The organism is Candidatus Enterococcus ikei (genome assembly GCF_017316105.1).
Taxonomy (GTDB): Bacteria; Bacillota; Bacilli; order Lactobacillales; family Enterococcaceae; genus Enterococcus_L; species Enterococcus_L ikei.
On record NZ_JAFLWD010000012.1, the window covers coordinates 1 to 57,671 of the forward strand.

Annotated in this window: 46 protein-coding genes (1 of these 46 running past the window's edge); 10 read left to right on the forward strand and 36 right to left on the reverse strand. The window is 35.4% G+C overall.

Translation table 11 applies throughout. From position 1 onward, the window contains the following. Positions 1 to 54: 54 nt before the first annotated feature. The 9 genes from JZO69_RS16850 to JZO69_RS06015 all read right to left on the reverse strand — a co-directional run bounded on the left by JZO69_RS16850 (position 55) and on the right by JZO69_RS06015 (position 8,788). Complete coding sequence (locus tag JZO69_RS16850) at positions 55 to 345, reverse strand: NUDIX domain-containing protein (RefSeq protein ID WP_207112032.1); 291 nt, start codon at positions 343 to 345, stop codon at positions 55 to 57. Between the two features lie 143 nt (positions 346 to 488). Then, positions 489 to 1,367, reverse strand: a complete 879-nt coding sequence (locus tag JZO69_RS05980; protein ID WP_207111981.1) for a VOC family protein — start codon at positions 1,365 to 1,367, stop codon at positions 489 to 491. A gap of 114 nt (positions 1,368 to 1,481) precedes the next feature. Next, complete coding sequence (map, locus tag JZO69_RS05985) at positions 1,482 to 2,246, reverse strand: type I methionyl aminopeptidase (RefSeq protein ID WP_207111982.1); 765 nt, start codon at positions 2,244 to 2,246, stop codon at positions 1,482 to 1,484. A gap of 34 nt (positions 2,247 to 2,280) precedes the next feature. Next, the gene (locus JZO69_RS05990) at positions 2,281 to 2,709 is read right to left on the reverse strand and encodes a GNAT family N-acetyltransferase (protein WP_207111983.1); all 429 of its coding nucleotides are present in this window, start codon (positions 2,707 to 2,709) and stop codon (positions 2,281 to 2,283) included. Positions 2,710 to 2,800: 91 nt separating this feature from the next. Continuing rightward, positions 2,801 to 5,398, reverse strand: coding sequence for a bifunctional acetaldehyde-CoA/alcohol dehydrogenase (gene adhE, locus JZO69_RS05995; RefSeq protein WP_207111984.1), 2,598 nt, complete (start codon positions 5,396 to 5,398; stop codon positions 2,801 to 2,803). A 189-nt stretch (positions 5,399 to 5,587) separates the two neighbouring features. Next, the gene (locus JZO69_RS06000; protein WP_207112033.1) at positions 5,588 to 5,869 is read right to left on the reverse strand and encodes a post-transcriptional regulator; all 282 of its coding nucleotides are present in this window, start codon (positions 5,867 to 5,869) and stop codon (positions 5,588 to 5,590) included. A 79-nt stretch (positions 5,870 to 5,948) separates the two neighbouring features. Beyond that, positions 5,949 to 6,311, reverse strand: coding sequence for a preprotein translocase subunit YajC (gene yajC / locus JZO69_RS06005; RefSeq protein ID WP_207111985.1), 363 nt, complete (start codon positions 6,309 to 6,311; stop codon positions 5,949 to 5,951). Between the two features lie 82 nt (positions 6,312 to 6,393). After that, entirely contained in the window at positions 6,394 to 7,539 is a 1,146-nt protein-coding gene (tgt, locus tag JZO69_RS06010) for a tRNA guanosine(34) transglycosylase Tgt (RefSeq protein ID WP_207111986.1), read from the reverse strand. Positions 7,540 to 7,699: 160 nt separating this feature from the next. Continuing rightward, positions 7,700 to 8,788, reverse strand: a complete 1,089-nt coding sequence (locus JZO69_RS06015; RefSeq protein ID WP_207111987.1) for an iron-containing alcohol dehydrogenase family protein — start codon at positions 8,786 to 8,788, stop codon at positions 7,700 to 7,702. Positions 8,789 to 9,015: 227 nt separating this feature from the next. Here JZO69_RS06015 and JZO69_RS06020 point away from each other — a divergent pair, with 227 nt between their 5' ends. The 3 genes from JZO69_RS06020 to JZO69_RS06030 all read left to right on the forward strand — a co-directional run bounded on the left by JZO69_RS06020 (position 9,016) and on the right by JZO69_RS06030 (position 12,445). Then, positions 9,016 to 10,479, forward strand: a complete 1,464-nt coding sequence (locus tag JZO69_RS06020; protein ID WP_207111988.1) for an ABC transporter substrate-binding protein/permease — start codon at positions 9,016 to 9,018, stop codon at positions 10,477 to 10,479. Beyond that, complete coding sequence (locus tag JZO69_RS06025; protein ID WP_207111989.1) at positions 10,472 to 11,194, forward strand: ATP-binding cassette domain-containing protein; 723 nt, start codon at positions 10,472 to 10,474, stop codon at positions 11,192 to 11,194. The genes JZO69_RS06020 and JZO69_RS06025 overlap by 8 nt, the downstream gene beginning before the upstream one ends. 99 nt (positions 11,195 to 11,293) lie before the next feature. After that, positions 11,294 to 12,445 (forward strand): pyridoxal phosphate-dependent aminotransferase, encoded by a 1,152-nt coding sequence (locus tag JZO69_RS06030; protein ID WP_207111990.1) that lies wholly within the window; start codon positions 11,294 to 11,296, stop codon positions 12,443 to 12,445. Positions 12,446 to 12,517: 72 nt separating this feature from the next. Here the strand turns inward: JZO69_RS06030 and JZO69_RS06035 are convergent, their stop codons facing one another. From JZO69_RS06035 to JZO69_RS06100, 14 genes are all read right to left on the reverse strand, one after another. Further along, positions 12,518 to 13,228 (reverse strand): recombinase family protein, encoded by a 711-nt coding sequence (locus tag JZO69_RS06035; RefSeq protein ID WP_207111991.1) that lies wholly within the window; start codon positions 13,226 to 13,228, stop codon positions 12,518 to 12,520. A gap of 92 nt (positions 13,229 to 13,320) precedes the next feature. After that, positions 13,321 to 15,855, reverse strand: a complete 2,535-nt coding sequence (locus JZO69_RS06040; RefSeq protein ID WP_207111992.1) for a hypothetical protein — start codon at positions 15,853 to 15,855, stop codon at positions 13,321 to 13,323. A 113-nt stretch (positions 15,856 to 15,968) separates the two neighbouring features. Beyond that, positions 15,969 to 16,586, reverse strand: a complete 618-nt coding sequence (locus JZO69_RS06045; protein WP_207111993.1) for a hypothetical protein — start codon at positions 16,584 to 16,586, stop codon at positions 15,969 to 15,971. Between the two features lie 12 nt (positions 16,587 to 16,598). Then, positions 16,599 to 17,441 carry a BsaA family SipW-dependent biofilm matrix protein gene (locus JZO69_RS06050; protein ID WP_207111994.1) on the reverse strand — a complete coding sequence of 281 codons (843 nt, stop codon included), beginning with the start codon at positions 17,439 to 17,441 and terminating at the stop codon, positions 16,599 to 16,601. 16 nt (positions 17,442 to 17,457) lie between these two features. Continuing rightward, a complete protein-coding gene (locus JZO69_RS06055; protein WP_207111995.1) occupies positions 17,458 to 18,189 on the reverse strand; it encodes an LPXTG cell wall anchor domain-containing protein in 732 nt (243 codons plus the stop codon). Positions 18,190 to 18,229: 40 nt separating this feature from the next. Continuing rightward, positions 18,230 to 19,477, reverse strand: coding sequence for a hypothetical protein (locus JZO69_RS06060; RefSeq protein WP_207111996.1), 1,248 nt, complete (start codon positions 19,475 to 19,477; stop codon positions 18,230 to 18,232). 81 nt (positions 19,478 to 19,558) lie between these two features. Beyond that, on the reverse strand, positions 19,559 to 20,473 hold the full coding sequence (locus tag JZO69_RS06065) for a signal peptidase I (RefSeq protein ID WP_207111997.1): 915 nt from the start codon (positions 20,471 to 20,473) through the stop codon (positions 19,559 to 19,561). A 569-nt stretch (positions 20,474 to 21,042) separates the two neighbouring features. After that, positions 21,043 to 21,906: a methylenetetrahydrofolate reductase [NAD(P)H] gene (metF, locus tag JZO69_RS06070; protein ID WP_207111998.1), complete on the reverse strand. Its 864-nt coding sequence runs from the start codon at positions 21,904 to 21,906 to the stop codon at positions 21,043 to 21,045. Further along, a complete protein-coding gene (metE, locus tag JZO69_RS06075) occupies positions 21,907 to 24,171 on the reverse strand; it encodes a 5-methyltetrahydropteroyltriglutamate--homocysteine S-methyltransferase (protein ID WP_207111999.1) in 2,265 nt (754 codons plus the stop codon). Between the two features lie 159 nt (positions 24,172 to 24,330). After that, the gene (locus JZO69_RS06080) at positions 24,331 to 25,056 is read right to left on the reverse strand and encodes an epoxyqueuosine reductase QueH (RefSeq protein ID WP_207112000.1); all 726 of its coding nucleotides are present in this window, start codon (positions 25,054 to 25,056) and stop codon (positions 24,331 to 24,333) included. Between the two features lie 350 nt (positions 25,057 to 25,406). Next, on the reverse strand, positions 25,407 to 27,350 hold the full coding sequence (locus JZO69_RS06085; RefSeq protein ID WP_207112001.1) for a lectin-like domain-containing protein: 1,944 nt from the start codon (positions 27,348 to 27,350) through the stop codon (positions 25,407 to 25,409). Between the two features lie 722 nt (positions 27,351 to 28,072). Beyond that, complete coding sequence (locus tag JZO69_RS06090) at positions 28,073 to 29,371, reverse strand: hemolysin family protein (protein WP_207112002.1); 1,299 nt, start codon at positions 29,369 to 29,371, stop codon at positions 28,073 to 28,075. Between the two features lie 188 nt (positions 29,372 to 29,559). After that, positions 29,560 to 31,569: a KUP/HAK/KT family potassium transporter gene (locus tag JZO69_RS06095; RefSeq protein WP_488349978.1), complete on the reverse strand. Its 2,010-nt coding sequence runs from the start codon at positions 31,567 to 31,569 to the stop codon at positions 29,560 to 29,562. Between the two features lie 711 nt (positions 31,570 to 32,280). Further along, a complete protein-coding gene (locus JZO69_RS06100) occupies positions 32,281 to 34,917 on the reverse strand; it encodes a calcium-translocating P-type ATPase, PMCA-type (protein ID WP_207112003.1) in 2,637 nt (878 codons plus the stop codon). Positions 34,918 to 35,590: 673 nt separating this feature from the next. Between JZO69_RS06100 and JZO69_RS06105 the strand changes: the two genes are divergently transcribed. Together JZO69_RS06105 and JZO69_RS06110 are read left to right on the forward strand one after the other, a co-directional pair. After that, a complete protein-coding gene (locus JZO69_RS06105; protein WP_207112004.1) occupies positions 35,591 to 35,845 on the forward strand; it encodes a helix-turn-helix transcriptional regulator in 255 nt (84 codons plus the stop codon). A gap of 19 nt (positions 35,846 to 35,864) precedes the next feature. Further along, positions 35,865 to 36,203, forward strand: coding sequence for a hypothetical protein (locus JZO69_RS06110; protein ID WP_207112005.1), 339 nt, complete (start codon positions 35,865 to 35,867; stop codon positions 36,201 to 36,203). 29 nt (positions 36,204 to 36,232) lie between these two features. On the opposite strand, the gene JZO69_RS06115 is transcribed toward JZO69_RS06110, so the two are convergent. Both JZO69_RS06115 and lanM read right to left on the reverse strand, forming a co-directional pair. Then, complete coding sequence (locus tag JZO69_RS06115; RefSeq protein ID WP_207112006.1) at positions 36,233 to 36,403, reverse strand: hypothetical protein; 171 nt, start codon at positions 36,401 to 36,403, stop codon at positions 36,233 to 36,235. 84 nt (positions 36,404 to 36,487) lie between these two features. Next, a complete protein-coding gene (lanM, locus tag JZO69_RS06120) occupies positions 36,488 to 39,382 on the reverse strand; it encodes a type 2 lanthipeptide synthetase LanM (RefSeq protein WP_207112007.1) in 2,895 nt (964 codons plus the stop codon). Between the two features lie 483 nt (positions 39,383 to 39,865). On the opposite strand from lanM, the gene spx reads away from it, so the two are divergent. Beyond that, positions 39,866 to 40,264: a transcriptional regulator Spx gene (gene spx / locus JZO69_RS06125; RefSeq protein WP_207112008.1), complete on the forward strand. Its 399-nt coding sequence runs from the start codon at positions 39,866 to 39,868 to the stop codon at positions 40,262 to 40,264. A gap of 344 nt (positions 40,265 to 40,608) precedes the next feature. Here spx and queA read toward each other — a convergent pair whose 3' ends face one another. The 5 genes from queA to JZO69_RS06150 form a co-directional block, all read right to left on the reverse strand. Next, entirely contained in the window at positions 40,609 to 41,640 is a 1,032-nt protein-coding gene (queA, locus tag JZO69_RS06130; protein ID WP_207112009.1) for a tRNA preQ1(34) S-adenosylmethionine ribosyltransferase-isomerase QueA, read from the reverse strand. A gap of 1,168 nt (positions 41,641 to 42,808) precedes the next feature. Further along, positions 42,809 to 44,356 carry a DUF4097 family beta strand repeat-containing protein gene (locus tag JZO69_RS06135; protein WP_242586601.1) on the reverse strand — a complete coding sequence of 516 codons (1,548 nt, stop codon included), beginning with the start codon at positions 44,354 to 44,356 and terminating at the stop codon, positions 42,809 to 42,811. A gap of 8 nt (positions 44,357 to 44,364) precedes the next feature. Beyond that, on the reverse strand, positions 44,365 to 44,682 hold the full coding sequence (locus tag JZO69_RS06140; RefSeq protein ID WP_207112011.1) for a PadR family transcriptional regulator: 318 nt from the start codon (positions 44,680 to 44,682) through the stop codon (positions 44,365 to 44,367). A gap of 224 nt (positions 44,683 to 44,906) precedes the next feature. Next, complete coding sequence (locus JZO69_RS06145) at positions 44,907 to 45,419, reverse strand: hypothetical protein (protein ID WP_207112012.1); 513 nt, start codon at positions 45,417 to 45,419, stop codon at positions 44,907 to 44,909. 29 nt (positions 45,420 to 45,448) lie between these two features. Next, positions 45,449 to 46,147, reverse strand: a complete 699-nt coding sequence (locus JZO69_RS06150) for a hypothetical protein (protein WP_207112013.1) — start codon at positions 46,145 to 46,147, stop codon at positions 45,449 to 45,451. Positions 46,148 to 46,646: 499 nt separating this feature from the next. Between JZO69_RS06150 and JZO69_RS06155 the strand changes: the two genes are divergently transcribed. Genes JZO69_RS06155 through JZO69_RS06170 form a run of 4 tightly spaced genes read left to right on the forward strand, consistent with a single transcriptional unit; the run spans position 46,647 to position 50,083 of the window. After that, on the forward strand, positions 46,647 to 47,837 hold the full coding sequence (locus JZO69_RS06155) for a betaine/proline/choline family ABC transporter ATP-binding protein (protein ID WP_207112014.1): 1,191 nt from the start codon (positions 46,647 to 46,649) through the stop codon (positions 47,835 to 47,837). 4 nt (positions 47,838 to 47,841) lie between these two features. Then, the gene (locus tag JZO69_RS06160; protein WP_207112015.1) at positions 47,842 to 48,477 is read left to right on the forward strand and encodes an ABC transporter permease; all 636 of its coding nucleotides are present in this window, start codon (positions 47,842 to 47,844) and stop codon (positions 48,475 to 48,477) included. After that, on the forward strand, positions 48,477 to 49,409 hold the full coding sequence (locus JZO69_RS06165; protein WP_207112016.1) for an osmoprotectant ABC transporter substrate-binding protein: 933 nt from the start codon (positions 48,477 to 48,479) through the stop codon (positions 49,407 to 49,409). Before JZO69_RS06160 ends, JZO69_RS06165 begins: the two co-directional genes overlap by 1 nt. Next, the gene (locus JZO69_RS06170; protein ID WP_207112017.1) at positions 49,409 to 50,083 is read left to right on the forward strand and encodes an ABC transporter permease; all 675 of its coding nucleotides are present in this window, start codon (positions 49,409 to 49,411) and stop codon (positions 50,081 to 50,083) included. The genes JZO69_RS06165 and JZO69_RS06170 overlap by 1 nt, the downstream gene beginning before the upstream one ends. A gap of 76 nt (positions 50,084 to 50,159) precedes the next feature. Here the strand turns inward: JZO69_RS06170 and JZO69_RS06175 are convergent, their stop codons facing one another. The 6 genes from JZO69_RS06175 to JZO69_RS06200 form a co-directional block, all read right to left on the reverse strand. Then, positions 50,160 to 51,983 (reverse strand): amino acid permease, encoded by a 1,824-nt coding sequence (locus tag JZO69_RS06175; RefSeq protein ID WP_207112018.1) that lies wholly within the window; start codon positions 51,981 to 51,983, stop codon positions 50,160 to 50,162. Positions 51,984 to 52,409: 426 nt separating this feature from the next. Beyond that, the gene (locus JZO69_RS06180; RefSeq protein WP_207112019.1) at positions 52,410 to 52,748 is read right to left on the reverse strand and encodes a hypothetical protein; all 339 of its coding nucleotides are present in this window, start codon (positions 52,746 to 52,748) and stop codon (positions 52,410 to 52,412) included. Between the two features lie 148 nt (positions 52,749 to 52,896). After that, complete coding sequence (locus tag JZO69_RS06185; protein ID WP_207112020.1) at positions 52,897 to 54,060, reverse strand: cation diffusion facilitator family transporter; 1,164 nt, start codon at positions 54,058 to 54,060, stop codon at positions 52,897 to 52,899. Between the two features lie 241 nt (positions 54,061 to 54,301). Beyond that, positions 54,302 to 56,968 (reverse strand): YhgE/Pip domain-containing protein, encoded by a 2,667-nt coding sequence (locus tag JZO69_RS06190; RefSeq protein WP_207112021.1) that lies wholly within the window; start codon positions 56,966 to 56,968, stop codon positions 54,302 to 54,304. A 240-nt stretch (positions 56,969 to 57,208) separates the two neighbouring features. After that, complete coding sequence (locus JZO69_RS06195; protein ID WP_207112022.1) at positions 57,209 to 57,436, reverse strand: hypothetical protein; 228 nt, start codon at positions 57,434 to 57,436, stop codon at positions 57,209 to 57,211. 201 nt (positions 57,437 to 57,637) lie between these two features. Further along, positions 57,638 to 57,671, reverse strand: partial view of an FAD-dependent oxidoreductase gene (locus JZO69_RS06200; protein ID WP_207112023.1) — the end only. 1,310 nt of this gene lie beyond the right edge of the window; only the last 34 of its 1,344 coding nucleotides appear in the window; its start codon lies beyond the right edge, outside the window — the gene reads right to left on this strand; its stop codon occupies positions 57,638 to 57,640.

Here is a 57,671-nt window from a genome sequence, read left to right on the forward strand (position 1 = left end):
GACCTGCTTATACAGTTTTTTTTGAACAAATTCTTACTTTTTAATCAAGTTATTTCAATGCAATGTTTTCTTTAACATATATAGATGATGTTCGTGAAATAGGTTTTCCTCTACGATTTCCAAAGATACCCAACGCATCGGTTCTTTTTCTAGTGGAACTGCAATCTTATCAGCCAATGTGCAAACATAAAAATAGCCGATATTATGCTGTGATAAAGTAGAATATTGCGGAGAAACCCAATGTTTTTCAGCTTTTCCAATAAACTCACCTACATTTAGGCTAAATCCTATTTCTTCAATAGCCTCTCTTTTTACAGTTTCAACAGGATCTTCTCCCTTTTTAATTTTGTATTACTGCATCTCCCCCACACACGGCGGTTATATGCTAATTCATTATTTCTTTTCCCAAAAGACTTCACTTCATACCTCACCATTTGTCCAAACAACTGAATAGCGTTTCAAAATAATTTTAGTTTTAGAAAAAGAACTTACTTGATTTTCTTACTTTCCCCTTCATACGCTCTTCTCAACGCCGCTATGTCAATTCGTTTCATTTTATACAACTCTTGCATCACACGATATGCCCTATCAGGATCAGAATTATCGAATAATTGATCCATATCCGTTGTAACTGTTTGCCAGCACACGCCGTACTCATCTTCCATCCAACCGCATGGCCACTCTTTTCCTTTGGCAGTGACAGCGTCCCACAATCGATCGATTTCTGCTTGATCTTGACAGTACACATAAAATGAAGTGGCCATCGTAAAGGTAAAACCATGTGCTTCTCCGCTATCCATCACACGAAATGGTTGTCCGTGCATTGTAAATAATCCTTGTGCGACAGTTCCATCTGGTTTTTTTTGGACATATTCTACTTTTCCGTCACCGAAAATGTCGATCCATTGATTCATTGCTTCTTCGGCTTTTCCAAACTGCTCTCCTGTAAATAAAAAAATAGGTGCAATAGATTGCGCTGTTTCCGCTAAGACTAACTGCCATGAAACACCATATTGATCGTTTAGCCAGCCATATTTTTTACTGAATGGGTATTGTCCAAATTCCATCAACACTTCGCCGTTATGACTTAAAGTTTCCCATAGCTTGTTGATTTGCTCTTCCGTCTCACATTCTACGAAAAATGAAATTGCTGGTGTAAACGAAAATTCTGGACCACCATTCAGTAAAATAACTTCTTGTCCTGCCAGAGTCAACGAGATCGTCAGCACTGACCCTTTAGGTTGATGTTCGCTATCTACATAGTAATCAACCTTATTGATTTTACTCTCTTCAAATGCGTTCACATAAAACTCAGCTGCTTCTTCTACTTTTCCATCAAACCATAAACATGGAGAAAATTTGGACATCTTTGCTCATCCTTTCTGAAATAGAATAAATCAAATACTTTGACCCTATTATATACATCAAATGAGTTATTTGAAAAAGCCATGCTCCTGATTATTTTTGAACGATGTTTTATCTCAGTAACTGCCTTCTTCTCCTTGTGAAGTTAAAATCACTGGTCCTTCTTTGGTAATGGCTAAACTATGTTCATATTGACAGCTCAAGCTACCGTCTCTTGTCTTGGCAGTCCAGCCATCTGATTCCATTTCCATTTGCCACGAACCGACATTTACCATGGGTTCTATTGTTATTGTCATTCCCTCTTTTAATCGCAACCCTTTACCAGGTTCTCCATAATGGGCAAAAAATGGTTTTTCATGAATCGTTGGACCAATGCCATGTGTGATAAAATCACGAACAACACTATAACCTTCAGATTCCACATACGTTTGAATGGCATGACCAATATCGCCAACACGATTGCCAACTTGAGCTTGCTCAATGCCTAAATATAAAGCTTTTTTAGTAACGTCCATTAAATGTTTCGTTTCATCTGTCGCTTTGCCTACTGAATAAGCCCAGCAAGAATCTGAAATTGCGCCATTCAGGTCAATACACATATCGACTTTGATCAAGTCTCCATCTTTTAATATTTTTTTCCTTGGAAAACCATGACAGATTTCATCATTGATACTACAACACGTTGCATACTCGTACTCTTCAAAACCAATTTGAGCCGCCACACCGCCATGACTCTCGATATAATTACGAACAAATACTTCAATATCCCAACTTGTAATTCCTGGCTTGATAAATGTCCGCAATTGCTTGTGTACATCCGCTAATAATGCACCTGACTTCGCCATCATATCTATTTCCCTTTTTGATTTTAATGTAATCATTTGTTTCCTCTTTTCCTGATTCGATTTATTTTGATTAAAATAATTTTCTGAAGTTCACTTGATTCTTCACTCTTTCATAGCCTTGATGCTCATAAAATTTATGCGCTTCGGTTCTTTCAACACCTGAATTTAGCCGAATACCTTTTGCTCCATTTTCTTTTGCCCATTGCTCTGCATGGTTAAGTAAGGATTTGCCTGCACCTTGACCGTGTATATTTTCATCTACCACTAGCGCCATCACATTCATCAGCTTAGGTCCATAAGTACAAACATATTCACTTAGCTGGATATAACCAATCACTTTTCCAGCAATTTCTTTTACAAATATTTTATTTACTGGTGATGAAAGTATGTACTTTAATTGCTCTTTCGCATCTTCCAACGGATAGTCATGTTGCAGCGGATACGTATTTAGTCGATTGATTGCTTCGATATCTTCTAGTTTCGCTTCTCTAATTGTCATGATAGACTCCTCCATTTTAATTACCACCATTATACTCCTTTTCATAAAAAAAGAAGAGCAACTTCTCAGCTACTCTTCTTACTTTATTCAATTAACCATTGTAGGCATCAATGATGATTTGTTTCAATTCACTGATCAATGGTTCTTTTGGATTTGCTGTAGTACATTGATCTTCATAAGCAAGTTCTGCCATGTGATCAACTGTTGAATCAAGAATTTCTTGTGTAACACCTTGTGCTTTCAAGTTCATATCGATTCCAACAGATACACCTAAATCATAAACAGCTGTTGCTAATGCATCTACTAGCTCTGCTGTATTTTTTCCTTTAAGACCTAAGAATTTCGCAATATCAGCGTAATCTGTGTCGGCACGGAAGTAGTCATATTTAGGGAACATAGCATGTTTTGAAGGATCTTTGGCATTGTAACGGATGATATGCGGTAATAAAATCGCATTAGTACGTCCGTGAGGAATCCCATATTCTCCACCAATTTTATGCGCTACTGAGTGACAAATTCCCAAGAATGCGTTGGCAAAAGCCATACCAGCCATTGTTGATGCGTTATGCATTTTTTCACGACTTTCTGCATCCGGACGTTTCACTGAGTTTTCTAAGTGTTCAAAGACTAATTTGATTGCTTGTAAACTTAATCCACGCGTGTAATCAGAAGCCATTACTGAAACGTAAGACTCGATCGCATGTGTTAATACATCCATACCAGTATCAGCTGTTACAGAAGCTGGAACTGACATCACAAATTGAGGATCGATGATCGCAACGTCTGGAGTCAATGCGTAATCAGCTAATGGGTATTTTACATGTGTATCGCTATCTGTAATAACCGCAAATGGTGTTACTTCTGAACCAGTACCTGATGTTGTTGGAATACATACAAATTGTGTTTTAACAGCTTTGTCGATTTTGTACGTGCGTTTACGGATATCTAAGAATTTTTGTTTAGCGCCAAAGAATTCTGTATCTGGGTGTTCATAGAACATCCACATGCCTTTAGCCGCGTCCATTGCAGATCCGCCACCTAAAGCGATGATTGTATCTGGTTCAAAATCAACCATAACTTTTGTTCCAGCGTAAACTGTATTTGTAGAAGGATTAGGTTCTACAGCTGAGAATACTTCGATTTGAACGTCGTTTTTACGTTTTTGTAATTCTTTGCGAACCGTATCAGCATAACCAAATTGAACCATTCCTGGATCACAGACGATCATCACACGTTCAACATTTTCCATTTTTTGTAGATATTGTAATGAATTTTTTTCAAAGAAAATTTTTGGCGGTAATTTAAACCATTGCATATTATTTCTCCGTTTCGCTACAGTTTTGACATTGATCAAGTTGACAGCAGATACGTTTTTAGACACTGAGTTTTTACCGTAAGATCCGCAACCTAATGTTAATGAAGGAAGCATTTCGTTATAGATATTACCGATTCCGCCTTCAGCAGATGGAGAGTTTACCAAGATACGGCAAGCTTTCATGCGTAAACCAAATTTCACTTGTAGATCTTCATCTTCTGTATGGATTACAGCTGTATGACCTAAGCCGCCTAATTCAAGCATTGCTTCACATAAATCAAAAGCATGTTCTGAATTTTTTGCTTTCATCATTGCTAAAACTGGAGATAATTTTTCACGTGAAAGTGGATATTCAGCTCCTGCACCTTCAAGTTCAGCAATTAGAATTTTTGTTCCTTTTGGTACTTTGATACCAGCTAATTCTGCGATATGTTCAGCAGAGTAACCAACGATTGCTGGATTAACGGCATATTTACCTTCGTTCATAACAGCATCTTCTAATTTTTGTAATTCGTTCGGTTTAACGAAGTAGACTTGGTGTGCTTCAAATTCAGCTTTAACTGCTGCGTATACTTCTTTATCTACGATCACAGCTTGTTCAGAAGCGCAGATCATACCGTTATCGAATGATTTAGAAACGATTAAGTCATTGACTGCACGTTTGATTTTCGCTGTTTTTTCAATATATGAAGGAACGTTACCTGGTCCAACACCTAAAGCTGGCTTACCTGTTGAATAAGCTGATTTCACCATAGCACTACCACCAGTAGCTAAAACGATTGCGATTCCAGGATGGTTCATCAATCCTGAAGTTGCTTCTAATGAAGGTTGTTCGATCCATTGTACACAGTTTTCTGGAGCACCTGCTTTGATGGCTGCATCACGAACGATACGAGCAGCTTCTGCAGAACATTTTTGCGCACTTGGGTGAAACGCGAAAACGATTGGGTTACGTGTTTTAATTGAGATCAACGCTTTAAAGATTGTTGTTGATGTTGGATTTGTTGTTGGTGTAACACCACAAACCACACCCACTGGTTCTGCGATTTCGATTAATCCTGTTTGGTCATCTTTATTGATAACGCCTACTGTTTTATCATGTTTGATACTGTTCCAAATATATTCTGAAGCGTACATGTTTTTGATTGCTTTATCTTCATAAATTCCACGGCCTGTTTCTTCTACAGCCATTTTTGCTAGAGGCATATGTTGATCTAACGCAGCCATTGCCATTTGGTGCACAATGTGGTCAACTTTTTCTTGATCGAAGTCTTCCATTTCTTTTAAAGCAACATTTGCTTTTTTTGCCAACTCGTCGATCATCGCTGATACATCAGTCGTTTTGGTATCTTCTTTCTTCATTGTTTTAGCCATTATGATCCTCCTAGAAAAATAAATAATTTATTTTTTGTTTGTTAACTATTTCACATACACATCATACAACATTATTTTTTTCTTGTAAATAGTTTTATTGTGATTTTTTTCACATTTAATCAAGTTTTTTTATTCGCAGTAAAAACAAGCGCTTCCTATCTGACAAAAAGAAAAAAACCTATTCTTTTGCTAGAATAGGTCCGTTAAATCATGCCAATCTTTGATTGTTAAACTACTTGTTTGTGCAATCAACTGCTGATAATCAAAAAATTCGTTCGGCTCAATATGTAAAATGTCTTCACGACACGCTTTGATCGATGATGGAGATTTCTTTTTCCAACGATAAGAAACAAGATAATTCATCAATTCTGTTTCGTTGACAGATGAATACCCAAGTTGCTGAAACGATCGGCATTTAGCTTTTAGTTCTTTTTTTAATAAGAATTTTTGATGCCAAGATAGCTTTTCGATGGCCCTCTCCTTCTTTCTAAAAAATAATCTATGTATTTTACTTATATGTTAGAAAGAAAAAATCCCAGCAAGCTGGAATTTATTCTTTCGTTTCATCGTTTTCAGAAATTGTTGTTGGTTCTTCAACAACTGTTTCTTTCGTTTCAACTACAGTTACATCATTGTCATTAGCAACAACTGTACCTGGTTTTACTGTTTTGATTGCTGCACGATCAAATTCAAGGATAATTCCTTCACAATCGATCAATACAGTTCTTTTTTCATTGTCGATTTCAGAGATTACACCATGTAATCCGCCGATCGTTACAACTTCATCGCCCACTTTCATTGCATCCAAAAGTGTTTGACGTTCATTTTGTTGTTTCTTTTGCGAACGTGTCATAAAAAACATCATTCCCGCTAAAAGAATTAATGGTAAAATAAACGAAAGTCCTCCGCCCATTATCTATTCACCTCTCTATCGTATAATCACTAGTTTACTGTAACAAAATTTCTCTTGCAACACTAGTCTTTTGATCATTTTTTTAGAAACTTTTCGCATTCTCTTTATTGAAGCCATATTCTTCAAAAAAGGCTTGTCTAAATTCTAGTAAATTATCATCCATGATTGCTTGACGAACTTGTTTCATCAAATTCAATAGGAAGTATAAATTATGGTAAGACGTTAAACGAATCCCAAATGTTTCATCCGCTTTGATCAAGTGGCGAATATAAGCTCGAGTATAGTTTTTACATGTATAGCAATCACATTTCTCATCCAAGGGACGGAAATCTCTTGCGTACTGTGCATTTTTAACAACTAAACGACCTTTTGAGGTCATACAAGTTCCGTTTCTAGCAATTCGAGTCGGTAAGACACAATCAAACATATCAATTCCGCGAATCACACCGTCGATCAATGAATCAGCCGTTCCTACACCCATTAAATATCTTGGTTTATTATCAGGAATCAATGGCGTAGTGAAATCTAATACACGATTCATTTCAGCTTTAGGTTCACCAACAGATAAACCACCAATGGAATACCCTGGAAAGTCCATACTAATCAAATCTTTGGCACTTTGACGACGTAGGTCTTCAAAGCCTGCTCCTTGGATAATTCCAAATAAGCCTTGACTGTCTGGATTAGCATGAGCTTTCAATCCACGTTCTGCCCAGCGTGATGTACGCTCGATTGATTTTTTCACATAGTCATAGCTTTCATCAAATGGCGGACATTCATCAAAGCTCATCATAATATCAGAGCCTAGATTGTTTTGAATGTTGATTGCCTTTTCTGGTGAAAGGAATAATTTAGATCCATTCAGATGATGTCTAAAGTGAACACCTTCTTCAGTGATTTTACGCATATCACTTAATGAAAATACTTGAAAACCACCAGAATCGGTTAGAATCGGTTGATCCCAATTCATAAATTTATGTAAGCCGCCTGCCTCTGCAATCAAATCATCTCCAGGACGAAGCCATAAATGATAGGTATTGCTTAAAATCACTCCTGCGCCCATCTCTTTCAAATCTTCTGGTGACATTGTTTTTACTGTCGCTAACGTTCCTACAGGCATAAACATTGGTGTTGGAAACGTTCCATGAGGGGTAATGATCTCTCCTAAACGGGCACCTGTATGTTTTTCTTTCTTTATTAAACGATAACGAATGGCTGGTTCTGACATTCATTTTCCTACTTTCTTTTGTAAATTTACACTTTCTTCATCATACTTTTTTTTGTTCGCATTTGCAAGGTTTTACGGGCTTTCTTTAGTATATCCTTAGACAATAAAAACTGGAGATAAGATAAATTTCTTTTGTCTCCAGTTCTTTTTTTTAATTCACTTATTTGTTGCTCATTGCTGTTTCAAGTTCCAACATGGCTGTTTTGACAACTTCTGGTGTAATCTTTTCTTTCATATAATGAATGGTTTCATGTGGCTCTGCAGCACGTTCTGCAACTCGGTTATATTCATCTGCTGACAAAGTCATTTTCATCTCTTTTAAGGAAATTGGTAAATCTAGACTATGATAAAATGGAATTAGTCGCTCGATTTCCGACCACTTGTCTTCGATTACTAACTGAACCAAAACACCGTAAGCGACTTTATTCCCATGTAGCTGTTGGTGGCTCTCAGGTAAAATTGTCAGCGCATCATGTATGGAATGAGCTCCTGCCGTACGACCGTAATCATCACCGAACCCACCAACCATTCCACCAAGTAAAATATTTGTCTCTACAACATTTAAAAAAGCTTGATTGATTTCTTTTTCTTTCATAGCAGCAAGTGCTTCTTGACTGTCAGCAAGTAAAACATCACGACATTTTTTTGCTGCGAAGGCAGAGACTTGGATTTCAATTGGGTTTACTTCTAGTTGTGAAATCATCGCGTCTGCTTCATACCATTTTGCCACAGTATCACCAATTCCTGCGATCATCAACTCAATCGGCGAATCCAAAATAACTTTAGGCTCGATCAAAACCAATGCATTACTTTGAGCAAATACATCATAACGATCCATTTCACCGTCCGTCTTATACATCACACTTAATGGAGTATACGCAGCACATGTCGCAGCCAAGGTCGGCAAAATTAAAATAGGCGTATTGCATTGATTCGCTACAGCTTTACCTAAATCTGCAATTTTCCCACCTCCAACAGCGATGATTGCTTCTAATTGCTCTTGTTCAAAAATTTGCTTTAACGCTATCGTCTGCTCATCCGTACATTCTCCGCCATAATAGACAAAGTGCGCATCTATATTCATTAATGTAGGAAAATACGGTTTCGCCGCTTCCCATGAATCTTTCCCATGTAAAACCATTACTCGTTTGATCTTTCTTCTATTTAAATGTTCTTCTAAATCATCCCACGCACCAACTCGGCATTCATATTCTTGCGGCGCTCCTCTTACTATCAATGATTGATTCATTCTTCTCGACCTTTCATTTTTTACTAATTTTTATGCAAAAGTGAAATTTTGTAAATTCTTTGATAAAATTCACTTTTCCTTTCCCTTAATCTATGATATGATAAAACACATCCAAAAACAATAAATTTTTATACATTTATACACGTTTTTTAGAATATTTATTGAAAAAAAGCTAAGCAGTTGTACTTACTCAACTGTTATCACTCTATTATAAAGGAGAAGAACAAATGAAATTATGTAAAAAAACCTTAGCACTTATTATTCCTATATTGCTGATACTACTCACTTTTATCCCGGTAACTACAGCAATCGCCGAAGAACCAGATCCAGTCTACGACAGCATCATGAAACGAGGAGAACTAATCGTTGGTCTATCCGCTGATTATGCCCCTTATGAATTTCATGCAGATGTTGACGGTAAAGATCAAGTAGTCGGTTTCGACATCTCGATCGCACAAAAAATCGCTGACGATCTTGGCGTTAAACTAAAAATCGAAGAATTGGGTTTTGATGCATTATTAGGTGCCTTGAAAACTGGTAAAATCGATTTGATTATTTCAGGTATGGCACCAACACCTGAACGACTGCAAGAAGTTAATTTTTCAACGCCTTACATGACAGTTCAACAAAAAGTTGTCGTTAGAAAAGCGGACAAAGATCAATTTCAATCAACAAAGGATTTTAATGGTGTAAAAGTTGGTGTTCAAAAACAAACGACACAAGAAGAATTAGCGAAAACAGAACTTGTCGGTTCAATTCCAACTTCTTTGCAAAAAGTGCCAGATATCATCATGAACTTAAAAAATAAAAAAGTGGATGCTGCGGTTCTGGAAGGACCAGTTGCTGAAGCTTATGTTGACCGTGATAAAGAATTGACATTTGCAGACGTATCGTTTGAACAAGGTCAAAAAGATGCTGCTGTTGCGATTCCTAAAAATGCACCTATTTTAGAACAAAAAGTCAACGCTTCAATTAAAACCATCAATGATAATAATTTACTTGATGGTTATAAAAAAGAAGCTGGCAAATTAATGTTTACAGACGATGAAAGCTTCCTTGGAAAATACGGAAAATTCTACATCAGCGGTGCTGGTTATACCATTTTCTTAGCCTTTATGGGTGTATTGTTTGGTGCTATTCTGGGTGGCTTACTTGCTCTAATGAAGTTATCAAAATCAAAAATTTTACGTGGAATTGCTATCTGCTATATTGAATATGTTCGTGGTACACCGTTATTAGTTCAAATCTTTATCGTCTATTTCGGTACAGGAGTTCTAGGTTTAGATTTATCGAAAATCGCTGCTGGTTGTATCGCTCTTGCATTAAACAGTGGTGCTTATGTTGCTGAAATCGTTCGTGCCGGAATCAACGCCGTCAACAAAGGGCAATTAGAAGCTGCACGTTCTCTTGGTATGAATCAACCACAAGCGATGCGTTACATCATTTTACCGCAAGCAATCAAAAATATCTTACCTGCTTTAGGAAATGAATTTGTCACTGTAATCAAAGAATCTTCTGTCGTTTCAGTTATCGGTGTTTCAGAACTGATTTTCCAAGCCGGCAATGTTCAAGGAGCCAGCTTTAAACCATTCTTACCATATCTCGTGGTATCATTGATTTACTTTGTTTTAACCTTTACCATCTCACGCCTATTAGGTGTTGCTGAAAGGAGAATGAGCACTAGTGATTAATATTAAAAACTTACACAAAACCTTCGGAAAAAATGAAGTCTTAAAAGGCATCGATTTAGATGTAAAAGCTGGAGAAGTGGTCGTAATCATCGGCCCTTCTGGTAGCGGGAAAAGTACCTTCTTACGTTGCTTAAACTTATTAGAACAACCAACAGACGGAACGATCGAATTTGAAGGAAAAAATTTATTGGATAAAGAGACAGATATCGATGCTCTTCGTCAAAAAATGGGGATGGTATTCCAAAATTTCAATTTATTTCCTCATAAAACAGTTTTAGATAATTTAACGATCAGTCCAATCAAAGTCAAAAAAGAAACAACTGAAGCCGCAAAAGAAAAAGCTCTTGCTTTATTAGAACAAGTTGGTTTAAAAGATAAAGCAACTAGCTATCCTTCCAGTCTTTCTGGTGGGCAACAACAACGGGTAGCGATTGCGCGTGCCTTAGCAATGAATCCAGATGTGATGCTCTTCGATGAACCCACATCTGCACTTGATCCAGAAATGGTCGGTGAAGTTTTAGCTGTTATGAAAGCTTTGGCTGTTGAAGGAATGACGATGGTCGTTGTAACACATGAAATGGGCTTCGCTCGTGAAGTAGCGGATCGTGTGATTTTCATGGATGCTGGAATCATTCAAGAAGAAGGCACCCCTGAAGAGATTTTTGGTCAACCGAAAAACCCAAGAACACAAGACTTTTTAAGAAAAGTTTTATAAAAAGCGAAAGAGGACAAAGCAAGTATAAACAAACTTGCTTTGTCCTCTTAAAAAAATAGTATAGAATGAATAGAGCAACAAGTAATTGGAGGTAAAAACATGAATCGTTCAAACATTGCAAAAAAACATCAGCAACCTGCTGAGAATATCTTGATGGATATCGCTACATTAGCGAAACAAGTACCAGATTTATTGGATTTATCGATTGGCGATCCAGATTTGATTACTAGCGAAAGAATCATTGACGCCGCTTTTACGGATGTCAAAAATGGGCATACTAAATATACAGCATCTGGCGGTAGTCAGGAATTTATCGATACTGTAGTGAATTTTTATCAAACACAGTACGGACTCTCATTTAAGGCCAACCAAGTTCGTGCCACAGTTGGCGCTTTACATGGGATGTATTTAACCTTGCAAGTCATTCTTGATCCAGGAGATGAGGTTATTATCCATGAACCTTATTTTTCTCCTTACAAAGACCAAGTTATTTTCGCTGGTGGAACCCCTGTATTTATCCCTACCTATGAAGAAGATGGTTTTCAAATCAATATTGATGTATTGAAAACGGCAATCACGGATAAGACCAAAGCCATCATCATCAACTCGCCCAATAATCCAACTGGAGCGGTTTTCTCAGCGGAAACCTTTAAAGCAATTGCTGATCTTGCTATCGAGCATGATTTTTATATTCTTTCTGATGAAGTTTACGAAGCCTTTTGCTTTTATGATGATTTTGTCCCGATGGCAACTTTTGCACCTGAAAATACAATTACTTTTAGTAGCTTCTCTAAAGCTTTTGCAATGACTGGCTGGCGAATCGGATACATGATCGCTCCTGACTATATCAATGAGGCTGCAAAACTGATCAATGAAAGTATCACCTATTCTGCTCCAAGTCCTTCACAGCAGGCAGGAATCTTTGCCTTAAATCATGCAGATACTTTGGTACCAGCTGTAGTTTCAGTCTTTAAAGAGCGTTTGGAGTACATTGCCAAACGAGTTGAAAAGATTCCATTTCTTTCTCTTCATCCAGTTAAAGGCAGCATGTATGCCTTCATCAATATTTCTAAAACTGGACTGACTTCTGTTCCTTTTGTTGAAAAAGTATTGAAAGAAACAAATGTTTTGATGATTCCCGGAAAGGCTTTTGGCGAAACGACTGGAGATGAGTATGTTCGTTTGGCTGCAACACAGGATATAGACGTATTGAAAGAAGCGTTTGATCGAATAGAACAGATGCGTTTTTAAATAATAAAAGTTTTGCTTTTCCCATAAATTTTGATGGAAGAAGCAAAACTTTTATTGTTTATCAAATTAATATCATTGTGATTGTTCACTATCCGCTAAAGTATTATACAAAATAACCAACGTAGTAATAATACAAACAGCTATTTGAATTAGCAGATTATCTGAAAAACTTTCAGTTATTTTAATTGTAGCAATTGCCAAAAAGAAACAAACTGCTAAAACTACCGCCAGTTTAATTCGCTTAAACTCTTGTTGAATACGATGTATCGTTTCAATAGGAACGCCTTTTTTCTCAGAAATTTCCCGCAATTTATGTTTCCCAAGCAACTGCCACATAACATCTCGATATAGCTTTTTAGCATCTGGATCTCGGCTAAACACAGAATATGTTTCCTTATTTCGATCTTTCTCTTGTTTTAATTTCAGCTTGATTAAACGCGGATGTAACAACTGATCATTTCGATTTACCCAAAAAAGTACTTCGCGCCATTCTAATAAAGTCAATTCTGGTGATGTTAGCACTACTAAATCAAGCTCTAATTCTTCCAACTCATCCAAAAAACGAAGTAATTTTTGATAATCTCTTGAGATGACTTCTAAAAATGCAATCACTAAACAATCACCTGACTCTGTATAATCTAGTAATCGTTGATAGTCACTTTCCGGATTTTGAAACACATCATACTTCTGGGCGCCATCTGAGAAAATTTCATCTACTTTATAAGCTTCTAAAAAATCCAGTTGTTTGTTTAATTTATTTCCACGAGCATAGCCTAAATTCATTCTTATCTACTTCCTCGTTTCGTCGGTCTAGTCTTTCATTCGTATCTGTTCATCACGTTTTTTTATTTACTTTTTCAAGCCAAGCATCTGTGCTACTTCGCCTTAATTTTACCTAGGTTATTTTCTTTATACGACCAATGATAGAGTGATGGGTCTTCTTTAATTGGCTTGATATAGGTTGTCAACCATATTTCTGAATTAGCTGATACATCAACTTTAATTGGCGTTTTAGTGCTATTATTAGGCAAATGTTGCTGCTTAGCAGTTGTCATTACATAGCCCACCAACTCATAATTCATTGGTATTTTGGGAGTAAAAGAATAAAGGGATTCCTTGATCTGATAACGAATAACAAAAGTATCAAAAGATATTTCATCATTGTCCGCAGAAATCATTGTTAAAGAAAATCCATCTTTCTTTTGTCCTAATTCTGTTTTACTATCTAGTACCCCAAACCCTTGCTTGGGTATAACAACCTGGTCATTTTTATTAGTCACAACTTGTCGAGCATGGACTGTCAATTTACGAGATACATAAATCAAACGACCTTGTTGAAATTCACTAGTAATCGTCCACGTAAGTGGAGAAATCTGCTTTCCTTCAGTAGTTATTAACTTGGCAAAATCATAAAAGTTTACATTTTTTGGTGTAATATTTTCCTGTTTTCCAATTGTTATCTTCTCATCCAATAATAAGTCTGCGGAAGTTAATGCATTTCCAGCTTCATCAAATGCTTTTAATGAAACTTTTTGAGGTATCTCCTCCGTCCAACAAACTTTAGTTACTTCATTTACTTGCGTTGTACTTTGAGCTCTCTCATGAAAAACCACCTGAATTTCTCCTTTTTGATTCGTAGGAGAATAAATGGTGAATCGTAAATCATTTATAAAATTAGTAATTGTCATTAAATCATTTTTATCTTTGATTGCAAATGTAAAAGATTTATATTCAGCAGTTTCGGTTGGTTCATATGCAGTCCAATTTGCTGGAAGTGCTAAGGATTTAAAATCCTTAATGACCGTATTTTTTGGTGTACGGAACTCTAATTCCTCCATACTATTATCTATAGCTCTATCTAGATTTAGGTCAATTAATTTCCCTTCATCTTTTGTTCGTTCAACTTTAAAATTAACATTTTGAGGTAAATCTTTGATTTGTTGACTACTGACTTCAGAAACATTATCTGAACGATCTACGGCTAAAACATGTAAAAATTTTTCTGAATTTTTATTTTCATTAATTGTAAAAGCACTTCTTGTTTCATATTTGACAGAATCATCATCCGGAGCAACATATAAATCATATTTTTCTTTCGGAATTCTACCGTATGAATCTTTGTAGCTTTCAACAGTATCTTTTAATTTTGATTTTGGTGAATCTGTCAATTCGTAAAAGTAACCTTCAATATTACTCATGATGACTTCTTCTACAACATCTGATTTTTTCTTACCGGATGATTTAGTATCAGCTTCTACATACCACTGATATTTCTTACCCTTATCAGAAGCATCAACTCTAACACTGAGTTGTCCTTCTTTACCACAACGAACACTAGCATTAGGTTTATCTGGAGCCTTATCATCCTTAACCGTTTGATCCATAGCCCAATTGTTTAAAGATACTTGAGCTAAATTATACAATGTATTGGCAATTATTTTTCTTTCATCTAAACTTGAAGCACCATTTGAGTGACCAGTTTGAATCATCCCAACATTGTTATTAGTCTTTAAGTACCAACCACCTCGCCAATCTCCATCTTCTAAAATTGGATTTGGCCACGGATCTGTGGGGTTAATAAATTCAAGCCACGTTGTTCCAATATTTTTATCTTGTAACTCGATATTATGAGTATAAGGGATATTTAAAACAACATTATTTTCCATTTCAAAAGGATATTTCATTAAATAACCATTATTGATCAGTTGAACTTCCGCTGATCCTGTCATAGAATTTGTTTGTCGTTTACCAACGCCTAACAAATCTTTGAAATGCTCATAAAATACTGTTCTTGTATTATTGACAGTATCATGGCCAAACAATATTCCACGTCCTGTATCAAGGTATACTTTTGTTATTTCCGCTCCATTTTTAGTGATATCCCTCATATTATTCGTATCCCAAGAACCAAACATTAAAACGTCATACTTATAGTCACCTGTATTATCTTTTAAAAAATTATTTGGATTTGCATTATATTGACTTATGGCTACTGGAGTAACTTGTATTAAATTAGATCCGTCTTTAGCTTTTAAATTTAGTCCGTCCATCCAATTTTTCAAGGTATTTGACCTAAGTTCATCAGGATATATGTTTAAAACTTTGATTGATTGGCCATATTTCAAAGAACGATTATTCCATGTTTTCCCATCTTCAGATTGATATAATTGATAACCAGACTGGCTTAAATCAGCTACTTTGTCCCAATTTAAATCTGCATAATTTTTTCGATCCTCTTGACTCCATTTATTTTCTGCTGTTAATCTAAAATCACCATTATTTATTACAGTGGATGCTTTCATTTTATCTTTATTAATAAAAAAATAGCCAACAATAAGGACAACAAATAACAATACAATTAATCCTTTCACACTTTTTTTCAGCTTATTTTTATGTCCCTTTTTTTTCATATTTTCTCCTTTTTTCAATACTCACCAAATCAATGACTTCTTTGAAAACACTCATTTCATGAGTGTTGAATTGAAAAAGTAAATCACGGAATAATTATTCCATGTACCAGTCTTTACTCTACTATTTTAGCTAACTGGTCATCTATATTCTTTAGCTCTCCGCCACTAGGAACACCTTGCCACCAAGCATCACGATAAGCATACTTTGCACAATTGATTGCTTCCACTTTTATCAATAAGTTAACCGTTGCTTCATGATATTCCTGTCCTAATTCACTTTTCAATTTTACTTGTGTAAATAAATTTTCTGTAACATTAGATTTGCCTGTTTTCAAAACATTTAAATAATAATAATAACCATCTTCACCGAGTTTCCAATGAGTATTGTTTAAATCCAAAAGAAGTTCTCCACCTATTTTAGATGGCAACAATCGAATACTCCCATTATTGTCTAAACGAATATCTGGATGAATCATCACGCGAACAAACTGATTGATAGTGCCAGTGTTTGCTATGGTTACTTTTTTATTAACTGGTTTATTTGGTAAAATCGTTATTGGTTCCGTAAATACTTCTTCGACTTTCGTTTGAAGATTTCCAATTTGAAAAAGATTAACTTTCTCTTCTCTCATCGTCATCGCAGCATATGCCACTGCACTTCCTACTACTAAACACACAATAGATATTGGTACTATCCAAAATAAATGAACTATTTTTTTCTTTTGTTTCATTTTTAATCCCTCCTAACGAATTTTTCCACGATACATGGCTTCAACATATGAACTAGAAGCGATCTTCCAGTCCTCCATTAGAGACTTTGTAATATCGTGGGCATCCATAACTGGAATTAATTGATACAAAGAACCTTTGTATTTGTTCGGTAAATTTTTGTCTAGTGTTACGCTTTTAATAAGCAGTTTAGTTGCTTCTTTTGGCTGCAGTACTTCTGAATAATAAAAATACCCCTCTGAGTAATACCAATAATTTCGAATCCCTGACTTTGGTTTATTATTTATGTCATAAATGTCAGTATTGTTAAACTGGATCGTTAAATAGTTTAGCCCTTTATTCGGTCGTTTCCCGTTATAAACATATGCAGTGCTCGGATTGGTTTTATCTGCTTTATAAACTTCTGATGCTATATAGTATTTTTCAGAATCTACCTTATATGTACTACCTTTTGCCCATGTACCAGCATCAGCCAACGTCATATCAGTTCCACTCGGATTTTTTACGATTTTCTGAACGCCATTACCAACACCATCTGTCATATCAAGTTCAAACTGAGCAAAAAATTCATACAAAGATACTCGAACAATAGCTGGAACTTGTCCATTATTTCTCACCAGCAAGTTCTTTTCAGTCGTTGTTCCTGGCATCCACTGTAAGTTAGGTGTGAATTTTCCATCAATTACCGCAGAAAGCTTTCTAGTGTTGGTCTTGCTTTGGTTGATCTGTTCATCACTATAGGTAATCCACGAGTAAGTACTTCCAACTACAAGTACCAGACTTAAAAATACAGAAAACACTGCCAAAAAAGGTTTGTTTTGATTGATTGTTTTCAACAATTTTTTCCCTCTACTCATTTGTCAACCCCTTCTTCTAATCCACATTTCTTTGATCATCTTTACGTTTTTTCCACAATAAAATCGCTATTAATACTAACAGTAGTCCAGCTAAGGTTTTATAAATCAGATTTTTGATTTCTTCTCCTGTCATAGGAAAAGTCCCTTTAGGTTTGGGGTTATCAGGCGTACTGCTAGCTACCGTCTCCTCCGAAGGCTTAGGTTGATTTTTTGTTGCAACAAAAGTCCAATGATACAATAATTGACTTTCTTCTTTGTAATCTTCAAGTGTCAAATCTTTATTGATTTCAAATACCGCTGTTAAAATTTGATCTTTCCCGTATTCACAGATTCCTACTATTAATGGCTGAACTGTCCAATCAAATTCACCATTTCCTAATAATGGCCCTTTGTATAACTCTTTTCCATCAATAAACAAAGTCAATGTGATAAGCTTATCAAAATTAATTACTCCTTTCGTTGACTCAGGAGTAACTAAAATTCCTAATTCGAATGGTTCTTTTACATCCATACCACGAATCGTAATAGTTTTTTCATAACTTTCTCCAGGTAAGACATTTGGCAAATCAACGTAATATTCTCCTTCTGAAGAGGCAGATATACCTGCTTCATCGCCAATGACCACTCCTGGAGGAAGGGTTTGACTGGCAACAGCTACTAGCGATCCACTGGTAAAAGTGATAAAAACACTTAATAAACTGTATAACACTAGAAATGGCAAACATACTTGTAATAATCGTTGCTTCATCGTTTTTCCCCTTCCATCGTATTTACTTTTTAGTTGAATATTAGCTTACTGCTTGTCCATCTAAATAAGTTGTAATTTTTTGAGTTTCTGATCCCTCAGCTCCGTTTAAGTTCCAACCTGTACTATCTGTTAAAGCTTCTCTAGTAGCTTGAATAGCTTCCATCTTGACAATTAAATCATATGTTGCATTTGTAAATTCTGTTGAAATATCATTTGTAAAGATTAGCTTTTTCAATAATTGTGGTGTTGATTCTCCTGATTTAACTGGACTTGTAAAGTAGAAATAGCCATCTTCTTTATTGTATGCCCACTTTCTCTCAAGAAGTCCTGCTGTTGTAACCATATCTGTACCGTACCCAATATTGATACCACTAACACCTAAAGCATCTTTATCTGCCTGAACACTTTTTCTATCTTCATTTGCTACAGGAATTTGATCTGCTCCCGTTGCTGGAGATGCTTCTGGAAGTGATGCTAATCCTAAAGCTTTGACTGTGTAGTCATAATCTACAGCATGTTTCTGTCCTGCACTTCCTAATAGTGAGGCTTTTACAGCTGTTGCTTCTGGCGATGCACCTTCTAAAGAAGCAGCCGCCCAGTTCGTTACTTTATTGCTGTACCCACCACTGTAGACTGAATATTTTGCTTTAGACAAAACAAAATTCCAATCTCCAATTGATGAGTCCGCAGTATTTCCATTTACTACAGATAAGTCAGTTTCCATTGCTTGATATTTTCCTGATTCATATTCAAAAAATGCAGAATAATTAAGTGTAGTACTTTCTTTACCAGTTAATGGATCTTTAGTAACCGTACCATTTGCATAAACTTTTACACCTGCGGGTAAAGCCGCTGCTGCACTATCTTTAACTTTACTTGTTACATCTGTATAGCCGCTTTCTTCAGCAATATACTTTTGTCCGTCATATTCAACAGGTATATCATCTGATAAAGCTGGTGTTGCACTAGCTTTCCAGCCAGAGTCTCGACCGGTCACTGCTCCTTTTTCTGTTAGATGTTTCAAAACTTCTTCGTAAGATACACGAACAAAAACCGGTGCATTACCTGTATTTTTTACGGATACTTCTTTGATCGTTTCAGTTCCTGGAATGATGTCTTGCTCTCTCCAAGTTTCCTCAACAGCAACACTACCATCCTTAATCGCTGCAGATTTCACACGGTTAATTTTTTGATCTTGAGAATTAATCCATGCAAAAGTCCCCGCTGCCACAGCCAACATCGCTAAACATGCAGCGGCTACCAATTTTTTCTTTTTGTTCTTTTTCATTTTTATTAGTCCTCCTAAAAGATTTAATATATATATATTTCTCATTTAACTAACCAAATTTGGATAAGATAAATGATAATATCACCGTTCATACATTGGGTATCTTGTATTTCTTCTTTTCCTAATTAGTTCTTCTTTGGGTGAAAATAGGTAAGATTTCAATACCAAGAAAAAGCCATATACAGAAAGAACACAAACAATACAAGCCCAAAATTCTTCTCGAACAAAATCAAATACATCGCCCACTTTAGGTACGGCAAACACAACTTTGCCCAATACTCGATCGGCTGATATTGGTGGATCATTGGTTTTGTTAGCATCACCTTTTGTAATTAGATAGTCACCTTTTTCTCCATTTAATTCGTCTTTATGCTCCACCATTCTATGTGTCAGATAACGTGTGCCATCTCCAACAGCAAAAGTCACAATATCATCTTTTTTGATCTTATTGCCATCCATCAGTTTGACAATTACGACATCTCCAGCATAAAACCCACCCTTTAATCCATCATCTTGCGGAACCATGGAATTAGTCAAAACTGTATAAAATCGATAACCAAAAATTGACGCTGTTGACTTTGAACTAAATGAAAACATTACTGCCATCGCAATTATCCCAATAGTGACACCATAAAATACAAAATTACTTAGAAAAGAAAAGACCAACATCCCCGGACTTTTAGCAACTGAATGTTGTCCACTTCTATAGTTAGTCCCCATGTTATTTCTGTGTTCTCGAACAGGGCGATTAGGCTGCATCCGCTGACGAGGATATTCTTGAAATTCAGAACGTCTAGGTCTAGGATTCTCATAATAATCATCATGAGAAACACGTCTTGTCGATCGTTGTCTTGACCTTAAATTACGTTGATAATCCCTTTTATCTTCCATATAAGATTTTCTATTATCGTAAGTACGGACAGACTTATTTGAAGCGCTGTTCCTAACGCTATCCCTAGAACGATTGCCTTTCCGGACAGACGATTTTCTTGCCATACCCAATCTCCTTTCATTACTGACAGACCTTCGTTACTATCTGTCTTATCGTTCACTTTACATAAAAAATATCTCATCTAAGATAAAACAGATATAAATTTAAGATATAAAAGTTATTACTTTTATCTACATGTAAACTATACCTATTGTTATTTTTTATGTCAATATATTTTTTACTTTAACTTACCTAACTCTCCCAATAGGTAAAAAGAAAAATCATACCCAATTATTCTTTTTCTTCGCTATATCGTTTATATACTTAGAAAATCAACTAAAGTAAACATTGCATAGACTTAGAAAACCTTTCACAATAAGCAATATACATATCCCTAAAAAATAATAATTATTCAAACTAAACCCCAAAAAAATAACAAAATAAGTTATTTAATAAAGTTAACGAACGTTGTTTTTAAATAAAAAAACAAACATTTCGTTTATACTTAAAAAATAAAGATAAATAAACCGAATAAACCAATGTATTGAAAAATAATTGGTTTATTCGATTTATTTTATTATCCTATGTGATTATTCTGTTTCTATATTTAATTTTTACATCCTTTTATTTTCTACTATATCTCAAACAAACTACGTGTTGCTTCTCTAATCTTTTGGGCAACATAAGGATTATTCATTGTATACAAATGAATACCATCTACCCCTTGTGCAACTAAATCAACGATTTGATTGATTGCATAGGCGATTCCTGCATCCCGAATCGCTTCGGGATTAAGTTCATATCGTTCCATCATTTTTAAAAATTTTAGTGGTAAGGTCACATTAGACATTTTCACCATTCGTTCGATCTGTTTTTTATTGACCACAGGCATAATTCCAGCTTGGATGGGCACATCAATGCCTGCAATATCACACTTTTCTTTAAACGTATAGAAGTAGTTATTATCAAAAAACAACTGTGAGATCAATTGATTCGTGCCTGAGTCTACTTTTCGTTTCAAATTTTTGATGTCCTCAACAGAACTTGCTGCATCTCCATGAGTTTCAGGATAGCAAGCACCAATAATATTAAAATCTCCTTGTTCGCGGATAAATTCGACTAGATCGTTTGCATAGGGAAAATCTTGCTTTGGTTTTTTATCAGGTAAAATATCCCCTCTTAACGCCAAAATATTTTCAACTTTTTTCTGCTTTAATTCCTCTAAAATTTTAACGATCTCCTCTTTTGAAAAATTCACTGCTGGTAAATGCGCGACACTTGGCAAAAACTGTTCCTCTTGAATTTTTTGAGCAATGTCTGCCGTACTCAAATTTAGGCCCACTCCACCCGCACCTAATGTTACACTGATATAATCAGGTTGCTGCCCTTTTAAACGATCTAAGGTATGATAAATCGTATCGATTGGGGCAGTTCGTCTAGGTGGAAAGATTTCATAGGAAAAGACAGTTTTTTCCTTAAACAAGGTATCTGTTCTCATTTACACCCCTCCACGTACCTTTTTAGCTGCAAGGACTAAGTTTTTTAGACTAGCTTCGGTTTCTAATACTCCCCGCGTTTTTAATCCGCAGTCTGGGTTGATCCAAACCTTTTCAATCGGTAATTTGTTTAAAATATTGTGAATCGTCACTTCGAGTTCATCTACTGATGGCACGCGCGGCGAATGAATATCGTATACACCAGGTCCTACCTGAGTTTGGAAATCAATCTTTTTTAATGCATCTAAAATATCTAAATTTGATCGAGAGGCTTCAAATGAAATGACATCTGCATCCATATTATCGATATCTTGAATAATATCAGCAAATTCGCTATAACACATATGGGTATGAATTTGAGTTGTCGACTGCACTTTACTATGAACTAGACGGAAAGCTGGTATTGCCCAATCTAAATATTCCGTATGCCAATCCGTTTGACGCAATGGTAATTTTTCACGCAAAGCTGCTTCATCGATTTGGATGATTTTAATTCCGTTAGCTTCTAGATCCAGTACCTCTTCTTGAATAGCTAATGCCAATTGTAACGTTGATTCTCTTAAACTAATATCTTCACGAGGAAATGACCAGTTCAAAATCGTTACAGGTCCTGTCAGCATGCCTTTCATTGGTTTATCGGTTAAGGTTTGGGCGTATTTCGAGTATGCTACTGTAATTGGTTTTGAGCGTGAAATATCACCCCAAATGATTGGTGGTTTTACACATCGCGTCCCATAAGACTGAACCCAAGCTTTTTCCGTAAATAAATATCCATCTAGACTTTCACCAAAATATTCCACCATGTCATTTCGTTCAAATTCACCATGAACTAAAACATCTAAACCAATTTCTTCTTGAAAAGCGACACATTCAGCGATTTTTTCTTGGTTAAAAGCGGTATATTCAGTTTCAGTGATTTCATCTTTTTTGAATTTTGCCCGATTTTGTTTAACATCTTTAGTCTGTGGGAAAGAACCGATCGTTGTCGTTGGTAGAATTGGCAGTTTCAGTTTATTCTTTTGAATACTTGCACGTTCCCCCAGAGTTGGTAAGCGAATAAAATCTTTCTCTGTCAATGACTCAACTCGTTGTGCAACTTGTCCATTTTTAGAAAAACGATCCTGAGCAAACAACGTAAGATTTGCGTTTAACAAGTCACGGTTAGTTTCTTTATCTGCAACTATTTTCTTTAAATCATTTAGTTCAGCTAACTTTTCGACAGCAAATGAAAAGTGGTTTGTCACTTCTTTGGTTAATAGTGATTCATTGGCTAATGTAAATGGCACATGAAGCAATGAACAGGATGTACTCAACACAACATCGCCAAATTTTTGAAGTTCTTCAATTAATGTTAATGTTTGTTGATAGTTATTTTTCCAGATATTTTTTCCATTTACGAGCCCAGCAAATAATGTTTTATCTTTTGGAAAGCCGTATTCTTCAAGTAAATCTAATGTTTTTCGTCCTTCAACAAAATCTAAACCAATTCCATCAAATGGTAATGCGACCAATTCCTGATAGGCATCTCGAACGTCTCCGAAATACGTTTGCACTAATATATTTAAGTTTCCTTTTTTAGCTAATAAATTTTGATACAGGTCTTTAAATTGTTGCACTTCAGCAGGTGATAAATCTAAAACTAAAGCCGGTTCATCAATTTGAAGCCATTCACAACCTAATTCAGCTAACCGGTCAAAGATCTGTGCATAGGCCTCAATCGCAGCGTCATAAAAATCATTAGCTTGCTTTGATCCGTGGTAAGTAGCTAATTTCAATAAGGTAAATGGACCTATTATAGTTGGACGAGTAATGACGCCAGCTGCTTTTGCTTCATTAAAGTTGGTAAATAGTGTATCTCCAACAAGTTTAAGCTCTGTCTCATCATCAATTTCAGGAACCATGTAATGGTAATTGGTGTTAAACCATTTTTTCATTGCCAAAGCTGTAACATCGCCCGCTTCTCCTTGATACCCTCTAGCCAATGCAAAATAAGTTTCTAAAGGTGACAATTGCAGCGCTTGATATTTTTCAGGTACAATATTCAATAAAACCGCAGCATCTAACGTCGTATCAAAAAATGAAAAATCACCGCTTGGAATAAAATCTATTCCCTGATCGACTAACAATTGCCAATGTTTGTTACGCAATTCTTTTCCTTTTGCTTCTAATTCTTCTGCTGTGATTTCTTTTCTAAAATATTTTTCTGTTGCAAATTTTAATTCTCTTAACTCTCCCACCCGTGGGAACCCGATAATCGATGTTTTCATACTTTTCCTCCTTCAATAAGGTATTTCAACTACTTTACCACGAGAAAGAAATATAGGATAACACTTATTTTCTATCACTTTATATAGTTTAAAACTATATAAAATAGTAAACAGTATAAAAAAAGACCATGATGCACATGAAATCATGGTCTTTTTTTATTATTTCTCTTGTTCCGCTAAAAATTCTTTTGCTTCTTTATTCACACTTTTTAACTCAACGCCTTGCTTAGTCGCAGCAAACATACAGCCACAATAACATTGGCGATAAACATCGTATTCCTTACATAATTCAATTGATCGCTTATAGCCGTTATTCTTCTTAAAATCGCTTGGTAAATAATTGGTTGCATAAAATTTTTGAATATCGATCCCGATTTCGTTGATCAATTGACTATTTTTCTTTGGTGATAAGGTTAATGCACTTCCAAAATAGTCATAGCCTAATTCTTGGGCCCTTTCTGCAACGATATCTAAGCGCATTTGAAAACATGCCGAACAACGTTTGCCGCCCTCAGGTTCTTCTGTTAGTTCTTTTTCCTGCACCATTTGGATAAATTTATTTGGTTCATAGGGGGCCGCTAAAAATTGGACTTGACTGCCAGTCTGTTTATTAAAATCCTCTACAAATTTCTGCTGAACAATTTCTCGGCGCTGATATTCTGCTCTTGGATGGATATTTGAATTAGCAAAGAAAATCGTCACATCCGCATATTGTGTCAAATACTCAAGTGAATAGGTACTACAAGGTGCACAGCAACTGTGAAGCAAAATGGTGGGACGAACGTCCGACTTTTCCCATTCTGCAATAACTTTTTGTAAAACACGATCATAGTTTATTTTTTGATTCGGAGACATTTTCTCCGTTATTTCTGTTAAGTTTATCATTATGGCTCCTCCATATAAATTAAACATTCCTACTTATTTTACTTTTTTAATAATCATTTATCCAGCAATTCTTTGATCTTTTAGACAGAATTTGCTAGATAATTATTATTTTTTTAGTAAGCGAATAAGTTGGTTACATTTTCTAGACCAACTTTGAGAATTACCTCAAATTGTCCAAAGTAACTATCTTAAGACTCGTTATAAGCAGAAATAGCGCCATAAAATTAAAAAAAGTGTGACAATAATCAGTTTTTTTCTGATTATTGTCACACACTCTTATTAATAGTTGGTTTATTCCTTTATATTTTCATCGCCAATATTCATTGACAAAGGGTATATAAATTTAACCCTTAATTATTTACCTTAGAAATATTTACAGATCCGATATATCCAGGTTGATAGTTTTCAACTACAATTAATGGGTCAGTTTCATCTTCTCCAACTTCAAAAGTTGTTGTTACGCAATAATATCCCTTTTCTGCTGGTATTGCGTTAGCTAATGTCGTATTAAAAATCTCACGACTCTCTTTACCGCTAGGATCACTTTTTAGTGCCAATTTAACATAGTGACCAACCAAACTATTATTCATAGGTTTAAAATAGACAGTAGCTCTATAAACTTGGTTTGCCTCTAATGCGTCTTTTCCCGTATAACGCTTATAAATACTAGCATGTTTATCAGCGTAGAATGTGTGTTCACCAACCAAAGCATTCACTGGATCTTTCACCAATTCAATATCTTCACCTGAGAACATTTTCCAACCATCTGTAGTTCCGCCAGGCCATGTGTCATGTATTTTTACTGTTACATTAATTGTTTTTCTAGTTACTTTATTCGCTTTGTTTTTAACTTCATAAGTAACTTTATATTTTCCTGGAATTGCTGTGTCTACATTATTCTCTGCTACAGTTATTTTATTTGTTAAATCTCCATCTACTTCATCATATGCACTCAAGCCAATTCGTTCATCAAATGGATCAAACTTCTCATCTTGGTAAATCTCAATATCATTTGCTTTTAATTCTGGCTTAGCATAAACTGTTACACTAATTGTTTTTCTAGTCTCTTTATTCGCTTTGTTTTTAACTTCATAAGTAACCTTATATTTCCCTGGAATTGCTGTGTTTACATTATTTTCTACCACAGCTATGTTATCCGTTAAATCTCCATCTACTTCATCATATGCACTTAAACCAATTCGTTCGTCAAATGGATCAAATTTATCATCTTGGTAAATCCCAATGTCATTTGCTTTTAATTCTGGCTTACTAAAAACTGTTACATTAATTGTTTTTCTAGCCACTTCATTCACACTGTTTTTAACTTCATAAGTAACCTTGTATTTCCCTGGAATTGCTGTATTTACATTATTCTCTACTACAGCTATTTTATTGGTTAAATTTCCGTCTACTTTATCATATGCATTTAAACCAATTCGTTTGTCAAATGGATCAAATTTATCATCTTGGTAAAGCTCAATGTCATTTGCTTTTAATTCTGGCTTAGTAAAGACTGCCTCAAAGCTGTTTACTCTAACTGTTTGTTTATTGAAATATAGGCCTGTTGATGCACCAATAGTAAAGGTATATTTTTTTGTTTTATCAATACTTGGATTTTTCAACTCCCATGTTTGTCCATCGTATTTTGCGTTTATAACTTGTCGCTCACTATTCCAATTAAGCACTAGTTTTTTAAATTGGTTTGGTGTAAATCTAATTTGTTGCATAGGTGCTAACGCAGTTAAAACATTTTTACTTTTATCTGTTGAAACAAACCCTGCATGGGCACCTTTCATGTCTTTATGATTAAACGCTGGATCATTATCATCTGGAGCAGCTGAAAAAGTATCTAGTTCAAATCCAATACCATTCTTCAGACCTCTAATTCCAAGCCCACCGCCATATTCTCCGAGTTTTCCAATGTCATCTTGATGAAAAGCAATAGCAATTCCGTCAGCGCCTTTTACGTCGTTACCTAAATTCACATCAATATCCAAGTTAAAATCATATCTCATATCAAGTGATACAATACCAGATATAGATCCTCTCTGCGTCTTCAAAGCATCAGTAAGCTGAGCGGTATTTGAATTTATCTGAGTTGCATTTCCATTAAAAGAAAAAAGATTTTTTAAATCAACGCCACTTTTGTCTTCAGATTTAAAGATTGAAACATTCCCATTTTCGCTCTGAGTATGACCATTAGACATGGCATTTGTTGTTATTCCACCCATACTAACCCCTATAGCTCCAGTAAGACTTAAACATAACATTTTATTAATTGTACTCTTTTTCACAAAATTTCACCCTTTGATTAATATTTTAGAGAGCGCCCTCTATAAATATAGTACTCCTTATTTTTCCATACGTCATTAATAACGCTAGTTTTTTTACTCTTATTATTCTATTTATTTATTTTTTTGTAATATAAATATGATTATATGCTATTTAAAACTACAAATCGCGGAAATACATTTATTCTTCTATTTTTTAATTATTACTAGAAACTTACTTATTTTCGGGGTTATTTAGCCGCTATTTTTTTATTTACAGCTATTAGCGCGAATCAAATTTCATTGTTTTCTGTTGTTTCCCTTTATCAAAGAACCGAGCCACACTAAAATAAGCTTTCAGATAACCGAAAGCTTATTTTACGCTAATTTTTCGTTGAAGATAAATTTCACATGTTTCTTCTGAGAGTAACTGTTGAATCGTCGCTTTATAGAACTGGATAAAGTACTCACAAAAGAGTCCATTTTCCACCGATTCACTCGAAAATGATTGATTGTTCGATAATTAAGAAAAAGTCCCAATCAGGAATATTTTCCATTAGCTCATTTCACTAATTTCTTTGTTTGTCACTTTTATTTTAGCGATGTTCCTATTTTTGTACAAAAAATTATCCAGATGCCGATCAATTCAATCTGCATCTAGATTTTTCGTCAGGACTTATGTCACAAGCTCTTTTTCGTTAGTTTTTATGCTTCAATCTGTTCTAGTACTGGTATGTTTTTTATTTTTATTCGACTATTTTCATCACTTTAAAGTAATCGATATGTGCATGTTCGTAATCCATCACTTCAAAAGTAAAACCATCAACCTCGATTTGATCACCTACAGCGATTTGATTGTTTTTTTGTTCTACGATAAAACCTGCTAATGTAGACATTTCAGAGTTTTCAAACGTTGAAATATTGACTTTAAAGTAACGCTCAAAATCATCAAGCGTAATTTTTCCAGAAACAATATATGAATTATCCGATTCTTTTGCAATCAAGGCATCTTCCAAATCTGTTTCATCCCTGATATCTCCGACCAGTTCTTCTAAAATATCTTCGATCGTTACCATCCCTGTCGTTCCGCCATATTCATCTTTTAAAATCGCAATATGTTTGCCTTCTTTTCGCATCATCGTCAATAAACTTTTAATCGGGATAGTAGCTAACGCAATAATCGGCTCTTCAACTAATTCACTGACTTTTCTTTGATCATTGATAAATGATTCCTTGATCAAGGCAGGCAACGTCACATAACCTAGTACTGTATCTTTAGATTCTTCGATCACTGGATAGCGCGTGTGGCCTCGTTTTAATGAGTGCTGAATCGCTTGTTCCACCGTTTCATCCGCTTCAAAAACTTCCATTGATGTTCGGTCAACTTGAATCTCTTTAGCAAGAGTATCATCAAATTCAAAAACATTTTCCATATAATGATATTCTTCTTTTGTTAGTTCTCCTTTTTTATAGGAATCAACAGCTACATATAGCAATTCTTCTTGTGTCAACGTTTCTTCGCCTTCTGAAACTAAACGGATCCCCAACATTTTCCCTAACTTCGCTGCTGAATGGTTTAACAACCAAATGAAAGGATACATTACTTTATAAAAATAGTGCAAAGGTTTCACGATGCCTAAAACTACTTTCTCTGTTTGGGCAATACTGTAACTTTTTGGTAATAATTCTCCAACAACCACATCTACATACGTCACAATAGCAAAACCTAAAATAACTGAAATTGTTCGACTAAGTGCCGCACTGATCGGTAAGTTACCTATAAGCGGATGCAGTAATGTCGCCACTGATCCTTCACCTACCCAACCAATAATTAATCCTGTCAGTGTGATGCCTAGCTGACTAGCTGATAAATAAGCATCTAAATGATGTGTTACGTGAATCGCTAATTCTGCGTTTTTAACATTATCCTTTTTTAGTTGTTCCAATCTGGACATACGGATTTTCACTAGAGCAAATTCACTTGCTACAAAAAATGCCGTTATCGCAATCATTAAAAATAATATAAAAAAATTTATTGCAAGCATACTTTACACCTCTTTTTTCTTCTATCTATTTATTATACTTGTCCTTTCAAAATAGCGCGAATAGGAACTATCAAGTTAAAACAAAAAGTGTGTGGAACAAAAGTAAAAAGCACTTTTGTTTCACACACTAACTACGAATAAACGGTGGAAACAGAAGTAACCTCCTCTGTCCCATCCTCTTTCGATTTTTATGATAAAACTTTTCTTTCTCTTAATCTCGTCTTCCGTGCATCACCAATGATCAACGGAACAGATTCGTATTTCACTTCACTATATTCTAGCCCAAACCAGTTTTCTGGAGTCGTCGTTCTTTTTTTGATTGCCAATTTCAATTGCATGATTTGGCGATCCCATTTCTTCAACTCGGTTACTTTGGATAGCTCTTCACGAATAATAATAAATTGGAAGTCCCCAACTTCACGCCCTGGTGTCAATGAATATTTCTGCGGCTGTTTAGGCAAGCGTCCTTCTTTCATTAGATCATAAACGATTTGACGAATATAAACATTAACCTCTTGCGCTACATGGAAACCAAGATAAAGTTGAACTTGAACAATAAAATCTGTGCCCATCATATCTACAGAGTATTCTTTCGTAAACGGTTCATCCGTTACTTCAACATTGACGAACCAGTAAACATTTGCTCTTTTCGGTTGCTTGTCTAAAATTGAATAAATGATTTGGCGACCAATTTCGTCTCCAATCGTATCTGGTGTCATGAACACAACATTGGTTTGAGATTTTGGAACAGTTGTATCATCTTTTAACATCCGTAATTGTTCTACGTATTGTTTAAGCGGAACGGTATCAGATGTTTTCTCTTTGATAATATTGCCCCACTCCCAAATCGTCATCACAGCTAAAATCAATAACGCGATCCCTACAGCAACATAACCACCATGGAAGAATTTCGCAATACTTGAAACAAAGAAAATCGATTCAATACTGCCAAAGAATAAGGTAACCAGATAAGCAACCCAACGCGGTGCTCCTCTTTGCAGCAGATAAAACATAAGCAGAATAGTTGTCATCAACATCGTCACAGTGATTGAAAGACCATATGCGGCTTCCATATGTGTAGATGTTCTAAAAGTAATCACGATCAATGAACATACGATCCATAGCATCATATTAACTGCTGGAATATACATTTGACCGATATTTGCACCTGGATAAATAATTTTCAATCTTGGTAATAATTTTAACTTGATTGCTTCTGACACTAATGTAAATGAACCAGAAATCAATGCTTGAGAAGCAATAACCGCCGCAACAGTAGCGAAAACAACACCTATCAACATAATGCTATTTGGCATCATTTGGAAAAATGGGTTTAAGTTTTCAATTGCTAGCATCGATGGATCATTTTTAGCATTCAAGATCCAAGCTGCTTGACCTAAGTAGTTGAGAACCAAGCAAACTTTGATGTACGGCCAACTAGCTCGAATATTGTGTTTCCCTACATGGCCTAAATCAGAATACAGTGCTTCTGCCCCTGTTGTTGCTAAAAAGACATTTCCTAAAACAAAGATCCCTAATTTATTTTCAGGACTAAATAATAAATGAATCGCATAATAAGGATTCAATGCACGAAGAACCGTCCAATCTTGTCCAAAATTAATCAAGCCCATCACACCTAAAAAAGTAAACCAAGCAAACATGATCGGTCCAAAAGCTTTTCCTACTGCGTCAGTTCCAAAACGCTGAACAGAAAACAAAATAAGAATAATAACTAGAGTAATCATGACAATAATGTTTTGGTCACTACCGAATCGATCAAAGAAAACTGGGATTCCCCGTAACCCTTCAATCGCTGTTGTTACTGTAACTGCTGGAGTCAATACCCCATCTGCGAGTAATGCTGCCCCACCGACCATAGCTGGAATAATCAAGTATTTCCCTTTTTTACGTACTAGTGTGTACAAAGAAAAAATGCCACCTTCACCGTGGTTATCTGCATTCAAAGCAATCACAACATATTTGATCGTTGTTAAAATTGTTAATGTCCAAAAAATCAAAGATACCGCACCAATAATGAAATTCTCTGAGACATTCTGAAGACCACCGTTGTCTCCAACGATCGCTTTCATTACATAAAGCGGGCTTGTTCCAATATCTCCGTAAACGACACCCATTGCTACTAAAAGACCCGCAGCGGTCAATTTCTGATGATGCGAAATTTTCGATTTCTCTACCACAAGATTCTCCTCCAATTTAAAAGCTAAACAGGCTCATTAAGCCTTGACTGGAAAATAGATAAAAATGACTGAGGTGCTTTTTGCCTCATTCAGTTTTCATCTTTTTCCCGAAAGGCTAGCCTGTGAAGCTAAGATAGTGCTAAAAGCATATTAGGCTCCTTCAGCTCCGAATGGAAATTAGGAAAATCTGAAGTTGGCTTTCTTTGTCACCAGCAGATTTTATCTTTTTCCGAGGAGTTAGCCTATGAAGCTAGACAATGCTAAAAGTGGATTAAGCTCATCCAACTCCGCATGAACATTATCCTAATCCTACTTTTTAAGTAACACAAGAGACCTAAGTGAAACGCCACTTGGCCCTTACACTTAGGTCTCGCAATTTCATTCTTAGACCAGTGTTTTCACACTTGCTGTTGATCTAAAAACATAGATAAACTATGCTGCTACTCCCCTAAGATTTTTATTTGGATGTCCAAATAAAAATATCGGTTACTTTTTATAATTAAATTAAAAATATTAGCTAAAAAAACAAAATAACTGATTTTGATAACAACTATAATACTCCTTTAGCATTTTAGCAAGTCTTTTATGTAAATAATTTCAATAGTATTTTCAAAGGAACATTTCAAAGAATAAAACTTCCTAAAAAAGAACGCTTGAAGGTTCAATTTCTACTAGGAAATCGGCACTTCAAGCGTTGTATTTATTCTGATTTTATTCTTCGTCTTCTTCTGGCGAATAATGGAATTTAATCATTTCATTTACAAAAATCGGTACGATAGATAACCCCATTACTAATAGCCAGTGATTCATACCAATCGGTACTAACCCAAACAATTCTTGAGTAAACGGTAATAACGCAATGACTGTTGTAATAATAACCGCCAATACAGCCATTTCAAAAAGAGATTTATTCGTTGATAATTTTACTCTAAAAATCGATTCCGTACTTCTCACATTGAAAACATGTAAAATCGATGAATAAGCTAAGATCAAGAATGCTACAGTTTGACCAATTTCATGACTTGCTTCGAAAAAGTAAGATACAGAATCAACATTCGCTCCTAAATAAAAACCAAACAAAGTGATCACAGTAAAGACAAACGCATTGATTCCGATCTTTTGCCACAAACCACGTGCAAAGATCCCTTCATTTCTAGGAATTGGTGCCTCATCCATGATTCCATTTTCAGCAGGTTCTTTTCCTAAAGCAAATCCTGGAAGACCATCCGCTACAACGTTTACGAATAATAATTGTACAGCTGTAAACGGAGCACCCCAACCAAGTAGCATTGCAATCAATACAATAAAAATCTCTGAAATATTACAGCTCAATAAGAAGTTGACAGCTTTACGAATATTTCGATAAACTGCACGCCCTTGAGCAACCGCATCAACGATCGTTGCAAAGTTGTCATCTGTCAAAATCATATCTGCTGCGCCTTGAGCCACATCTGTTCCAGTAATTCCCATAGCACAACCAACATCGCTGGCTTTCAGGGCTGGTGCATCATTGACACCATCACCGGTCATAGCAACAACAGCGCCTGTCCGCTGCCAAGACTTAACAATCCGAATCTTATCTTCCGGCGTTACTCGAGCATAAACTGAGAGTGATTTCACTCGTGAATCTAACTCTTCATCAGTCATTTTTTGCAGCTCTGAGCCTGTCAAAGCTTCACTTTTATCGTTTAGAATTCCTAGTTCCTTAGCAATTGCTCCAGCAGTCACTACGTGATCTCCTGTGATCATCACTGTTTTGATTCCAGCTTTTTTTGCTCTGGCGATAGCGCCTTTACTCTCTGGTCTTGGCGGATCGATCATACCGATCAATCCTAACAGGCGTAAATTCTTTTCTAACGCCTCTGAGGTGATTTCTGTAGGTTCCTCATCATAGATAGCATAACCGACTGCAATCACGCGTAAAGCGCGTTTCCCAAAACGATCATTTACAACTGCGGCCTGATCTAAATCGCCAAAACGGAAACGTGTTAATAAAACATCAAAAGCCCCTTTGGTTACAGAGATATATTTTTTCCCCATTTTATGAACAGTTGTCATCATTTTACGTTCAGAATCAAAAGGAATTTCACCAATTCTTGGGTATTTTTCTTCTAATTCTGCTTTTGTATGATAATTCTCTTCTACCGCACGCACAATCGCCGCCTCAGTAGGATTTCCTTGAATGACTAGATCGTCACCCTCTTTATCAACGATCACATCCGTACACAGTGAAGCCATTTTCAATACTTCCATCGCTTCATCCGTCATCGCATCTTCTGTATCTGTTACTTCATCTCCACGAGACCAGACACGTCTAACCCGCATTTTATTTTGAGTCAAGGTTCCTGTCTTATCCGAACAAATCACATTTGCTGTTCCAAGTGTCTCAACTGCTGGCAAACGTCGAATAATCGCATGTTTTTTTGCCATTTTTTGTACGCCGTAAGCAAGTGTTAAAGTCACAATCACCATTAAGGTTTCTGGTACTGCAGCAACAGCTAAAGATACTGCGGTCATAAACATTTCCAACATCGGCTCGCCTTGTAACTCACCAATAATAAATACTAGAGCGGCTGCTCCTAATGCAATAAAACTAATTCGCTTCCCTAATTGGTTCAAGCGTTTTTGTAATGGTGTTTGCTGTGTGACATCGTCATTCAATAAGCCAGCGATTTTTCCCATTTCGGTCTGCATTCCTGTTGCAGTAACCACAGCTCTACCGCGGCCATTTGCAACTGTACAGCCTTTAAAAACCATATTTAGTTGATCGCCAATAGGTGCATCTTGTGTGCCTATGTACTGCGCATCTTTTTCAATTGGTTCACTTTCTCCAGTAAGTGCAGATTCTTCTACTCTCAGCTGTGAAGCTTGGATCAAACGAGCATCCGCCGTGATCATTGATCCTGATTCTAATACAAGTATATCTCCAACAACAACATCTTCTGCATCGATGGTCTCTACTTTGCCATCACGTAAAACTGAACTGCTTTGTTTGTTCATATCCTGCAGTGCAGATAACGATTTTTCAGCGTTTCCTTCTTGTACAATTGCTAAGACTGCATTGATGACCACGATGGCAATAATCAAGATTCCTTCAAAATAATCCCCATGATCTGTAGCAATTGCCGTATAAAACGAGATAGCTGCTGCAACTAATAAAATGATTGTTGTAAAATCAGACAAGCTGTGAAGAAACTTTTTTAGAACTGAATCTTTTTTTGCTTCATGAAATTTATTCGCTCCATGCTCAGCGAGTCGCCTTTTTACTTCTTGTCCCTGTAGTCCTTGCTCTTTATTTGTGTTAACTTCTTTGATAATTGTCTCGATAGGTTGTTTGTATGCTTCCATCCTATCCCCCCATTCTTATTTTTTTCCTTCTATTAATATAGTATCTATATTCACTATACCATGTTTTTTTTTCAAACTTCAATAAATATGGCTAAATTTTTATTTTTTTTAGTCATTAAATCAAAGAGTCAATAAAAATTAATTTAAAAATCAGAAGCACTTTTGTTGAAAACGCTTACTGAATATGCTATTATGATTATAGAAGGAAGGAGGAAAACATCAGCTGTATTGAAGAATTTCTCGAAGCATGAAATGAGTAAACACAAAATTGTTACCAGAACACCATTCACCTTTCATTAAGCTATATGTGTAGAGTAAAAATCATAAAAACATCTTTAAAAATAGTGAATTCGTGTAAAAATTGGAAATTAGAACAAGAAAAACACGTATAAAGATAGTTTGATTAAAAAAATTTAAGATAAGAAAAGTAGAAAATGTAATGAAAACAAAATTTGGTTTATGAACAAGAAATTCAACTAATTACTTTGCATGTATAACGAAAAGTAAAAAAAAAATCATTCAATACACTGATTCCTTCCAGCAACAAGAGCCAAGCTAATCGAGAAGCTTGGCTTTTTTGTTTGCGTGATATTTGTAAGTGAAAGTAAGATATGGTATATTGACTATGCGCTTTTTATTTAATACATAAATTAGACTATTGGAGGGATTTGCATTGCCAAAAAAGAAGAACTCATCTTTTGAGAGTTCCATTCACGTCTACAGAGCCATGAAACGCATGACCCAACAGGAACTTGCTGACAAGGTGGGAGTATCTAGACAAACAATCATTCAGTTAGAAAGAAATAGGTACAATCCTTCCCTTTTACTGGCTCATGACATAGCAGACGTTTTCGAAGTGCCGATTGAACAAATCTTCACTTTCAAAAAATTGACAGAAGCCGAGCAAACAAGCGAAGAAACCGACTAACGGAAGGAAAGGATAATTTATGACCGAATCACTTAAATCTTTTTTTGATAACTTGCCTACAAATCATTGGTCTAGTATAGTAATCGCTATACTATCAGTTATCTTCATTGTGTACTCCATTTATTTTTACTTTAGCAAAGAAGGTAAAGATGAACGTGGAAAGAAAATTATTTCTACAGCAAGTTTTATCTCATTTATCATTACAGTAGTTTTGATATCTATCTTAAATAACAATGCAGCGATTTTTGAGATTGTTTCAAAAAATGAACTGTCTTTCAATTGGATATTAAATTTCTTTGTATTGCTTATTTCAGGTGTTGAAGCAATCGGAATCTTGATCCTTAGAAAAATAAAATAAAAAAAGACCTCTTTTGGGAGGTCTTTTTTTTAGAAACAAATCAATTTAGTCCATCCACCAAGTGAATTTGGTGCGATTTCTTCAAGTTTGTTAAACATTTCTTCAGTTTCTTCGTTTCTTTCGAAAGAAGCACCTACGAATTTGTCTAATTTTGTTGTGTCTGTCTTTGTTTCCATCTTTTCAATTGATAATTTTCTCATAATATTATTTCTCCCCCTTGCATTAATAACTAGATTATAAAACGTTCTTCCGGATAAGTAAAGTTCTTTTTTCAGATTGTGCCACTAAATAAATAACAAGGATCGAACAACAGACGAATCGTAACCCCTCAACATTTGATACCCAGGACCCGCCAATCCACTAAAAAGGCTAATAGGGACGTTACTTGGATCTGATTTTAGTTTAAAAACGTCACTTTTCAATAAAATATTATTATTTAAATAATCATCTAAATCACCATAGTTACCATGACACAAGCAATCATCCTCAACTTTTTTATTGTTTACTCTTTCTAGCGTCTCCTCACACAAAGGCACATCTAACAGATGACAAACTTTTTTAATTCCAAGTATCCCACGACACCAGGAAGCATTCGTTATTTCTTCAGTTTCAAGATTTTTTTCGAATTTTTCTTGATACCATTTTATTTTAGTCTTAACTAGTGGTTCATTAAGCACTTGATCAGCTTTGCTCAATCCATAAAGAACACCGGCATAACCATGAGCAAAACTATTATCTTTCATTTCCTGACATGTCAGTGCACGTGCATAATGCATAAGTAAGTCGTATGCTTCATCATTGGGATTACTCTGGTATACAGCTGCTAAAATTGCTAATAGACTAGCTTTCCCATATAGCCATTCGTTCTCCTGATTCTCCGCCGATATTTGAATAGTTTTCAATTTTTGTAAGCTGCTATTTATATACGATTGATATTTTTCATCCTTAAGCAATCTTGTTACATAAAACGCGACAGTTAGGCGCATCCCTTCATCAAAAAAGGCACTTTCATAATGTTCTTCTCCATCTGTTAAGAAAATTTCTTGTTCCAATAAATCAATAACTACTCCGTAACTTTCTTTAGGAACAAAATGATTCAAATAAACCAAGAATAAGTATACCCCCGCACTGCCTGCATAAAGATCCGTATTCGGATAAACAATCTCAATATTCCCGTCGTCATCTGGGAAAATTGATACCCAGTCAATCTCACCTAACTCTTGATTCACTGCAATTTGATCAATGATTTTATCCCCGATATCTGCTGCTTTTTGTATTAATGGATGTTCGATCGAATTATTTTTCACAGGAATTGAGATTTCCTGCGTAGTATATTCTAAGGTACCTAAACTTTGTTTCAATAAGAGATAAGAAAAGTTGCTTGTTTTCTCAGTAATCTGCTCCATATGTTCAATAGTCGCTTGTAAGGGCGTATTTTTTAACAGATGCATAAGTTCTTGACCATTGATAGATACATTTGTTGAAGAAGTATTTGCTGTAACTAAAGGAATATCATGGTCTAACATCGCTTGAACTTCAAAAGGGATCAACGCTTCCGGGATGATTTTATTCGCCCATAAATTTTCAATAACCTTTTCACGTTCAATATAATTAGACATACAATCGGTGTGTAATATAAAATTCAATAAATTTCCGTATTCTTGTGTGTCTCTATAAATCAATCGAATTGTGGTATCTGCAAATAATTCTTTGACTTTCTCAATAAATGCATATTTATTTTTTAATAAAAGCTGGTTCATTTCTTTAAATGCCTTCTGGATCACATCACGGTACTCTTGGTAATCAACTTCTTTACCTGCCAAACACGGAATATTTTGGGCGCCATCCATATAGGCTTCTTCTAATTGAAAAGCGATGTCACTAGAGCGATCATTTCTCAACCTTCTGACTTTTTTAGGTAATTTTTGTTTGGTGCCAGATAATGCGTCCATTTCAAGCTCACGTTTCCATTGTTTTTTTTGTGGAAGTAATCCTGAAATGATCACAGATTGTTTGTCTATGCGTGTTTGCCTAGATAACGGCTTGGACAATTCAAACATTTCAGGACGAATGAGCGTCTCTACATCAATCAGTACAGGACGTGAACCATTGGCAATTAAATTTTCCATATGCAAATCTGTCGCACCTAACCAATAAACAAGTGCTAAAAGGTGTCCATAATTTTGATAAAAATCAGTGACTTCTGTTTCTTTTGTACACTCTTTATACATGACTTTTTCTTCAATCGTAAAGGTTGGCTGAACAATTCGCTTGATTTTATAAAAAGACAGCTCTGGATTTAATCCTTCGACATACGTTAATAAATCATTAAAACGCTCACCTATTTCCAAATGCTTAAATTTAAAAATCAACGACTGTTCTTCCACTTGAAACTGGATAACAGTTCTCCCACGTTCATGACTATCCCCTTGTCCTAACTTTATCTGGGTTAAATCAAGCGGATTGAAAACAGAAAAAGTTATTGCTAATTGCTCAGTAACATCATTTAATGAACCAAAAAAAGCTTCAATCACTTCACAAGCAAACGTCAGTCTGACTGCGAGAACTCTGGCAAGTGTCGGATATTCTCCATAAAAAAGATATGTCCGTTGTTTATCACCTAAAAATTCTTTAATATATTTAGTGAATTCTTCCTCTTTTGATTCAGCTTGCAGCTGATATTCCTCAATCATCTGATGGACGTCCCAAACTAAACTCTTTTGTGCAAGAAAAAAGAATTCATCAGATAATTGCTCGATCAGTTCAGCTATCACTTTTTCTGATAACTGAATCAGGGGAAATTTTTTTAAAAGATTTCGAATATGATTCTCGTAATAATCCAAGTGAAAACGCAAGGCAGCCTTTAATCCTATTTCTTTTATCGGAACTTCTTTAGTAAACAGAGCTCTATGTAATTGGAACCAGTCACTTTTTTCAACTGTCGGCAATAATAACTGTGCTCGTTCTTCAGTAAACGGCAATAACGCGCGACTGAAAGTCTGAATATCCAGATGCTTATGCCGAAACATTTTATCATAATCAGCAGTTGTTAATAAGCTTTTACGCTCTTGCCATTGTTTAAAATACATATACTCATCATTTTCTACAGACACATCTTTCCAACAGTGAATTCTTTCTGAGATCGTTGTAGCATAACTATATGTCAATTCTTCGATCATCGTTCCCTCTCCTTTGACATTATTCCTTCTCTTTATAATAATAAAAAAATAGTATAAATACTATGTTAATTTTATTTTCTTTTTATTGTACAGAAAAAATGGGCTATTAATTTCTACGTCACTTGTACCCATTTGCTCTTTTGAAAGACTTTTAACCTGACTTATTTACCCAAATTCATTCCATAAACAATTAAACTTTTCATAATTTTAGCTTTCCATAAGGGCAAACGTTTCCATTTTCGATGAAATAGTTACCTATCACACAAAGAATTATACATAACAGCCCTATCGTTCCACTATCATAGCTAGTATTAGACTTTATCAAACAAAAATAACACTGGTTTGTGAACTTTTAGTTATTTCAGCCATTTAATAGAAAAAAACAGCTATTTTGTAAGCATTTATTTTGTGAATTTTTTACTTTTCGTATATTATATGTATTAAGAGGTATGTACCAATATTTTCGAAAGGATATGAAAAAATATGTTAAAATTATATACAACAAATAGCTGTACATCATGTAGAAAAGCACGAAAATGGCTGATCGATCATGATATTCCATTTGAAGAAAAGAATTTTGGCACTACTCCCATTACATTAGACGAACTAAAAAATATATTAATCCTTACAGAAGAAGGTACGGAAGACATCATTTCTATCCGTTCCAAAGTCTTCCAAAAATTAGATACAGATATTAACGAACTTCCCTTGCATGTATTATTGGAGTTGGTCAAAGATAATCCTGGATTACTTCGCCGTCCAATCATGATCGATGAAAAAAGATTACAAATCGGTTTCAATGAAGATGAAATTCGTTGTTTCTTACCAAGATCAGTACGTAAAAGAGAATTATCACAAACATTACTTTTAAGCGGTTTATAATTGTTACTACCTCGAATGCAACATAAGAAATTATAAAAAAACATACCGTGATTGGAAAAAATCTCGGTATGTTTTTATTTAATGATAAAACTATTACTTGAAATATTCATGTAAAACTGCAAGATCACATTCTTTTTTATCTACTTGTTTTAAAAAAATTAAAAAGCTAGAATTAAAATCTTTTTTTGTTTTAGTTATCTACGATTTTACATAGTATTTTTTTCACTAATCGTTTTATTTCTCAACAAGAAACTAAATATCCTCCTCAACTCTATTACTATAGTTCGCAGAAAAAAGCCCCTCCTACTCTTAATTGAGTTGGAGGGACTTTTAGATTTTTGCTATTATTTTACAAACATCGCATCTCCAAAGCTGAAGAAGCGATAACGTTCATCGATCGCATGCTGATAAGCTGCAAGTGTCAAATCTCTTCCTGCAAACGCACTGACCAACATTACTAATGTTGACTTAGGTAAATGAAAATTGGTTGAAAAAGCTTGAACAACTTTGAATTCATAGCCTGGTGTGATAAAAATATCTGTCCAGCCGCTATCCGCTTTGATTTGTCCATTAAATTTTGTTCCAATCGTCTCTAATGTGCGAATCGAAGTCGTCCCTACGGCAACAATTTTTCCACCGTTCTTTCGAACATCATTTAATTGTTCTGCTGCTGATTCTGTTAAACGATAAAATTCACTATGCATTTCATGTTCAGAGATATTATCTACACTCACTGGACGGAATGTCCCTAATCCAACGTGTAAGGTCAAATAAACTAGCTTTACGCCTTTTTCCTGGATCTTGCTAAGTAATTCCTGTGTAAAGTGTAAACCGGCTGTAGGAGCAGCTGCAGAGCCATTTTCTTTTGCATAGACTGTTTGATATCGTTCAGGATCTTCTAAACGCTCTTTAATGTACGGCGGTAACGGCATTTCGCCAAGTGATTCTAGTATTTCCAAAAAGATTCCTTCGTATTTGAATGTGACGATTCGTCCGCCGTGTTCTAATTCTTCAACAACAGTTGCTGTTAAACGACCATCTCCAAAACTAATTTGTGTTCCGACTTTTGCTCGTTTGGCTGGCTTGATCAACGTTTCCCATGTATCGCCTTCAGTATTCGTTAGAAGAAGTACTTCTAAATGTCCACCTGTTTCAGGTTTTTCCCCATAAAGGCGAGCGGGCAGTACTCGTGTGTCATTCATGACCAGTGCATCTCCTGCATTTAATTCATCAATGATGTCATGAAAGTGTTTGTCTTCAATTTCTTTTGTTTCACGATTTAAAACTAACAGACGTGAACTTGTTCGATCTTTTAGTGGTGTCTGAGCAATCAGCTCTTCTGGTAAATCAAAATCAAAATCTTCTGTACTAAGCATATTTGTCACTCTCTCTACTTGATTTGTCTTGGCTATTCTACCATTTTTTATGTTATCTGGCTATGAAGAGAAACCCGTACTAACAAGTAGTAAATTTAAACAGTCATTGACACTTACAGCTGGCTTTTAAGAAGTAAAGAAATAAAAGTGTCTTACCCTGTTTGAATCTAGTTATGATTATGAAGCTTTAGGCTAAGACAAAAGCTTATTTCACTCAACTTAAAATGCGGCAGAAAACTGATTTCAAAGTAATCTGAATTTATTAACATTTGAAATCTTTTTATACATAATGTTAGAATATAATTAATATTCTTATTTTTACTTAAACACCTGTTCATGTTAAATGAAGTCCCAAAGACAAATGTTTGATCCACCAAAGAACATTACCACTTTAACGATTCTATTTGTCTTTGAGACTTCTATAATTGCAAAGGCTGTGTTGGTTGGACAGCTTTAGACTGTCGGCTTCAGTCTATCACTATCTAGCAAACACAACTCTTTGCGCTCTTCAGATAGAAACAAAATAAAAAATGGTGTTGGTAAATTTCACCAACACCATTGCATGTTCAACAAATAGGCATCACATTATCCATCTTAAACACTAGAAAAGAAAGTTCTAGATATTTCTCCAAAAATTGAGTAAAATGGAATATGTCGATGTTACGCATTGACACGGCAACTTGATTGGTCAGCGTTCTCTGACTTCTCAGGGCTTCATGGATCAGCGCCAACTGATCTGTGAAGTGCCTTTTTTTATTATTTTTGTTTCTATCTAGTATTCATTTTAAAGAAAAACAATTTCATAGTCAACAAAGTGTCAGAAAATTTTTTGTTTATCTTGTTTTATTATGAATATGCCTTGATCCTTTTTTAACATTGAATTCTTTCTCATGAAACTTTACTCGTTCAGACAAAGAGCCCTTTTGAGGTTCAACTAATCTGTGTGTCTAGATCAAAAAGTCTCAGCATTCAACACTGCTTATAGCCCATTCTATTTGCGCTTAAAACTTCTTTGAAAAATAGGTGTGGAGTAAAACTCAAAAATCAGTTTTACTCCACACCTTAAATCCTCACATCTAATTTACATAACTATGGACTTCTACATCAAATAATACAAACAAATATGTACCTATTATCAGGTTTTCAAACTATACGGACTTGTTACTTTTTATTCAACTTTTTCGAGAATTTTGACATCTCCCGTTTTAGATTTCACATCAATTTTGTATTTTTCATTATCTGGTATTGCAGAAAAATCATTTTTCAGCTCACCAGTTCCTGTGTTTGCTGTTATTTTTACTGATTGGCTAGGATCCTGTAGCCACTTGATAAAGCCAGACTGACTAGAGACTTTTGCATTTACCTTGCTATCTTGGATGGCAATTGTTGGTCCAGATTCATTTTTCAATTCTAATGTACCTTGATTTTCTTCAGAAACAATTTTGCCTTTTTCATTGACTAGCAAAAGATCTCCTTTTGTTCGTTTGACGATTACTTGACCATCCGTTGCTGTTGCTTTTAGCTGTTTTGTTTCAGAATCTTCTAAAATCATACGACCAGAATGATTGTTTAAGACAATGTTGTCTGAGCGCAAGAATTTTAAAATAGATAATCCTTTATTGCCCTCAATCGTTAAATCGCCTAACATGCCAGTAATAACTGTTTTGCCCGAAGCACTTTTAACATCCAAATTCATTGCAGATTCTTCTATGATCACGTCTCCATACTCACTAACGATGTTGCCTTCATCTGCAATAATATTTTTCGCATAGACATCCCCTGAAACTAAATCTAAATTAAAATTCTTTGTTTGGATGTCCAACAAACGTAAATCTCCCCGACTTAAACCCAAGTGAAAATCATCAAGAATCGTTCCTTTTGGGATAAAGAAAATCACTTCTGAACGCCCTGTCCGAGTGAATGTGTCAAAGATATTCTCTTTATCTAACGTTAAATTGACTTTGTTGTCATAAGAGCCATTTTCGATTTTTCGTATATCACTTTCTTTAAATCGGCCCTTTACCATCAGACTTGGCTTTTCTGTACTGGATACTTCAACTGTCGTAATCTCAACATCTGCATCTGAATCAAAACTGAACGCAGCATGGTTATTCGAAGAAAGAGCGAGCTCTTTATAATATTGTCTTCCTGTATACATCAATCGACCAGTTACTGAAAAAAACAACAACATAACCGTTCCAAAGGCCAGTAAACCAATTGACAGGCCATTAATCCAGTGTTGCTTTTTGAAGACCCATCCTTTTATTAATTGCAAAATAATTGCCAACAATAATAAGCATAAAACCATTGGGATTCCTGCCAAATTCTGCTCTACATTTAGCTCCCTAACTGTATAGATCATGAAAAAGATAAATAATACCGACATTACTAACGTTAGTAGTGGTTTTAGGACTTTAAATACCATTTTTATAAATTTTTGCATTCTTTTTTTCTGTGTTTTAATAAACACATCTTGTATGTCTTCTCTAGGTACAACTGAAGTCTTGGCATTGATTGCTGCAGCTAAACTTAAATCTGCATAATAATCAGCGGCCATCTCTTCTGGTGGTGCAAGCCTAGCCACGACTTCTTCTTCTGTCTGCCCTTCTTCTAAACAAATGGCTAACTGCTCCAGTAAATCTTCCTTTAACTCATTAAAGTCTTCTATATCTTCTTCAGCAAAAGCAGCCTTTAGTTGTTTTAAATATTCGTCCATTGTCTTCACTAATCTGCCTCCCTCAGCTTACTTACTTGTTCAACGAATTCATCCCAATCATGTTCTAAAAGTGCCAAATATTCTGTTCCTTTATTAGTCATCTGATAGTACTTTCTGGAAGGACCATCTGGTGATTCTTTGGTATATATGCTGCAATAGGATTCTTTAACTAATCGGCGTAAAACCGGATAAAGCGCCCCCTCGGTAATTGGTATAAACTGATTCACTCGTTGTGTTAACTCGTAACCATATCGATCTTCTTTTTGTATAAAATGAAGCACACACATCTCTAAAGCGCCTTTTTTAAATTGGCTGGAAGCCCTCATTGCTCAATCCCCTTATCACAGTTTTGATTGACAAATTACCCACAATTATCATAACTATCCACTGAAATAGATTGATTATGAAAAGAGCAATTAAGTTAGTTTGATTTGTTTTTAGAAATACAAATTTGCTTGTTACAGTAACACTACGTTTTCTAAAAAGTATCAAAATAACCCTGACACTAAAGTGCTTTGTACTTTAATGCAAGCTACTGTCCAGTCCTTTTTCAGTGGTTGTTGCGGTTGTAATTCTTTTTCTCTTGAATGATACCTTGACGCTCTTCTGGTGTCAAATTAGGATCGCTCAAGCGTTCGCCCCACTCCTTGTTTTTTTGCCCTCTTTCCCTGCCACTAGCAGTGGCTCCTGAAACTGTATCTGCTCCTACATCACTTGGTTGCGATGCATCTTCTATCGGCGCTTGAGCGTCTGTTTGCTCAGAGGCTGTCGACCACTCTTTTTCTACCTCTTGGGTTACTGTTTGATTTGTTGCTTCTTCTATTGTTTTTATTGCCTCTTTTTGTTCTTTTTTTACTTCCTGTTCTTTTAGTTTTTTCTTGATTGAATTTTCAACATCGGCAATCTTTTTTGAGACAATTTTGGCAAGTCGTTCTCTTTTTACAGCGAAGCGTTCTTTGACTGCTTCATCTTTAGAAAATACAGCGTCTGTGGTAACTGTCGTTTGAGTAGTCCCGACACCTATCATCAAAAAAGCTATGCACACTACTATATATTTTTTCATTCTAACTTCTCCTTAATCAACATATTTCTTTACTGCTTTTCTCCTTGAAAGGCATCCAACAATTCATTAAAGCGTGTTTCTTCATCCACAATGCGCCAATATTTTTTCTCTTTCTCATCTGGCATTACTTCTAAATGAATTGTCGTCGGCTCTTTTGTTGCTTTCAATTCTTTAAATGTTTTTTTTAGTGCTTCAAATTGGATTTGATTAAGGTCCTCATCTTTTAATTCAGCTAATTCTTTTAAAATATTATTTAATTGTTTTTCATCAGAGATTTTATCGATATCTTCTAGATGATCGATCTTCTCATATCCTCTAGTTTTTAACCATTGTCCTAATTCTTCCTCTGTTTTTTGATCGATAAGTTGGTCAAAATTTGTCTGATCCAGCCCGATAATCGTCACTTCAGCTTCTTGTTTTTTTGAATTGCTGTCTTTCATCTCTATCGAAAAACTTGTTTCTTTTTCAAGACATTCCTGATAAATCGTTACTAATTCTTGCGCCTGTTCTTTTGACAAATCAAATAATTCCGAAAAATCCTGCATCAAATCCGCTTGAGTGGGTGCACCGATCTGATAAAAATATTGCTCAGCAAGCTCTGCATCTTTATGATAAATCACATTATTGATGAACGCTGTAGCAACATTTTTAGGATCGGTAGGCTTTGTACATCCATTCAAAACAACAACTATAAAAGCTAACATAATAACTATTCCCATTTTTTTCATACGTCTAATTGGCTCCTTTTACGACAATAACTATTGATTTTTTCTGTATATTTTTTATATTTTTCTACTATATAATATTTATATTTCAAATTTCCCTCTCCTGATCATTCTCTATTATTCATAAAATAATAGCAGTTAGACAACAATATACTAAGCTTCCTAACTATTGTCAATAGAATAATAGTTAATCTACCACTCGTTATCTATTTTCCTATAAGTTAATCGCAGAGATTTTGATTTGTTAAGAACAATTTTTAGTTTGTTTACTATTAAATATAATTTTTTCAAACTTTTTCTCATATAAAAATATTAAAGATTTGTCCAAATCGCTGTTTTGTAGCATACTAGTAATAGAAATGTTTTTTTAGAAACACAGATAAAACCAATCTGTTCTGAAATAAATAGCATAAAATGACCGTAATAGTATTTTATATGATTTATTTTCTGACAAATTTGATTGGGAAGTAAAAACCAGAAAAAAGAATTTGGGGTGAGAAAGTTGATCGAATTTCAACATGTTTCAAAAATTTACAAAGGCGGTAAAATCGCTGTAGATGACATCAATCTGTCTTTTGATAAAGGTGAATTTATCTGCTTTATCGGAACCAGTGGCAGTGGGAAAACAACTTCTATGCGAATGATCAATCGGATGACTGATCCATCAAAAGGAAAGATTTTGATCAATGGAGAAGATATCTTAACGATCAATCCAGTAGAACTACGCAGAAAAATTGGTTATGTCATTCAAAATATCGGTTTAATGCCGCACATGACAATCAGAGAAAATATCGTACTTGTGCCTAAGCTCTTAAAAGTTGATTTAGAAGAACGGAATAAAATTGCAGAAAAAATGATCGATCTAGTTGAGTTACCTAGAGAAATGCTAGATCGTTATCCAAACGAACTTTCCGGCGGTCAACAACAACGAATCGGTGTTGTCAGAGCGCTAGCTGCGAATCAAGATATCATCTTGATGGATGAACCTTTCGGCGCATTAGACCCGATCACCAGAGACTCTCTGCAAGATTTGGTCAAAGATCTGCAAGAACGTTTAGGAAAAACGATCGTGTTTGTAACCCATGATATGGATGAAGCGCTAAAATTAGCAAATCGAATTGCGATCATGAGTGAAGGGAAAGTTATTCAATTTGATACACCGGATAATATTCTTCGTAATCCAGTTAATGAATTCGTGGAGGAGCTGATTGGCGAAGACCGTTTGATCCAAGCGAAACCGGATATTACCACTGTGGGTGAAGTTATGCTGAACAACGCAATCACGATCACACCGGAAAAATCTTTATCCGAAGCCATCAAACTGATGAGAGAAAAACGTGTTGATACATTGTTAGTGGTTGACGGATCAGGGGTCTTAAAAGGCTTTATCGACGTTGAAACACTTGACCGACGCAGAAATACCGCTACAAGTGTTAGTGATATCATGAATCCAAAAGTATTCTTTGTAAAAAAATCTTCTTTATTGCGAGATACGCTACAAAGAATCTTAAAACGCGGATTAAAATATGTTCCTGTGGTAGACGATCAACAAAAAGTCGTTGGTATCTTAACTCGAGCATCATTGGTAGATATCGTTTATGATGTAATTTGGGGTGAAGAAGAGTCAGAAGAAGCACCAACTCCAAGTGAACCAGAAACAACTGATGTCAAACAACCTCAAGCGGAGGTGTAAAAAAATGAATCAGTTTCTTTTAGAACGAGGAAATGAACTTGTCACTAAAATAGGTGAACACATTTTTATCTCAGGTATCGCGCTTATTTTAGGAATTTTATTTGCAGTCCCGATCGGGATATTATTAACAAGAACTAAAAAAACAGCTGCAATCATTATTGGTTTGACTAGTGCTTTACAAACCGTCCCTTCATTAGCCTTACTTGCGTTGATGATCCCAATCTTTGGTGTTGGAAAAATTCCAGCAATTATCGCACTGTTTATTTATTCACTGCTCCCTATTTTACGAAATACGTATATTGGTATCAAAGAAGTCAGCTCGGATTATAAAGACGCTGCCAAAGGGATGGGCATGACAAATTTACAATCGATTTTTATGGTTGAACTGCCGATTGCTATGCCGACGATCATGGCTGGGATTCGACTAGCTGCCGTTTATGTGATTGCTTGGGCAACATTAGCTTCTTATATTGGTGCTGGCGGTCTTGGAGACTTTATTTTCAGCGGATTAAACAATTATCAACCAGATTTGATCTTTGCTGGAACCATTCCTGTCACTATTTTAGCCCTAGCTGCAGACCTGTTACTTGGTTTGTTAGAGAAAAAATTAACTCCTAAAGCGCTAAGGGAGGCAGAATAATGAAACGAAAATTACAATTATTACTTATTGCATTTAGCAGTATTTTATTATTATCCAGTTGTTCCTTGCCAGGATTATCTTCAAACTCAGATGATTCTACCATTGCGATAACAGGAGGAATTACCTCTGAAGCACAAATATTAGCAAGTTTAGTTGCCGGGATGATCGAACATTATACAGATGAAAAAACTACGATCATCAATAATTTAGCGACAACAACCATTAACCATCAAGCAATGATGAATGGCGATGCTCAAATTTCGGCTGCACGTTATACTGGGACCGATTTGACGACTACCTTAAATATGGAGCCGATCAAAGATCCTAAAAAAGCCTTTGCTGTTGTACAATCAGAGTTTGACAAACGATTCCAGCAAAAATGGTTCAACTCTTATGGTTTTGCTAATACCTATGCTTTTATGGTCACTCAAGAAACTGCCAAAAAGTATAATTTAAAAACAATCAGCGATTTAAAAAAAGTCGGTGATCAATTGACTGCAGGTGTAGATACCTCTTGGATCGATCGAAAAGGTGATGGGTATAAAGGTTTCACAGAAACATACGGATTTGATTTCAAACGAGTCTTCCCGATGCAAATTGGGTTAGTATATGATGCAGTTGCAGCTAATAAGATGGATGTCGTTTTAGGTTATTCCACAGATGGCCGTATCGGCAGTTATGATTTAGTGATTTTAGAAGATGATCTTCACTTCTTCCCACCTTATGACGCCTGTGCTGTTGCAACTGATGAAATCCTAAAAAAACATCCTGAATTAAAAGATGTTCTAGCTAAACTATCAGGAAAAATTTCTACAGAAACCATGCAAAAGTTAAACTATCAAGCCGATAATGACTTGATGGAACCTGAAACAGTAGCTGAGACCTTCTTACAAGAACACCATTTCTTTGAAAATGAAGGAGGTGGGAAATAATGCAAAATTTACAAGATATGAATTTGCTGCAGCAGTTTTTCTATTACTTTGAACAAAACGGCAGCTATGTATTGAGCCAGTTTGTCCGACATTTTCTGATTTCCATTTATGGTGTATTATTTGCCGCAATCATTGGAATACCGATAGGCATTTTCATTGCTCGTAGAAGAAAAATGGCTGGTTGGGTCGTGAGTATCGCAAATTTGATCCAAACGGTCCCTTCTCTAGCAATGCTTTCAATTTTAATGCTCGGTCTTGGTCTTGGAGTAAACACCGTTATTGTCACTGTCTTTCTTTATTCACTTTTACCAATCATCAAAAATACTTATACTGGTATGATTCAAGTCGATCGGAATATTTTAGATGTAGGTAAAGGAATGGGCATGACAAAATGGCAACTCCTTTACATGGTAGAATTGCCGCTTTCAGTATCTGTGATCATGGCAGGTATCCGCAATGCTTTAGTTGTGGCGATCGGAATCACTGCCATTGGTGCGTTTGTGGGCGCCGGCGGTCTTGGTGATATTATTATCCGTGGAACCAATGCCACAGATGGTACAGCGATCATTCTTGTTGGTGCTTTACCAACAGCATTGATGGCAATCATTACAGACTGGGTATTAGGCATGATCGAACGCCGATTAGATCCAGCGAGTAAACATTCAACAAATTAAATAATAAAAAAAACTTAACTACTTTTACTGCATACTCAATGCATAATAGTAGCTAAGTTTTTTTATTTGCTGTTTATTACTTCTTCAAATGATAACTATAGGTCGCAACAACAATATTTTCTCGCCAAGATAAACGTAGGCGCAAACGTAAACTTGTTTGATTATGCAAAATATTTTGCCAGCGACGATTAGGGACAAATTGCGGAATCAAAACAGTTGTCGTATAATTTCGTTTCGCTGAATTTTTACTCATCAAATCGACATATCGAAGAATTGGATTCGTGATGGATCGATAAGATGAATGAACAACGGAAAAACGAACATCGGGAAAGTGTTTTTTAAACTCTGCTTCGATTTCTTTCTCTTTATCAACATTTTCATCAAGCGAGACATGCATGGCAACCACGTAATCACCGATCGAACGAGCATAATTAACTGCCCCAACATTGGCTTGCGTGGCATTTCCCACTAAGACAATCACCGTATTTCCGTAAAATTCCTGCTGCTGCACCGTTTCTTCCAAGCGCAGTTGTTCAGCCACGTTTTTATAATGAGCATGAATACTGTAGAAAATAAAAATCAAAATCGGCATGATAATAAAAAATGGCCAAATATCTCCTAAACGATATACGAATAAAATAATGATAATTGCATATGATATAAACGCTCCAACAATATTAGCAATCGATTTCGACAACCATTTTTTAGTCTCTTTACGCCATTTGATAACCATCCCTGTTTGAGATAATGCAAACGGAATAAATACACCTATCGAATAAAGTGGAATCAATCGTTCTGTTGAACCTTGGAAAATCATCAATAAAACTACTGAACCTGCAGCCAATGTCAAGATCCCGTTAGAATAGCCTAAACGATCACCACGATCCATGTACATATGAGGCATGAATTTATCTTTTGCTAAATTGTATGCTAGCACCGGAAAAGCCGAAAAACCTGTATTCGCAGCTACTGCCAAAATCAAAGCTGTCGTAAATTGCAGCACATAATAAAGAATGTTTTGACCAAAAACTGCTTTTCCGATTTGAGCCAGTACAGTTACTTCTGTTTGAGGCACGATTCCATACCAATAGTTGATAAACGTGATTCCGACAAAAAAGAATCCCAAAATACCAGCCATCAAAGCTAAGGTTCCAGCAGCATTTTTTGCTCTAGGCTTTTTGAAAAAAGGTACCGCATTACTGATTGCTTCAACACCTGTCAATGACGAAGAACCAGAAGAAAATGCTCGTAAAATCAATGCAATCGTGATTCCTGGCACCACAGTTCCCGGTATCGCTGTTGCATGAAGAGGAACGGATCCAGTAATGATTTTGAATAAACCTGTAGCAATCAGTAAGGTGATCACTGCAATAAAGCTATACACAGGAAACATCAAAAAACCGGCGGATTCTCTTAACCCTCGCAGATTCATCAACATAATTAGTAAAACAATCCCAATTGAAATAGCCACTTGGTGACCATATAAAGCCGGCACCGCTGAAATGATTGCCTCAGCCCCAGCAGAAACAGAAACCGCAACAGTTAGCATATAATCAACTAAAAGTGAGCCGCCGGCAATCAAACCAGCGTTTTTACCTAAGTTTTCACTACTGACTACATATGCTCCGCCGCCATGAGGATAGGCATGAATGATTTGTCGATACGATAACGTTAATGAAATAAGTAAAATAATAACAAACGCAGCAATAGGTAACGAGTACCAAATAGCAGCAGCAGATAAAGTAACGAGTACGACAACGATCTGTTCTGTCCCATAAGCAATTGAGGATAGCGCATCTGATGATAACAACGCAAGCGCTGCAAATCGGCTTAATTTATGCTCATCGTTTTCAGCAGATTTTAGCGGTTTTCCGATAAACAATCGTTTTAAATAGTCCACTTTTTTCTCTCTCCTTCTCTGATTTTTTCTTTTCTATTTTCAGAAAAAAATTGTTTTTTCCGCAAACAATCACATATGCTACGCTTCTAATTTAAGATTGTCAATTATTTACCTGATAAACTATTGAAATATCCATCTCTTCCTCTTTATCTATTAAAGAAATTCTTAGACCAGTGATTTTCTTCATTCTATCAAGATTGTTCTTACAAAAAAAACATTTCGCATTTCCTCTTTTATAGTCACTGTTTTATATAGAACAGTCGCTTGTAAAAACGGAATCACATTTCAAGCCAGTTATACCAAGTAGGATTAATTACGCTCTATTTAACTTCTTCTTTTTTATCTTTAGTATATAGGTTGACATATGAGAAAAACAAAAACCACTAAGATAATGTATACTCACATTTCCTAGTGGTTTCTATTTTCCTATACTTGGTAATACTCCTGATTCATACTCTCAAATTCATCCAAATGCCACTCTTGAACGGCTAATTCCGGCTCTTGCAGCGAATAGCTTTTTGAATACTCTAGCGGTTTAGAGTATTGCGGATTTGATATCAACATATGAGAAATGGTTTCATCTTGCATTTTTATTATATGTTTTAAACGGACTTCCTTCAGTTTTAAATCTGTGATTTCTTCCAGCTGTATGTCCTTTTTAGTCAATAAATTCCGTAAAAATTGTTTATCTCTTACGATAACGAGCGTTAAAACAACAATCACAACAACCATAAAATAGAGAATAACTAATACATTCAAATCCATCTTTTTAATTCCTCCTAACAATTCATACCTATGGTACCATGTTACGGAGATAGATTTTTTCATTTTTTTAGTTAAAACAGCTATTTTTATAAATATTTTTGAGAAAATCGAATTAATTCATACTGTTTTTTTATCATTTTTGATATATTCAAAGGAGATAATTGTGATCAAATGTCACTTCTACTATATAATCACCAATTTTTCTATAAACCTGTTCTTGGATACGGATCTTTAATTCTTGATCCGTTGCCTTAAAATGATTTGGAACGACTAAATCAAATAATATCCGTGGCTTGCCACCATGATCTACCAAACGAATATCATGCCCTTTTAACTCACTGTTGATTGCTTTGATTATCTTTTTCAACTCTTGATGAATAAACTGTTGTCTTTGATCATGTAAGTTGACTGGATCAATGTGACAGACAAGATCAACACCCAACTGTTCTTTAAATTTCCTTTCGATTTCATCAATCGTTTCATGCGCTTGGGTTAAGTCCCAACGATCATCGATTTCAATATGAACCGAAGCAAATGTTTTGTTTGGCCCATATTGATGAATCAGTAAATCATGATAGCCGACAATATCTGGAACAGATGATAAATATAGCTTCATTTCATCGATAGCCTCTTGATCAGGACGTAACCCCATCAGCTCATTCACAAATTCACGAATCAATTGCAACCCACTAAAAATAATATAGCATGCAATCAATAGCCCAACCCAACCATCGATTTTAAGTCCAGTAAGACCTTCAATTGTTGCTGAAACCAATACAGCAATGGTCGTAAATACATCATTTAAACTATCTTTTGCTGTTGCGACCAAGGTATTAGAATCAATTTTTTTAGCAACTCGTTGGTAAAAAACACTTTGCCAAACCTTAATCAAAATAGACAATAATAGCACGATCAAAATCACAGGTGTCACCTTAATGCTTTGCGGATCTCTGATTCGATCGATAGATGTCATAAAAAATTGAAAGCCGACAAAGGTAATCAATAACGAAACTAACATGCCGCTGATATATTCAAAACGTTCATGACCATATGGATGTTCTTTATCTGCCGGTTTCCCAGAAATATAAAAACCAACTAATGTTAGAACTGATGATACTGTATCTGATAAGTTATTCATCGCATCTGCCATGATTGATACACTACCAGAAACCAGTCCAATCAATAGTTTACCTACAAAAAGCAGCATATTGGACAATAGACCGATGATTCCGGCAAAAATACCAAATGCTGTTCGAATATCTGAACTTTTTTGTTGTCTTTTTTCAAAACGATCAATTAAAAAATTTATCATAATAACCCCTACCTCGTTTTTAGCATATCTTAAGACTATAAAATGATTTTACAAATTTGTATAGAAAAATGTAGCTTTATTAGTGACTTTTTATTGTTTAGAAAGCCCCAATTTGATTGATTGGAGTTCTTTGTTTTTTTGTTAGGGACACCTTGAAAGCTATGATTATCACTTACTCAAAAAAAGATTGAAACATAACCGCTGTCGGTTTATTTCAATCTTTTTTGATAGCTACATATCTTTAATGGAAAATATGGCTCTCATGGGAAACCTTCGCCAATTTTTTCGTTTTTTCTTCAATATAAGGATACAAGAAGATCCCTAATACACAGAAGACAATTGAGATGCTTAACAAAATTATGATCGCCTTCCAAGCATTAGGCCAGTAAATTCCCCCAGCGGATTCTCTCAATAAATTAACGGCATGAGTAAATGGTAAAAATGGATTGATAAATTGGAAGAACTTCCCGGAAACTTGGATTGGATAATTTCCCCCACCGCCAGAAATAGAGAGCACTAAGATAATAATCGCAGCACCTTTTCCGACATTCCCGAACAGTCCGACCAATACATAAACCATCATCATAAATGCAAAGCCAATCAATAAAGCAAATAAAACACTATAAACTGGTTGTCTCACATCTACTCCTAAAAGAAAATAATTTCCTAAAGTAACGATCAAGGCTTGTGCTAAGCCCATTACTAAGAATGTCATCATTCGTGCAGAAAATTGTTCTCGTTTAGAATATTTGCCACGGTCTTTTTCATCTAAATAAAAATCAGTTGTTGCAACACTTGAAAATAAAACTGCGCCGACCCATAAACAAAGTGCTGTGTAAAATGGGGTACTTGCTGATCCATTGTTGGCAATCGGATAAATTTTATTTTCTGAAACTTCAACGGGTTTAGTGAAGAAGTCACTTTCAGCGTTAGCATCAAGTTTAAGCAGTTTTATCACTTGCCCAAGGTCGACATCCTTTTCACCTTTACGGATCGCGTCAGCGGCCTTATGAAGCCCAGTTTTGATATTTGGCCAATCATTTTGAATTAAGTCATTGGCTTTATCCAAAGCAGCTTCAAGATCTGGCATTTTTTCATTGACTGTTTTTAATGTATCGGTAATATTTTCTTTGATTCCTGGATAGTCATTTTTGATAAAAGCTGCGGCTAATCCAAGTTTTTCTTCGATAACTGGTAATTCATTGTTGTATAATTCGGCTCCTTTATTGATGCCGTTTACGATTGTATCCATATGACCATTCAATAAAACATTTGCATCATGGAGCTCCTGTTTGATTGCAGGGAGTTCCGCTTGGTATTTTTCCAAGATGCCGATTGCATTGGCTACTGTCGTTTCTGTTGAACTCAATAACGCGGCGAAATCAATTTGTTTCGCTTGGTTAAGAAGACCTTGAGCAGTAGAGACCGTCGCAATTAATTTCGTTAAGATATTATTGACCATCGTTGATACAGCATCAACATCAATGCTTCCAGCAGTTGCTGCAATTTGATTTGCTTCATCTTGAATAGCTTGGAGATCAGCATCAGTGATCGCATTTACATCTAGACTATCCACTTTATTTTTTAATACTGAAATCATGCTGTTAACTGTATTTAATTTGTCAATCGTCGGTTGCAGGTCTTGATTTCCCGCTGATTCTTGAATTTGTGTCAGTGTTTGAATCAATTGCTGAATGACCACTTGTTGACGACCTAAGCTTTCTGATAGCTCTTGTTTTAACACTTCACGTTCAGCCGGTGTCAAACGATTGTCCCGCAGTTGCTCAACAACCGAAGCCACACTTGAACTGATCGTTTGGATTGCTTGTAAGGTTACTTTCATACTACTTGTAATACCAGGTAAAGCTTCTTGCAATTTAGCCGCTCCTTCAGATGTTGCCGTAGCTAAACTATCCGCTTGATCACCTAGCTTTTGGATTTCTGGTAATGCGTTTTGAACACCTTGAATAATCGTCAATCCTTGTTTGGCTTCATTGATTCCTTCATTCATCGTTTGTTCCACTGAAGCAAAATCTTCATCGATCATCGCTAATTGTTTACCAGCATTTTGAATCTCTGGAATTTTCTCCTGCAAGGTTAAAATAACTTTTGCCTGTTCTTTGATCGTCGGCATCTTATCATTTAGATCAACTAGTTTTGTACCTAAAGCATCGACTTGGGGTAAATAATCCACAAATTCATTTGCTTTAGCTAACTTTGTTTTCAGCTCCGGCATTTTTCCATGGAGAGCAACAACCTCTTGCGTGTACTTATCGATTTGATCAATATTTTCATCGGTTGAAAGAATCATGTTCTTTACTTTGGTGATGCTGACTAAATTAGAATCTAAATTGTACCCAATATCATTAAACACTCCAACTAACGTGCTACTGGCGGTTTTGATAAATTGATCTGTGATTTGGGCTTGTAATGATGATGCGCCTTTGTCTGCAATTTTTGGTGCGATTGCATTGATTTTCTCATTGATCGAATAGTCTATTTTTGGTTTAGTAATTTCTCCTGTTGTAAAGCTCAATAGATCTTTAGAGAAATCTTTTGGTAAATAAATCCCGGCATAATACTTACCGGATTTGACCCCTTTATCCAATTCTTCTTTTGAATCAACAAATTTCCAGCCTAACTGCTTATTTTTATGAAGGTTTTTCAAGACCTCATCACCAATATTGACTTCTTTATCTTTGAAAGTCGCAGCTTTGTCGTCGCTGTATACGGCAATCGGCAGTTCTCCTGTATTTGCGTATGGATCCCACAATGCTTTGATATTGAACCATGCATAAAGTGATGGAATGATCATCAGTGCAATAATCAAAAATGTAGCGATCGGGTTTTTAAAAATCCGTTGCCAATCTAATTTAAATAACTTCAATGTATTTTTTATGTGTTTCATCCTGCTCACCTACTCTTTTTAATGACTGATATACTTTAGCATAATTTTTTTATCAATAACAAATGAAAATTCCTATTTTTGTCCATTTCTACGACAGGTTTCTTGAATTGTCGTAGAGATTTTCTTCATGTGTTTATTTCTAAACTTCAATTGTTGCTTTTGCTTTTTCAGTTAATACTTCCCGGCACCTCAAAAAAGACAAACTCATCCGAATGAATCAGCTTGCCTTTATTTTTTTACTTATAGTTTTGCTGAAAAATCTGATACTACTTTTTTCACTTCATTTACTGAATCAGGATTTAAATAAGAAAGTGCTCTAGGAACCACGCTCATAAGATACATCTTATCAAGCTTATCCGTTGATCTTCTCTCCATCAATTCTGCCAGCAAATGTTTCATGTCATCTTGATGGTCTGCTTTTGTTCGATCCATTATGAAGTCATAAAATTGCTTTTCTTCTGCTTTCATCGGCTATGCCCCCTAGAGATTTTATTCTATTATAAGCTTTAATAAGAATAAGTAGTAGTAATTTGCATTTATCAAAAAAATGAAAATTATATAAAAAAATAGCAGAAATAAAATATGAGTATTTCACTGATTTTTGACATAGTAATAGAATATCATTCGCGTTTTCATCTGATAATCCACCTTATCAAAACAATAAGCCGTCTATACTTTATATTTCTCAATCAAAAAATCATAC

Bases quoted from the DNA above. Each gene is read 5' to 3' on its own strand.
- JZO69_RS06115 (WP_207112006.1), bottom strand. From the start codon at position 36,403: ATGAGAAAATTATCAATTGAAAAGATGGAAACAAAGACAGACACAACA.
- JZO69_RS06135 (WP_242586601.1), bottom strand. From the start codon at position 44,356: ATGGACGAATATTTAAAACAACTAAAGGCTGCTTTTGCTGAAGAAGAT.
- JZO69_RS06045 (WP_207111993.1), bottom strand. From the start codon at position 16,586: ATGAAACAAAAGAAAAAAATAGTTCATTTATTTTGGATAGTACCAATA.
- map (WP_207111982.1), bottom strand. From the start codon at position 2,246: ATGATTACATTAAAATCAAAAAGGGAAATAGATATGATGGCGAAGTCA.
- JZO69_RS06015 (WP_207111987.1), bottom strand. From the start codon at position 8,788: ATGAATCAATCATTGATAGTAAGAGGAGCGCCGCAAGAATATGAATGC.
- JZO69_RS06030 (WP_207111990.1), top strand. From the start codon at position 11,294: ATGAATCGTTCAAACATTGCAAAAAAACATCAGCAACCTGCTGAGAAT.
- metE (WP_207111999.1), bottom strand. From the start codon at position 24,171: ATGAAAACATCGATTATCGGGTTCCCACGGGTGGGAGAGTTAAGAGAA.
- JZO69_RS06080 (WP_207112000.1), bottom strand. From the start codon at position 25,056: ATGATAAACTTAACAGAAATAACGGAGAAAATGTCTCCGAATCAAAAA.
- queA (WP_207112009.1), bottom strand. From the start codon at position 41,640: ATGCTTAGTACAGAAGATTTTGATTTTGATTTACCAGAAGAGCTGATT.
- JZO69_RS06195 (WP_207112022.1), bottom strand. From the start codon at position 57,436: ATGAAAGCAGAAGAAAAGCAATTTTATGACTTCATAATGGATCGAACA.
- JZO69_RS06145 (WP_207112012.1), bottom strand. From the start codon at position 45,419: ATGAAAAAATATATAGTAGTGTGCATAGCTTTTTTGATGATAGGTGTC.
- JZO69_RS06040 (WP_207111992.1), bottom strand. From the start codon at position 15,855: ATGAAAAAAAAGGGACATAAAAATAAGCTGAAAAAAAGTGTGAAAGGA.
- JZO69_RS06060 (WP_207111996.1), bottom strand. From the start codon at position 19,477: ATGAAAAAGAACAAAAAGAAAAAATTGGTAGCCGCTGCATGTTTAGCG.
- JZO69_RS06050 (WP_207111994.1), bottom strand. From the start codon at position 17,441: ATGAGTAGAGGGAAAAAATTGTTGAAAACAATCAATCAAAACAAACCT.
- JZO69_RS06180 (WP_207112019.1), bottom strand. From the start codon at position 52,748: ATGGATTTGAATGTATTAGTTATTCTCTATTTTATGGTTGTTGTGATT.
- JZO69_RS06170 (WP_207112017.1), top strand. From the start codon at position 49,409: ATGCAAAATTTACAAGATATGAATTTGCTGCAGCAGTTTTTCTATTAC.
- JZO69_RS06185 (WP_207112020.1), bottom strand. From the start codon at position 54,060: ATGATAAATTTTTTAATTGATCGTTTTGAAAAAAGACAACAAAAAAGT.
- JZO69_RS06020 (WP_207111988.1), top strand. From the start codon at position 9,016: ATGAAATTATGTAAAAAAACCTTAGCACTTATTATTCCTATATTGCTG.
- JZO69_RS06055 (WP_207111995.1), bottom strand. From the start codon at position 18,189: ATGAAGCAACGATTATTACAAGTATGTTTGCCATTTCTAGTGTTATAC.
- JZO69_RS06150 (WP_207112013.1), bottom strand. From the start codon at position 46,147: ATGAAAAAAATGGGAATAGTTATTATGTTAGCTTTTATAGTTGTTGTT.
- JZO69_RS06110 (WP_207112005.1), top strand. From the start codon at position 35,865: ATGACCGAATCACTTAAATCTTTTTTTGATAACTTGCCTACAAATCAT.
- JZO69_RS06165 (WP_207112016.1), top strand. From the start codon at position 48,477: ATGAAACGAAAATTACAATTATTACTTATTGCATTTAGCAGTATTTTA.
- JZO69_RS06065 (WP_207111997.1), bottom strand. From the start codon at position 20,473: ATGGCAAGAAAATCGTCTGTCCGGAAAGGCAATCGTTCTAGGGATAGC.
- adhE (WP_207111984.1), bottom strand. From the start codon at position 5,398: ATGGCTAAAACAATGAAGAAAGAAGATACCAAAACGACTGATGTATCA.
- JZO69_RS06090 (WP_207112002.1), bottom strand. From the start codon at position 29,371: ATGCTTGCAATAAATTTTTTTATATTATTTTTAATGATTGCGATAACG.
- spx (WP_207112008.1), top strand. From the start codon at position 39,866: ATGTTAAAATTATATACAACAAATAGCTGTACATCATGTAGAAAAGCA.
- JZO69_RS06140 (WP_207112011.1), bottom strand. From the start codon at position 44,682: ATGAGGGCTTCCAGCCAATTTAAAAAAGGCGCTTTAGAGATGTGTGTG.
- lanM (WP_207112007.1), bottom strand. From the start codon at position 39,382: ATGATCGAAGAATTGACATATAGTTATGCTACAACGATCTCAGAAAGA.
- JZO69_RS06190 (WP_207112021.1), bottom strand. From the start codon at position 56,968: ATGAAACACATAAAAAATACATTGAAGTTATTTAAATTAGATTGGCAA.
- JZO69_RS06100 (WP_207112003.1), bottom strand. From the start codon at position 34,917: ATGGAAGCATACAAACAACCTATCGAGACAATTATCAAAGAAGTTAAC.
- JZO69_RS05990 (WP_207111983.1), bottom strand. From the start codon at position 2,709: ATGACAATTAGAGAAGCGAAACTAGAAGATATCGAAGCAATCAATCGA.
- JZO69_RS06035 (WP_207111991.1), bottom strand. From the start codon at position 13,228: ATGAATTTAGGCTATGCTCGTGGAAATAAATTAAACAAACAACTGGAT.
- metF (WP_207111998.1), bottom strand. From the start codon at position 21,906: ATGAGAACAGATACCTTGTTTAAGGAAAAAACTGTCTTTTCCTATGAA.
- yajC (WP_207111985.1), bottom strand. From the start codon at position 6,311: ATGGGCGGAGGACTTTCGTTTATTTTACCATTAATTCTTTTAGCGGGA.
- JZO69_RS06160 (WP_207112015.1), top strand. From the start codon at position 47,842: ATGAATCAGTTTCTTTTAGAACGAGGAAATGAACTTGTCACTAAAATA.
- JZO69_RS05980 (WP_207111981.1), bottom strand. From the start codon at position 1,367: ATGTCCAAATTTTCTCCATGTTTATGGTTTGATGGAAAAGTAGAAGAA.
- tgt (WP_207111986.1), bottom strand. From the start codon at position 7,539: ATGTCAGAACCAGCCATTCGTTATCGTTTAATAAAGAAAGAAAAACAT.